General features: G+C 54.0%; 52 protein-coding genes and 1 riboswitch (2 of these 53 only partly in view). Of the genes, 25 read left to right on the top strand and 27 right to left on the bottom strand.

All coding sequences use genetic code 11. The features are described 5' to 3' along the window. The 3 genes from PBOR_RS02265 to PBOR_RS02255 form a co-directional block, all read right to left on the bottom strand. Positions 1-1,467 carry the 5' portion of a bifunctional ADP-dependent NAD(P)H-hydrate dehydratase/NAD(P)H-hydrate epimerase gene (locus PBOR_RS02265; protein WP_042210238.1) on the bottom strand. 408 nt of this gene lie to the left of the window's left edge, so 1,467 of the gene's 1,875 nt are visible here — the first part of the coding sequence; its start codon is at positions 1,465-1,467; its stop codon lies off the left edge, out of view. 178 nt (positions 1,468-1,645) lie between these two features. Then, entirely contained in the window at positions 1,646-2,278 is a 633-nt protein-coding gene (locus tag PBOR_RS02260) for an NAD(P)-dependent oxidoreductase (RefSeq protein ID WP_042210237.1), read from the bottom strand. Between the two features lie 51 nt (positions 2,279-2,329). Then, complete coding sequence (locus PBOR_RS02255) at positions 2,330-2,746, bottom strand: GNAT family N-acetyltransferase (protein ID WP_042210236.1); 417 nt, start codon at positions 2,744-2,746, stop codon at positions 2,330-2,332. A gap of 274 nt (positions 2,747-3,020) precedes the next feature. On the opposite strand from PBOR_RS02255, the gene PBOR_RS02250 reads away from it, so the two are divergent. Continuing rightward, entirely contained in the window at positions 3,021-3,329 is a 309-nt protein-coding gene (locus PBOR_RS02250) for a hypothetical protein (protein ID WP_042210235.1), read from the top strand. Between the two features lie 129 nt (positions 3,330-3,458). Here the strand turns inward: PBOR_RS02250 and PBOR_RS02245 are convergent, their stop codons facing one another. The 4 genes from PBOR_RS02245 to PBOR_RS02230 all read right to left on the bottom strand — a co-directional run bounded on the left by PBOR_RS02245 (position 3,459) and on the right by PBOR_RS02230 (position 6,961). Beyond that, positions 3,459-3,680, bottom strand: a complete 222-nt coding sequence (locus PBOR_RS02245; RefSeq protein ID WP_039299580.1) for a YezD family protein — start codon at positions 3,678-3,680, stop codon at positions 3,459-3,461. A gap of 102 nt (positions 3,681-3,782) precedes the next feature. Next, positions 3,783-4,646 (bottom strand): sulfate ABC transporter permease subunit CysW, encoded by an 864-nt coding sequence (cysW, locus tag PBOR_RS02240; RefSeq protein ID WP_042210234.1) that lies wholly within the window; start codon positions 4,644-4,646, stop codon positions 3,783-3,785. A gap of 226 nt (positions 4,647-4,872) precedes the next feature. Beyond that, on the bottom strand, positions 4,873-5,724 hold the full coding sequence (cysT, locus tag PBOR_RS02235; protein WP_042210233.1) for a sulfate ABC transporter permease subunit CysT: 852 nt from the start codon (positions 5,722-5,724) through the stop codon (positions 4,873-4,875). A gap of 115 nt (positions 5,725-5,839) precedes the next feature. Further along, on the bottom strand, positions 5,840-6,961 hold the full coding sequence (locus PBOR_RS02230) for a sulfate ABC transporter substrate-binding protein (protein ID WP_042210232.1): 1,122 nt from the start codon (positions 6,959-6,961) through the stop codon (positions 5,840-5,842). 461 nt (positions 6,962-7,422) lie between these two features. Here PBOR_RS02230 and PBOR_RS02225 point away from each other — a divergent pair, with 461 nt between their 5' ends. Beyond that, entirely contained in the window at positions 7,423-9,756 is a 2,334-nt protein-coding gene (locus tag PBOR_RS02225) for an alpha/beta hydrolase family protein (protein WP_052429294.1), read from the top strand. Between the two features lie 381 nt (positions 9,757-10,137). Here the strand turns inward: PBOR_RS02225 and PBOR_RS02220 are convergent, their stop codons facing one another. Continuing rightward, positions 10,138-11,187, bottom strand: a complete 1,050-nt coding sequence (locus tag PBOR_RS02220) for a lactonase family protein (protein ID WP_042210231.1) — start codon at positions 11,185-11,187, stop codon at positions 10,138-10,140. 252 nt (positions 11,188-11,439) lie between these two features. Between PBOR_RS02220 and PBOR_RS02215 the strand changes: the two genes are divergently transcribed. The 3 genes from PBOR_RS02215 (at position 11,440) to PBOR_RS02205 (ending at position 13,724) form a co-directional block, all read left to right on the top strand. Next, positions 11,440-11,700 carry a GlsB/YeaQ/YmgE family stress response membrane protein gene (locus PBOR_RS02215; RefSeq protein WP_036732764.1) on the top strand — a complete coding sequence of 87 codons (261 nt, stop codon included), beginning with the start codon at positions 11,440-11,442 and terminating at the stop codon, positions 11,698-11,700. Between the two features lie 197 nt (positions 11,701-11,897). Next, positions 11,898-12,404: a CcdC family protein gene (locus tag PBOR_RS02210; protein ID WP_042210230.1), complete on the top strand. Its 507-nt coding sequence runs from the start codon at positions 11,898-11,900 to the stop codon at positions 12,402-12,404. A gap of 357 nt (positions 12,405-12,761) precedes the next feature. After that, a complete protein-coding gene (locus tag PBOR_RS02205; protein ID WP_042210229.1) occupies positions 12,762-13,724 on the top strand; it encodes an L-lactate dehydrogenase in 963 nt (320 codons plus the stop codon). A gap of 107 nt (positions 13,725-13,831) precedes the next feature. Here the strand turns inward: PBOR_RS02205 and PBOR_RS02200 are convergent, their stop codons facing one another. Together PBOR_RS02200 and PBOR_RS02195 are read right to left on the bottom strand one after the other, a co-directional pair. Continuing rightward, positions 13,832-15,832: a methyl-accepting chemotaxis protein gene (locus tag PBOR_RS02200; protein ID WP_042210228.1), complete on the bottom strand. Its 2,001-nt coding sequence runs from the start codon at positions 15,830-15,832 to the stop codon at positions 13,832-13,834. Between the two features lie 251 nt (positions 15,833-16,083). Beyond that, complete coding sequence (locus PBOR_RS02195; protein WP_042210227.1) at positions 16,084-18,408, bottom strand: heavy metal translocating P-type ATPase; 2,325 nt, start codon at positions 18,406-18,408, stop codon at positions 16,084-16,086. 658 nt (positions 18,409-19,066) lie between these two features. Between PBOR_RS02195 and PBOR_RS02190 the strand changes: the two genes are divergently transcribed. From PBOR_RS02190 to PBOR_RS02180, 3 genes are all read left to right on the top strand, one after another. Next, positions 19,067-20,161, top strand: coding sequence for a cation diffusion facilitator family transporter (locus PBOR_RS02190; RefSeq protein WP_081971881.1), 1,095 nt, complete (start codon positions 19,067-19,069; stop codon positions 20,159-20,161). 237 nt (positions 20,162-20,398) lie between these two features. Then, a complete protein-coding gene (locus PBOR_RS02185) occupies positions 20,399-20,755 on the top strand; it encodes a transposase (RefSeq protein ID WP_042210226.1) in 357 nt (118 codons plus the stop codon). Positions 20,756-20,772: 17 nt separating this feature from the next. Beyond that, entirely contained in the window at positions 20,773-21,651 is an 879-nt protein-coding gene (locus PBOR_RS02180; RefSeq protein WP_081971880.1) for an IS3 family transposase, read from the top strand. 272 nt (positions 21,652-21,923) lie between these two features. Here the strand turns inward: PBOR_RS02180 and PBOR_RS02175 are convergent, their stop codons facing one another. The 8 genes from PBOR_RS02175 to PBOR_RS02140 all read right to left on the bottom strand — a co-directional run bounded on the left by PBOR_RS02175 (position 21,924) and on the right by PBOR_RS02140 (position 28,896). Beyond that, positions 21,924-22,289 carry an ArsR/SmtB family transcription factor gene (locus tag PBOR_RS02175; protein ID WP_042210224.1) on the bottom strand — a complete coding sequence of 122 codons (366 nt, stop codon included), beginning with the start codon at positions 22,287-22,289 and terminating at the stop codon, positions 21,924-21,926. Positions 22,290-22,590: 301 nt separating this feature from the next. Next, the gene (locus PBOR_RS02170; protein WP_042210223.1) at positions 22,591-23,328 is read right to left on the bottom strand and encodes an ABC transporter permease; all 738 of its coding nucleotides are present in this window, start codon (positions 23,326-23,328) and stop codon (positions 22,591-22,593) included. 2 nt (positions 23,329-23,330) lie between these two features. Continuing rightward, positions 23,331-24,047: an ABC transporter permease gene (locus tag PBOR_RS02165; RefSeq protein WP_042210222.1), complete on the bottom strand. Its 717-nt coding sequence runs from the start codon at positions 24,045-24,047 to the stop codon at positions 23,331-23,333. Then, on the bottom strand, positions 24,044-24,955 hold the full coding sequence (locus PBOR_RS02160; protein WP_042210221.1) for an ABC transporter ATP-binding protein: 912 nt from the start codon (positions 24,953-24,955) through the stop codon (positions 24,044-24,046). The genes PBOR_RS02165 and PBOR_RS02160 overlap by 4 nt, the downstream gene beginning before the upstream one ends. A gap of 78 nt (positions 24,956-25,033) precedes the next feature. Beyond that, positions 25,034-26,458 (bottom strand): sensor histidine kinase, encoded by a 1,425-nt coding sequence (locus PBOR_RS02155; RefSeq protein ID WP_042210220.1) that lies wholly within the window; start codon positions 26,456-26,458, stop codon positions 25,034-25,036. Beyond that, positions 26,455-27,129, bottom strand: a complete 675-nt coding sequence (locus PBOR_RS02150) for a response regulator transcription factor (protein WP_042210219.1) — start codon at positions 27,127-27,129, stop codon at positions 26,455-26,457. Before PBOR_RS02150 ends, PBOR_RS02155 begins: the two co-directional genes overlap by 4 nt. A 97-nt stretch (positions 27,130-27,226) precedes the next feature. Next, positions 27,227-28,264: an EAL domain-containing protein gene (locus PBOR_RS02145; protein ID WP_042210218.1), complete on the bottom strand. Its 1,038-nt coding sequence runs from the start codon at positions 28,262-28,264 to the stop codon at positions 27,227-27,229. A gap of 191 nt (positions 28,265-28,455) precedes the next feature. Further along, complete coding sequence (locus PBOR_RS02140) at positions 28,456-28,896, bottom strand: pyridoxamine 5'-phosphate oxidase family protein (protein WP_042210217.1); 441 nt, start codon at positions 28,894-28,896, stop codon at positions 28,456-28,458. Between the two features lie 161 nt (positions 28,897-29,057). Between PBOR_RS02140 and PBOR_RS02135 the strand changes: the two genes are divergently transcribed. The 8 genes from PBOR_RS02135 (at position 29,058) to PBOR_RS02100 (ending at position 37,330) form a co-directional block, all read left to right on the top strand. Continuing rightward, positions 29,058-30,266, top strand: coding sequence for an MFS transporter (locus PBOR_RS02135; RefSeq protein ID WP_042210216.1), 1,209 nt, complete (start codon positions 29,058-29,060; stop codon positions 30,264-30,266). Between the two features lie 47 nt (positions 30,267-30,313). Then, entirely contained in the window at positions 30,314-31,774 is a 1,461-nt protein-coding gene (locus PBOR_RS02130) for a hypothetical protein (protein ID WP_042210215.1), read from the top strand. A gap of 153 nt (positions 31,775-31,927) precedes the next feature. Beyond that, positions 31,928-32,521: a sigma-70 family RNA polymerase sigma factor gene (locus PBOR_RS02125; RefSeq protein WP_042210214.1), complete on the top strand. Its 594-nt coding sequence runs from the start codon at positions 31,928-31,930 to the stop codon at positions 32,519-32,521. After that, positions 32,515-33,915 (top strand): hypothetical protein, encoded by a 1,401-nt coding sequence (locus PBOR_RS02120; RefSeq protein ID WP_042210213.1) that lies wholly within the window; start codon positions 32,515-32,517, stop codon positions 33,913-33,915. The genes PBOR_RS02125 and PBOR_RS02120 overlap by 7 nt, the downstream gene beginning before the upstream one ends. Before the next feature lie 72 nt (positions 33,916-33,987). After that, a riboswitch (TPP riboswitch) is annotated at positions 33,988-34,098 on the top strand. 130 nt (positions 34,099-34,228) lie between these two features. Continuing rightward, a complete protein-coding gene (locus PBOR_RS02115) occupies positions 34,229-35,311 on the top strand; it encodes an ABC transporter substrate-binding protein (protein ID WP_042210212.1) in 1,083 nt (360 codons plus the stop codon). A gap of 52 nt (positions 35,312-35,363) precedes the next feature. Next, positions 35,364-35,657, top strand: coding sequence for a thiamine-binding protein (locus PBOR_RS02110; RefSeq protein ID WP_042210211.1), 294 nt, complete (start codon positions 35,364-35,366; stop codon positions 35,655-35,657). Further along, positions 35,654-36,415, top strand: coding sequence for an ABC transporter permease (locus PBOR_RS02105; protein WP_042210210.1), 762 nt, complete (start codon positions 35,654-35,656; stop codon positions 36,413-36,415). The genes PBOR_RS02110 and PBOR_RS02105 overlap by 4 nt, the downstream gene beginning before the upstream one ends. A gap of 69 nt (positions 36,416-36,484) precedes the next feature. Further along, positions 36,485-37,330, top strand: coding sequence for an ABC transporter ATP-binding protein (locus PBOR_RS02100; RefSeq protein ID WP_042210209.1), 846 nt, complete (start codon positions 36,485-36,487; stop codon positions 37,328-37,330). A gap of 701 nt (positions 37,331-38,031) precedes the next feature. Here the strand turns inward: PBOR_RS02100 and PBOR_RS02095 are convergent. From PBOR_RS02095 to PBOR_RS02080, 4 genes are read right to left on the bottom strand one after another with little or no spacing between them, the layout of a single operon-like run. Beyond that, positions 38,032-38,634, bottom strand: coding sequence for a response regulator transcription factor (locus tag PBOR_RS02095; RefSeq protein WP_042210208.1), 603 nt, complete (start codon positions 38,632-38,634; stop codon positions 38,032-38,034). Next, positions 38,631-39,821: a sensor histidine kinase gene (locus PBOR_RS02090; protein WP_042210207.1), complete on the bottom strand. Its 1,191-nt coding sequence runs from the start codon at positions 39,819-39,821 to the stop codon at positions 38,631-38,633. The genes PBOR_RS02095 and PBOR_RS02090 overlap by 4 nt, the downstream gene beginning before the upstream one ends. Positions 39,822-39,827: 6 nt before the next feature. Further along, on the bottom strand, positions 39,828-40,565 hold the full coding sequence (locus tag PBOR_RS02085) for an ABC transporter permease (protein WP_042218822.1): 738 nt from the start codon (positions 40,563-40,565) through the stop codon (positions 39,828-39,830). Positions 40,566-40,567: 2 nt separating this feature from the next. Then, entirely contained in the window at positions 40,568-41,476 is a 909-nt protein-coding gene (locus PBOR_RS02080) for an ABC transporter ATP-binding protein (protein ID WP_042210206.1), read from the bottom strand. A 222-nt stretch (positions 41,477-41,698) separates the two neighbouring features. Between PBOR_RS02080 and PBOR_RS02075 the strand changes: the two genes are divergently transcribed. Beyond that, positions 41,699-43,198 carry a glycoside hydrolase family 30 protein gene (locus tag PBOR_RS02075; protein WP_042210205.1) on the top strand — a complete coding sequence of 500 codons (1,500 nt, stop codon included), beginning with the start codon at positions 41,699-41,701 and terminating at the stop codon, positions 43,196-43,198. A 2-nt stretch (positions 43,199-43,200) separates the two neighbouring features. Here PBOR_RS02075 and nfsA read toward each other — a convergent pair whose 3' ends face one another. Then, positions 43,201-43,944: an oxygen-insensitive NADPH nitroreductase gene (nfsA, locus tag PBOR_RS02070; protein WP_042218820.1), complete on the bottom strand. Its 744-nt coding sequence runs from the start codon at positions 43,942-43,944 to the stop codon at positions 43,201-43,203. A 91-nt stretch (positions 43,945-44,035) separates the two neighbouring features. After that, on the bottom strand, positions 44,036-45,379 hold the full coding sequence (locus PBOR_RS02065) for an aminotransferase-like domain-containing protein (RefSeq protein ID WP_042218819.1): 1,344 nt from the start codon (positions 45,377-45,379) through the stop codon (positions 44,036-44,038). A 208-nt stretch (positions 45,380-45,587) separates the two neighbouring features. On the opposite strand from PBOR_RS02065, the gene PBOR_RS02060 reads away from it, so the two are divergent. The 3 genes from PBOR_RS02060 (at position 45,588) to PBOR_RS02045 (ending at position 48,610) form a co-directional block, all read left to right on the top strand. Then, positions 45,588-46,538 carry a DMT family transporter gene (locus PBOR_RS02060; protein ID WP_042210204.1) on the top strand — a complete coding sequence of 317 codons (951 nt, stop codon included), beginning with the start codon at positions 45,588-45,590 and terminating at the stop codon, positions 46,536-46,538. 906 nt (positions 46,539-47,444) lie between these two features. Then, on the top strand, positions 47,445-47,741 hold the full coding sequence (locus tag PBOR_RS02050) for a transposase (RefSeq protein ID WP_042210202.1): 297 nt from the start codon (positions 47,445-47,447) through the stop codon (positions 47,739-47,741). Beyond that, the gene (locus PBOR_RS02045; protein ID WP_157764190.1) at positions 47,738-48,610 is read left to right on the top strand and encodes an IS3 family transposase; all 873 of its coding nucleotides are present in this window, start codon (positions 47,738-47,740) and stop codon (positions 48,608-48,610) included. The genes PBOR_RS02050 and PBOR_RS02045 overlap by 4 nt, the downstream gene beginning before the upstream one ends. 288 nt (positions 48,611-48,898) lie before the next feature. On the opposite strand, the gene PBOR_RS02040 is transcribed toward PBOR_RS02045, so the two are convergent. The 3 genes from PBOR_RS02040 to PBOR_RS02030 all read right to left on the bottom strand — a co-directional run bounded on the left by PBOR_RS02040 (position 48,899) and on the right by PBOR_RS02030 (position 52,423). Next, on the bottom strand, positions 48,899-51,352 hold the full coding sequence (locus tag PBOR_RS02040) for a heavy metal translocating P-type ATPase (protein WP_042210200.1): 2,454 nt from the start codon (positions 51,350-51,352) through the stop codon (positions 48,899-48,901). 120 nt (positions 51,353-51,472) lie between these two features. After that, positions 51,473-51,673 carry a copper ion binding protein gene (locus PBOR_RS02035; protein WP_039299488.1) on the bottom strand — a complete coding sequence of 67 codons (201 nt, stop codon included), beginning with the start codon at positions 51,671-51,673 and terminating at the stop codon, positions 51,473-51,475. 360 nt (positions 51,674-52,033) lie between these two features. Further along, entirely contained in the window at positions 52,034-52,423 is a 390-nt protein-coding gene (locus PBOR_RS02030; protein ID WP_042210199.1) for a metal-sensitive transcriptional regulator, read from the bottom strand. Between the two features lie 166 nt (positions 52,424-52,589). Between PBOR_RS02030 and PBOR_RS02025 the strand changes: the two genes are divergently transcribed. The 5 genes from PBOR_RS02025 to PBOR_RS02005 form a co-directional block, all read left to right on the top strand. Continuing rightward, positions 52,590-54,407, top strand: a complete 1,818-nt coding sequence (locus PBOR_RS02025) for a bifunctional diguanylate cyclase/phosphohydrolase (RefSeq protein ID WP_042218818.1) — start codon at positions 52,590-52,592, stop codon at positions 54,405-54,407. 204 nt (positions 54,408-54,611) lie between these two features. Next, complete coding sequence (locus PBOR_RS02020) at positions 54,612-56,138, top strand: MDR family MFS transporter (protein WP_042210198.1); 1,527 nt, start codon at positions 54,612-54,614, stop codon at positions 56,136-56,138. Between the two features lie 5 nt (positions 56,139-56,143). After that, complete coding sequence (locus PBOR_RS02015) at positions 56,144-56,704, top strand: PadR family transcriptional regulator (protein ID WP_042210197.1); 561 nt, start codon at positions 56,144-56,146, stop codon at positions 56,702-56,704. 237 nt (positions 56,705-56,941) lie between these two features. Next, positions 56,942-57,163: a hypothetical protein gene (locus PBOR_RS02010; RefSeq protein ID WP_245648009.1), complete on the top strand. Its 222-nt coding sequence runs from the start codon at positions 56,942-56,944 to the stop codon at positions 57,161-57,163. 54 nt (positions 57,164-57,217) lie between these two features. After that, a protein-coding gene (locus PBOR_RS02005; RefSeq protein ID WP_042210196.1) for an aldo/keto reductase crosses the window boundary here: on the top strand, positions 57,218-57,671 show its beginning. 524 nt of this gene lie beyond the right edge of the window; 454 of the gene's 978 nt are visible here — the first part of the coding sequence; its start codon is at positions 57,218-57,220; the stop codon falls past the right edge of the window.

The following is a 57,671-nucleotide window of genomic DNA, read 5'->3' as shown; positions in this document are numbered from 1 at the left end:
ATCAGCATCCGCCAGTATATTCAGCGCATCCGCATCGATAACCAGGGGAGAATCCGTCTCTTCCCAAAGTCTGCGGAGCCATTCCGTATCTCCTTCGAACCGGCCAAGACCCGGGCCGATGGCCACGCAATCGCGGCTCCCGCTTAGCCGCAGTACTTCAGCGGCCGTACCGGCATGCCATTCCCCGTCGCTGCCAGCGACCGGGGCAAGCATCAGCTCAGGTGCGCAGCCGATCACATAGGGCAGCAGCTTATCCGGCAGCGCCCACGTCACCAGCCCGCAGCCTGCGCGCAGCGCGGCGCGGGCGGACAGCAGGCCGGCGCCGCTCATGCGCAGGCTTCCTGCTGCCAGCAGGACATGCCCGTAGGTGCCCTTGTGGCCTTCGGGCGAACGGCGGCGCGACACGTCGACCTGCAGACGTGTCCGCAGCACTTCCGGCGTCAGCAGGCTGACCCGGACGCCGCTCTCACGGGCCAGGGCAGCGGGGATGCCGATGGAGCGGACCACCACATGCCCGGCTGCTCCGGCGCCGGGATACTGCAGCAGCCCGCGTTTGAGGAACGCGAGGCAGACCGTCACCGCCGCATGAATGCAGGGCTCATGCGTCTCCCCCGTGTCCGCGTCCAGCCCGCTCGGGATGTCCGCGGACACAATAGGATTGCCGCTGGCATTCGCAGCGGCAATCAGCTCCGCATAGGCACCGCGCGGGGCGCCCGCGCTGCCTGTGCCGAGCAGCGCATCTATGATGCCGCTGCAGGCGGCAAGGTCCACCGCATCCCTGCCGTAGACTACGGCAGGGATGCCCATGGCTGCAGCGGCATCCCGCTGCAGGGCGGCTTCGCCGGCCAGCGACTCCGGCGCGGCCGCGTACACCAGCGTGACGGCGATGCCGGCCTCACGCAGGTGCCTGGCGGCGGCGAGCCCGTCGCCGCCGTTGTTGCCTTTACCGGCGAGGACGAGCCAGTGCTCGGCGCCGGCAGCGGCAAGCGTCAGCGCGGAGTCGGCGCTGACCGAGAAGCCCCGCGGCTGGATCGCCGGCCCGCCGCCCGCGGCCCATGCTCCCAAGCCTCGCCCCTCTGCGTCTGCGCTCTCTAAGCCGCCTGCCACGCCCGCTCCATAGCTACTCGTTCCCCCGTCTCCGCTTCCTCCGGCCACACCGCCAGCAGCGCCTGCTTTATAGCTTCGCAATCCTCCGCCTGCGCCTCCAGCCGCACCTACTCCATAACTCCTCGTTCCTCCGTCTGCGCTTCCAGCCGCACCTGCCCCATAGCTCCTCGTTCCTCCGTCTGCGCTTCCACCGCCCGCTCCATAGCCCGCGTCGCCCGCACCGCGCCGCCGGCACAGCGCAATGACCTCCTCGGCAATCGCCCGCCCGGCGTTCTCCATTAACGCAATTGCCGGAATCCCCAGCCGCTCAATTGTCTCGCGGTCGAGCGCCCGCATCTCCTCCGCAGTCACCACATCCATAGCCAAACCCTCCTTTAGTTGCTTAGATTGTACCCAGTACTATAGAATCAAGCAAAATGCAGACTTTGACGCATCCGCATCCGGTTAAGCGCCCGGAATGACAGCAAAAAGCCCTCCTGAGCGTTCAAGAGGACGGGCTTTTTGCCTACGAAGCCTGCATTCTAGGCCGCTTTAATTATTAATACCCCACAGTAAACCGGGCCTTGCTGAAATTGCCTTCCTCCAGCTCATCGATAACGGCTACCGCGAAATCCTGGATACTGATGCTGCTCCGCCCGTTCTCGTCTACAATTAGCCGGTCCAGACCAATCCGGAACTGTCCAGTCCGGCGTCCGGCGATAATAGCGGCAGGCGGGCTCAGATACGTGTAATCCAGCTCTGAACCTCTGTAAATTTCATAGGCATTAGCGTGAGCCGTTGCAAGTGGACGGTAGTCCTCAGGGAAGTCAGCTGTGTCCATCAGCCACTCTCCGGATTCTGTCTTCAGGCTGCCTGCGCCGCCAATAACGATTAGACGCTGGAGCCCGGCGGCCCGCATGCCTGTCAGCAGAGAATCCGCCACTTGCAGCAGATCATTCTCATGCCCTGGCGCAGGCCCGAATGCACTGATGACCTCTTCATGTCCGCGCACGGCGTCCGCAACCGAAGCCGGGTCCAGCAGATCAGCTGCAACAGCCTTAAGCCGGTCATGCTGAATACTGAAGGCCTCCGGCTTGCGGACGGCAGCGGTAACCTCATGTTTTCTTTTTAATGCTTCTTCTACAATTGCACTCCCGATCTTACCCGATGCACCAAATACTACGATATCCATTCTCTTGTTGCCTCACTTTCATATTTGCTTAAAGCTCTGATCATCTATTCATCATGAACGCCGCAGGAACATTCCCTGTGAATCCGGCATTACAGGTGCAAACCCATATTGCGCATACAGCCTGGAGGCTTCCCCGTCAGCGATGAGACTAATGTACGCCTTATCCGGCACAGTTTCCAGAAACCTGCGGATTTCCCGCATAATGATTTTTCCCAGACCCCGCCCCTGAAAGGCAGGCTTCACGGCAATATCCGTCACCTGAAAAAAACAACCGCCGTCCCCGATTACCCGTCCCATTCCAATCAGCAAGTCCCCTTCATACAAGGTTACAGCAAACACTGATCGGGGCAGCCCGATTCCGGCTCCCTCCACACTCATGGGACTAAGCCCGGATTCCAGCCGCAGGGCCAGGTATTGCTCCACTGAGGGCAGTTCATGCCGGATATCCGGCTGCAATGTCTTGTCCATACATTATCCCCCCTTGTCATGATTATCCCGCCTGCACGCGGACATTCCTGTTAACCTGTTACAAATATATATGAGTGTAAGGTTTCGAGGCAAGGCAGCGCCCTTCTTATCCGGGAAAATGAAACGTCCGGCCTCCCCCCGGCGTACAATTACTCAGAAACGCAAAAAGGTTCTGCATCTATTGTCCGGCACAGATTATTCTTAGCCCGTATCCTTGGGTAAACTGTGGAATAGGATCTTTATAATACTACTTTGGAAGGTTGGTGAAGTTATTATGTCTCCGATTGGGAAATTATTTAAATGGGGAACTTTTGCTTATGAGGCTTTTCTGGCGCTGCCTTTCATCGGCGGGGCATTTGTCGTAGCCAATGCCTGGGTACCGCTGGGGGTTGCTTTTCTGCTCCATGCTGTAGCTGTAATTATTCTGCTGAGAGAACGCGGACCTATCATCGGTAACGCAGTTGGTATCGTCACTTCGGTGGTCGGTTTAATACCTTTTGTCGGCTGGATTATGCATGCCATCACTGCCGTCATACTGCTGGTGGAGGGAATCACCGGATCACGGCGCAATACACGCTACTAAAGTTAGACTTACACGTAAATGTCCCGGCATTCAAAAGGGGTACCTCATTCAGCCGTTTCAAGGCTTGTGAGATACCCCTTTATGCTGTTCGCGGAAAGGTATGATCGTTTATCAGTGCACTACAGATTGCTATCCTCGTCCCGCAGAACGGGAATCGGTCCGCCGGCTTCCGGTTTCTCCACTATAACGTGCATTTGCTGTGCTGTTCTCGAAACGTTTGCGCTCTGTGCGCTCCATCTGTACGATTTGACCTTCATGCACCACAATATGCAATGAGCCGAACTCCATATCGTCGAGAAGTTCCGTTATCCGCGCAAGCCATACCTCATCCACTTTCAGTGGTTTAGCCATTCTCCAGCCTCCCTTTCCCCGGACAGGGGAGTATCTCCGCCTAAATCCCGTTATTACCACCTTGTATACTATGAATTAACTTAGCACGGACCTAAAGGACTGTCAATGAGCATTTTTACGTAAAAGCAGACTCTTGACGATCATGGTCACCAGGGCCAGCAGCAGCAACAGGGAGGCGACGGCGAAGGATGCCGAAAACTGATATTCGTTATACAGAATTTCGACATGCAGCGGCAAGGTATTCGTCTCTCCGCGGATATGCCCGGATACCACGGACACCGCACCGAATTCACCCATAGCGCGTGCATTACAGAGAATGATGCCGTACAGCAGGCCCCATTTGATATTGGGCAGCGTCACCCGCCAGAAGATCTGCCAGCCGTGCGCACCCAGCGTAATGGCCGCTTCCTCCTCCTGTGTGCCCTGCTCATCCATCAGTGGAATCAGCTCGCGCGCCACAAACGGGAACGTGATAAACAGCGTAGCCAGCACAATACCCGGCAAGGCGAAGACAATCTTAATATCATGGTTGCTTAGCCAAGGACCGAACCAGCCATGCGAGCCGAATACCAGAATAAAGATCAACCCGCCAATCACCGGTGATACGGCAAAAGGCAGATCGATCAGTGTAATCAGAAAGCCCTTGCCGCGAAAACGGAACTTGGTCACTGCCCACGCCGCCGTTACGCCGAAGATCGTATTCAGCGGGACGGTAATCGCAGCGACCAGCAAGGTCAGCTTCAGCGCCGAGGCCGCATCCGGATCGGTCAGCGCGGCCCAGTAGACATCCAGCCCCCGCTTCAGTGACTCCACCAGCACAATAATCAGCGGCAGAGCAATCAGCCAGAGCAATACAAGTCCGGCAAGGGAAATGAGCACCCATTTCACCGCTTTGGATTCTGTCGTCCGGGGGGACGACACGCTTTTTCGCGGCGCGGGGACATGTAAGGGGACCGTACCGGCCATTTTTATTCCTCCTAAAAGTTTTGTTAGCTTAGGCATCCTGAATCTGCTTCGTACAAAACTAACAACGGAAGCATTCGCTTAAGTTTTATGGAGCATTCGCTTAAGTTTTGTTAGCTTAGGCATCCTGAATCTGCTTCGTACAAAACTAACTCCGGAAGCATTCGCTTAAGTTTTATGGAGCAAGGCCATCTTGAATGGCCGCCGTTGTCCCGGATTTCCTGATTCCCTAACGCGAACTCTTCCGCGCCCAGTGCTGGAGGCTGTTGATTACCAGCAGCATCAGGAAGGAGATCAGCAGCAGCAGCAGTGCCACCGCCGTCGCCCCGGCGTAATCGAACTGCTCCAGCTTGGACATGATGAGCAGCGGAGCAATCTCCGTGCGCATCGGCATGTTGCCGGAGATAAATACAACGGAGCCGTATTCGCCAATGCCCCGGGCAAAAGCCAGTGCAAAGCCTGTCAGCAGCGGCGGGAACAGCTCCGGCATAACGATCCGCACGAAGGTCCGCCAGCGTCCCGCTCCCAGCGTGGCCGATGCCTCTTCCATGTCCCTGTCCAGATCCTCCAGCACAGGCTGAACCGTGCGGACCACAAAGGGAATGCCGATAAACATCAGCGCCAGCGTAATGCCAAGCGGCGTGAAGGCTACCCTGAGACCCAGCGGCTCCAGCAGGGAGCCGATCCAGCCGTTCTGGGAATAGAGTGCGGTCAGTGACACACCCGCCACAGCTGTAGGGAGCGCGAACGGCAGATCGATCAGGGCGTCGAATAGTCTTTTGCCCGGAAATTCATAGCGCACCAGCACCCAGGCCAGCAGCAGCCCCAGCACTGCATCGATCAGGGCGGCTGCAGCAGCTGTACTCAGACTGACCCGGTAGGAGGCCAGAACACGGGCATCTGTCGCTACGTCCCAGAATTTAGCCCAGCTCAGTCCCGTCGAATTGAAGAGCAGCGCTGACAGCGGCAGCAGAACGACCAGACTCAGATACAATACGCTGAACCCCATCGTAATCCCGAACCCCGGCAGAAGCCTGCGCCGTGACACAGCTGCCGCAGCAGCATTAGTGGTGACATTCATTTGCCCATTCATCCTTTCCTGCCTTCGGCTCATAGGCCGATCAGCACTTTGACGGGACACCGCCTGTAAAATTAGCCTTACCTGTTCTGCTTAGCCCCGTCATCCCGGCTTTCTGTCAGCTGCCCGGTACGTAGATTTTGTCGAAGATTCCGCCATCATTAAAGTGCTTCTCCTGGGTTTCCTTCCAGGTTCCGAATTTGTCCGCCAGTGTGAACAGCTTGATCTCAGGGAATTGATCCTTGAACTGTTCCTTCACACTCTCCAGAGTCGGGCGGTAATAGTTCTCGGCGGCGATTTTCTGGCCTTCTTCGGTGTACAGATATTTCAGATAAGCATCTGCCACCTCACGGGTGCCTCTCTTGTCGACAATCTTATCCACCACGGCTACCGGCGGCTCGGCCAGAATGCTCTCCGAAGGATTTACAATCTCGAATTTATCCGGACCCAGCTCCTTGATCGACAGGTAGGCTTCATTCTCCCAGGCGATCAGCACGTCACCGATTCCGCGTTCAACGAAGGTAGTTGTGGAGCCGCGCGCCCCGGTGTCCAGTACGGGTACATTCTTAAACAGCTTTTGTACGAACTCCTGAGCTTTGGCTTCATCGTTATTATTCTGGTCAAGCGCATATCCCCAGGCTGCCAGGTAGTTCCAGCGTGCACCGCCGGAAGTCTTAGGGTTCGGGGTAATCACTTCTACATCGTCCTTCAGCAGATCCGGCCAGTCCTTGATGCCTTTCGGGTTGCCTTTGCGTACAAGGAATACGATGGTAGAAGTATAAGGGGAGCTGTTATGCTCATATTTACTCTGCCAGTCCGCGCCGATAAGACCTGTTTCCTGCAGTGCATCAATGTCGTATCCGAGCGCCAGCGTAACTACGTCTGCTTCCAGACCGTCGAGTACAGCCCGGCTCTGCTTGCCTGATCCGCCATGCGATTGCTTGATCGTAACCTTCTGGCCTGTCTCCTGTTCCCAGTAAGCGGCGAATGCCTTGTTATAATTCTCGTATAATTCACGTGTAGGGTCGTAGGACACATTCAGCAGTTCGACCGGATCTTTGGCTGGAGCTTTCGTTGCCTCCGGTGTAGCCGCCGTATTCGCAGCCGCCTCTGTTGCCGCCGGGGCCTCTGTTGCCGCGCCCGCACTGTTACCTGCATTGTTGTTGCCGCAAGCAGTAAGCCCTGCCGTCAATAATAGTGTGAAACCGGCGATAAGCCCCTTCTTGATCCCTTTCTTCATCACAAACCACTCCCCCATAATGTTCTTGTAATTGCATTATCATTGTGAATTTCTTGTTGGCTTAATTCCCGTCAAAAAAAGACGCAGGAAAGCCCACTTGTGGCTGGTCAAACCGGTCCTGTGGACGCGTATCTGCGAGCCTGAAGCAGGCGTTCCTCCGTCTGTACGGTAAGAACTTATTTGATTATTCCTACCCATTTAGTAGGTTATACAGACATAATACTGAATGCTCTCCGTGCTGTCAAACCTTTTTTTCAATTTGGATGAAAGATGCCTCTACTCAGCCTGACGGCAGCAAGTGGCGGCCGTTCCTGTAAGACCCACTTGTTATTGATGTCTTAAAGTAATATTATTGCTACATCTTATAGGTCGAATTACTAGATATAAGCTGAATTACTAGAGATGAGGTCAGCCGGATTTCTGCTGCCTCAATTTGCCACAAATTGTCGGGGGAAACTATCATGGGAATGGATTTGGAGTATGCACCCGCGCCGCAGGGACCGCGCCTGCACAGGCGCATACTCAGAGAATTGGGAAGACGCATCCTAGAAACGTACCGGTATGATACAACATTATGGAGGATTGCGCTCTGCGGTCCTTGGATTCTATGTATTCTGGCCTTTACTATAGCCGTTATGGGCATCCCTACAGGGCTTGGGAGCGCAGCGGATATTATACTCGCAGCCGGCGCCGGAACCCTTGTAATGGCGCTGGCCGGCAATCTGCTGGCCGTGCTGCTCTCATTAACCGGCCTGCGCATTCCGCATCTGTTCACGGGCTCTTTGCTCAGTGCGCTGAGCGCCGTGCTGCTCATTCTGTATTATGCCGATCTGGAGCTTGAAGCCGCAGCAGTCATCGCTGGTATCGCTGCTTTGGCCAGCGGGCTCGGAGGGCTGGCCGCCGGTATGCTGCGGACCCGGAGAAGCCTCACCGGAGGGCTTCTGGCCGCGGTTCTTGTCCTGACTCCCTTGGCACTGGCCTATGGGACGGGAAGCAGCAGCCCTGCCCCTTATCCGTCGCTTCAGACATTGGCAGCGGACGGAGAGGTTCTTCCTGCGGCAGCTGCCGATCCCAGCCAGCCGGGTGACTACACCTTCCACAGCTTCACCTATGGCAGCGGCCAGGACCTGCAACGCAAGGAGTATGGCGCGGATGCCGCGCTCCTCTCCGCTTCCGTGGATGCTACGGAGTACATTACATCATGGCCAACACTGCGCACCTTATTCTGGGGATTTGATCCCGGCGCGCTTCCTCTGAACGCCCGGGTCTGGATGCCTGACGGAGACGGGCCTTACCCGCTCGTGCTTATGGTGCATGGCAACCATATGATGGAGGATTATTCCGAGGGCGGGTACGCCTACCTCGGGGAACTGCTGGCCAGCCGGGGATTTATCGCCGTCTCGCTGGATGAGAACTTCCTGAATTATTCCGCCTGGTCCGGCATTCCGGACAATGACTTCAAGGTGCGGACCTGGATGATTCTGAAGCATCTGCAGCAGATCGCAGGCTTTGCGGAACAATCCGGCACTCCTTTTTATCAGAAGGTCGATTATGACCGCACTGCACTGCTGGGCCACAGCCGCGGCGGTCAGGCCGTAGCCATGGCCGCGGATGCTTCGCGGTGGTTCACTGGTGATCCGGCACTCGCGGCCGTGAAGCAGTTCAACATCACTTCCGTTATCGCGCTGGCTCCTACCGATAAGGTTATTGACAGCAAACAGGCCAGTCTGGTGGATGTGAACTATCTTACGCTTCAGGGTGCCCGTGACGGCGATGTGCATGACTTCTACGGGGACCGTCAGTATATGCGTTCTTCCTATAGCGGCAGCACCTCCGCTTTCAAGAGCTCGCTCTATATTGCGGGTGCCAACCACAGCCAGTTCAATACAGACTGGGGGCTGTTTGACCAGACAATGCCGACCGGACTGTTCCTGAAACGTACAGATATTATGGATGGAGATGAACAGCGGCAGATTGCCAAGGTCTATGTATCCGCGTTTCTGGAGACTACGCTGCACGGAAAGCCGGAATATCAGCAATTATTCCGTGATTACCGCAGCGGCGCGCAGTGGCTGCCGGACACCGCCTATTATAACCGGTTCCAGAGCGGAACTTACATTACGGTAGCGAACTACGAGGAAGACCGCAAGAGAAACACGGTAAAGGGCGGCACGGCCACAGCTGAAGGCCTCACCTGGAGCGAAGAAGCAGCCAAGGACCGCGAGTCCAAGAACAAACCCTCTTACGGTATTCTGCTGGAGCGCAGCAGCACCCCTCAGAATCAGGATGAGGATGCCGCTGCCGATTCGGTTGAGGCATCCTACAGTATCAAGCTTAATGAAGCACTTACCCGTAAACTTGCCAATTCCGCTGCAGAGGGCTTAGCCTTCTCCTTGGCCAACCGTAATTCCGACGCTGATGATGATGAAGATGCCGCTGCACCGTCTGAGGCTGCCCTCTCCCCCGATGTGGAGGTGGAGCTGACCGACAGCAATGAGGTCACGGCACGGCTGCCCCTGGATGAGGTAATGGAGATTCTGCCATTACCCCAGACCGAATTCACGATCAGTCCATGGCTGGAGGAACGAATCAGTGACGGCAAGTTCGGCGACCTCTCAGAGGCCGTCTTCCAGACCTATGAGCTGCCCTTTGAGCTATTCCTTGAAGAGGAGCCAGCGCTTGATCCGGACAAGCTGACGGAGATCACCTTCTACCTGCAAGGGGAAGATGACAAGATAATGCTGGATGACATCGGCTTCTACGAGCGGGATGACCAGCTGCAGGGATTGCAGTAGAGCAGCATGCGCAGACGACAGGCTTGTCGCCCCCACTATGACACGGGGGTATAAATAACCCAAACGAAGAACGTCCCAAACTGCCAGCAGGCAGCAGAGGGACGTTCTTTCGGCGTGATCAGGGGAAAGGGAAATACTTATCCTTAAGTTCACTCTCTATAGACATATCTAATGGCTTAAATGTTGTATGAATTACAGCTTTCATCCACTGATGGCGGCGTAATCAGGCGGATTGTTGCAGGAAATACAAGAATTGTTTTCGTTAATCTGCTTAGCGGAAGGGAAATGCTGCATTTCATACAACAATCTCCGATTACAGCCGAAATAACGAGGCAAATGTTGTATTTCGTACAGGATTTCAAATCATAATGCCCCGCCCTATCAAACAGACACTATGCAAACCGGAGACGGAATCTCCAGTTCATTCCCGGTAGGGATCAGCCGGCCGCTCTCACTGTCGATTCTGAAGGATACGATGTTGCCGCTGTTCTGATTGGCCGCAAGCAGCATTCCGCTAATGATGGCGAAATTACGCGGGGTCCGGCCGCCCGAGATGACCCAATCCTCCGCCTCCAGCAGACCCGTAGCATTATCAATATGGAACAGGGCGATGCTGTCATGTCCGCGGTTCGATACATACAGGTATCTTCCGCAGGGGGACACGTGAATATCCGCTGCCGTATCATCACTTCCGGCCGTGTAATGCTCAGGAAGGGAGCTGACATTCTGCAGGATCTTCAGGTTGCCCTGCTGCTCGTCATCGGCAAATACGGTAACCGTATTATTCAGTTCATTAACCAGATAGATCCATTGCCGCGAAGGATGTATAGCCAGATGGCGGGGTCCGGAGCCCGGCGGCAAATCCACTTCGCGGTGGGTGACCAGCTTGCCCTCCTCCACCCGGTAGAACACGATCTGATCCAGTCCAAGATCGCAGACCAGCACATGCTCCCCGGTTTTATCCGGAATAACGGAATGCGGATGGGGCGCATCCTGACGGTCTGCACGGATTCCTGAACCTTCATGCTTAACCTGGGAAGACATGTCCTGCAGCGAGCCGTCAGGGTTCAGCGGGAATACATTCACATTCCCTCCGGTATAATTGGATACGAATATGTAATCTTCTTGCGGTGCCACGGATACATAACATGGCGCACCGCCTCCGGTAGGTCTGCTGCCCAGCAGACGCAGAGCTTTGCTGCCGGGTTCAATGGCGTAGGCATACACCCTGCCTTCATCCTGTTCACTCACCGCATATAATACGGTTCCCGCTGCATTTACAGCCAGGTAGGAGGGATTCTCAATTCCGCGGGTGCCGCCCATAACTCTCATTTCACCTGTTTCCTTATTCAGCGCCCCCAACAGGATGGCTTCTTCCTTCTCACTGCTATAAGTCCCGATATAGAACAACACTTCATTAGGCTGGTGCATGGCAACGGCTCCTTTATTGTATAGTGTAGAATTATATAACCTGCATAATGGTGTTTTCACTCAGCTGATCCGCAAAATTTACTATAACATGTTTATGTACCCAAGACATTACCAGGCTTAAACAGCATAAATATGGATACAATAGAATACTAAATATAAGTGTGCATGCAATATTTTACACTTGGTTTAAACGCTCTGCAGGAGGTTAATAGTAACCATCGAAGATAACAAACACAAAGGAGCTGAAGGATAATGAGTTTATTATGGATGTTGATTGTTGGTGGCGTGATTGGTTGGTTGGCAGGCCTGATTATGGGCAGAGATATTCCGGGTGGCATTATCGGCAACATTATCGCCGGTATCCTGGGTTCATGGCTCGGCGGCATGCTGCTGGGAAGCTGGGGACCAAAGATCAGTGACTACTATGTCTTCCCTTCATTGATTGGTGCCGTAGTTCTGATCTTCATCGTCAGCCTGATTCTGCGTTCGGTTGGCGGACGTAGCCGTTCTTAAGCTCTATGGCAGCATTCATATCTGAAGCTGCTGAAATATACTTATTAAGCAAACCCGCCAGGGTCGAACCTGGCGGGTTTGCTGTGTAAACAAATTGAGGCTGGCTTCACGACAGCGGATGATCCATTCTGAAATGGATCTGTTTTCTGTTATAATGAAGAAATAAGTGACCCAAATCACAGAGAGGAAAGTGAATCATGGGCAATATTAACCCCTCACTTCTGCATGTGGGCTCCACGCTGGGAGCCGTGTTCATGGCGCTGATGGTTATTTTCATCCGCTTGAAGGCTAGTGCCCGTCCGGTAACGATCCGCAAAATATGGATTCCGCCGCTTGGCATGTCCACCGGGTTCGCCATGTTTGTAGTACCGGAAGTCCGATTTCCCTGGTGGTGGGCTGTTGCAGCTTTCCTGGTCGGCTGGTTTATCTTTGCATATCCGCTAATGCGCAGCACCCGGTTCGAGGAACGGGAAGGACAGATTTATGCCCAGCGCTCCAAGAGCTTCGCCTTCATTCTGCTTGGACTGCTGCTGATCCGCACCCTTCTCCATGAGTTTATCAATCAATATGTATCCGTCCCGCAATCCGGCGGATTATTCTTCATTCTGGCCTTTGGCATGATTCTCCACTGGAGAGTGTTCATGTATAAGCATTACACCCAGATGCTGCCTGCAGAGGCCCAAATACCACAGCCCAGAGGGTAAGCAGGATACATACATCCTGGTCAGCGGGAAATATAAGGATGATTGATGGCGTAAACCCTATAAAACCTTATACACAAAGAGAGGGTGTCCCCAGCAGCCATGATCATGACTGCTGGGGACACCCTCTTTCATATTTTATTTGCGCCGGGCTTTCTGCATGGTTCTTAACTGCCCGGACCACATAATAGTTATAGCAATGAAGCAGCATAAGGCTGAGCCGGCATTTTTCTGACTTTCCATGTCAATTGTGACGAAAAACAGGCAGGATATACATGTCTTTTTCAACCCCATGTCAGGTAACTTGCGATCAGATCAGTTAGAATAAAAGCATACTTTTAGAGAGTGGGGACAAGGCAATTGAAAAGTAAATCGAGAAAAGTGGCAATCGTCGGCTCTGGTATGGTAGGTTCCAGCTGTGCCTATTCCATGGTCAATCAGGCCATATGCGATGAGATCATGATGATCGACCGCACCTACGACCGTGCCATGGCACAAGCGCTTGACCTCTCGCACTGCATGGATTTCACCGGAACACGCACCAAGGTGTACGCAGGCACCTCCAGCGATTGCGCCGGGATGGATGTTGTCATTCTGACGGCAGGCGCCAATCCCAAACCGGGGCAGACCCGGCTTGATGTGCTGGATGCCGCAGCAGTCATAACCAAGGAGATTGTTACTGAAATTATGGCCGGAGGTTTCGACGGTATTTTTGTCGTAGCCGCGAACCCCGTTGATATTGTCACCTATATGGTATGGAAGATTTCCGGCCTGCCGCGGCACCGGATCATCGGCACAGGCACCTCGATTGATTCTTCCCGCCTGAAAACGCTGCTGTCCGAGGTATTCACCATCGATCCGCGCAGCGTCAACGGTTACGCACTCGGCGAGCACGGGGAGTCCCAGTTCGTGGCCTGGTCCCATGTAACGATCGGCGGCAAGCCGATTCTGCAGATCATGGAGCAGCACCGTGAGCGTTTCAGCACCCTGGACCTTGAGGATATCGCCCGCAAGACGAAGGATGCCGGCTGGGAGATCTTCACCCGTAAAGGCTCCACGCATTTCGGAATCGGCAGTGCACTGGCCTACATCACACGCTCTATTCTGAATGATGAGCACAAAATCATCGCCGTTTCGGCGATTCTGGACGGCGAGTACGGCCAAAGCGGCGTGTGCGCAGGTGCACCTGCCATTATTAGCAGCAGCGGCATTCAGGAACTGCTGGAGCTGAACCTCAGCGATGCCGAGATGGCGAAGTTTGAAGCCTCCTGCAGCATTATCCGCGGCGGAATCGATAGTCTGCAGCTGGAGCAGAAGCTGTAAGCCTAGCCCCCCTTCTGCGGAGGCTTATCTTGAAACAGCAAACACCCCTTTGCTTCATACACGGTAATCCGTGCGGAAGAGGGGTGTTATTTTATTGCAGCCAGCCTTTAATGGAACTTCTCAATCTCACTGCGCAATTCGGACATCAGCCCATTCAGGGATTCGGCTGAGGTTACAACCCTCCCCATCAGGCTCCGCTGCTCGGTTGAAGCCTCCGCAACCATCTCGGCGCTTTCCGCAGACTCCCTGGCAATGATCAGCATATCGGAAATAGAAGCCGTAATTTCTTCGGTTCCTGCCGACATTTGCTCATTAATGGCAGATACATCCTGAATCTGCAACGAAACCTCACGGATGGAAGAACGGATATGGTTGAAGGATTCGCCCACATTTTTCATTTTTCCCATACCATCGCCTATTTCAACAATACTCTTCTCCATAGAGACCGCAGCATCCCTCGTCGAGTCTTGAATCTGGCGGATCAGTTCGACAATGTTCACAATGGCACCGTTTGTCCGTTCAGCCAGCTTCTTCACTTCATTCGCCACAACTCCGAAGCCGCGACCGTGCTCCCCTGCTCTGGCAGCTTCAATAGAAGCGTTAAGTGATAACAGACCTGTCTGATTGGAGATTTCCGAGATCACATCTATGATCTGTCCAATCTGCTCCGATTGTCCGGTCAGGTTGCTGATCAGCTCTGCAGTCTGCCCTGCAGTGGTGCTGATTACTGTCATCTGTTCCAGCGTAGCCTGAATCTCCAGATAACCGCTCTCTACCTCGCTGCTGACCGTTTCAGCCTGATCTGACACACTGACCGAGGATTCAGCAATTCTCTGCAGTCCGATAGCCATCTCTTCCGTGGCTCTTGCCGCCTGCTCCGAACCTCTGAACTGCTCCTCCATGCCCCTTGCTACTTCCTGGACAACCGTCTCAATCTCCGCTGAAGTATTGGAGGTCTGATTGGCATAATTCAGCACACCTTCTCCAGAGACAGCCACTTGGGCGACTGTGGCATCGATTTTGCCGACAATTCCGGCCAGGCCTCCGATCATATCATTGATGCTCTGGCTCATCTGGCCAATCTCATCCCCTGAACGCACGGCAACCCGTTCACTCAGATGGCCTTCTGCCACCCGTCTCATTACACCGGAGATCGCTACAATCGGCTTCACAATCAAGCGGGTAAGGTACAGGGAGATTGCGATAACAACCAGTATAACTACAATAATAAATAGCAGGGAGATGGTCTGGGCAGAGGTTACTTTGGCTGTAATCTCACTCTTTGGAACGCTGATCAGCAGCTTCCAGTCTGTGCTGGGTATCGTACGGAAATAGGTAATAACCTGCTTCCCGTCTTCGTCCTTGTAGGTCTCCGAACCTTGTTCATTTGCCAGTATATTCTTGATGGCTTCCTTCATTCCCGGTGTCCCGGCATAATCCGCTATGTTCTTCCCGATCCGGTCCATATCAGAAGAAGTGTAATAATTACCTTGAGCTGAAATCACATATCCATAACCGGTTTCGGCTACATGGATGTTCTTGCTCATCTCCGTCAGAATATCAGGGGTTACCGAGAAGGCGATGCCTCCGGCGAATTGATTGTCTTTATCCACTGCCGGAACGAAGACCGGAATGATATTTTTATTCAGCTGCTCCAAAAAGGACATATCGGCTACAGCCGGCGCGTGGCTCGTCTTGGCTTCCTGGAAATAGGCTTCTCCGCTGACATCTGCGGTAAGATTAAGGGAATTCGACAATATCCCCTCTTTATTAATAACACTGTAGCCTTCGGATTGTCTGTCGCTGTCTTCCAGCACCTTGATCACCGGGAATATAGTTCCAGGCTTTGAGGTGTCGAATTCAGGATGCATGGCCATCAGTTCCTGTACCGCAGACGTTTTCGCGTTTATCCATTCATCGATCCGTGTAGTATTCATCTCCAGGATACTCTCTGCCAGTTCTTCACTGTCCGCCCGGGTCACACCGCCAAAGTATTGCATGAAAAAGAGGGTCGCTCCCAGCAGAGGCACAATTGCTACTGCCAAAATGACAAGCGACCACTTTTTCTGCAGAGAACCAGATTTTCCATTGTTTGCATTCATTTTCATTTTTGACCACAAGCTTGCCTTCTTCACCGAATGTCCCCCCAGAAAACCGTTGTAATTTTCCATATGCTGTAAATATATAATGATATATCGGCATAAATAGACAAAAAACATTATACATCCAATAAAAAATAAGCCTCAGGACCCAATATTTAGGATCATGACGGCTTATTTTTTCATAATTATTTCATAATTTATAAATCAAAATCCGGCAAAAGTAATACGTTTATAAATTGGGCATCTGCTCTCTATCCTCATTTCGGAGGCTGCAAAGCGCGCATACTGTTGAGCACGGCAAGCACGGTCACCCCGACATCAGAGAATACGGCCTCCCACATGGTAGCAATCCCGAACGCTCCCAGCAGCAGGAAGACGGCCTTGACCCCCAGCGCAAAAATAATATTCTGCCACACGATGGTCCGCGTGCGCTTGGCAATGCCGATTGCGGCGGCAATCTTCGAGGGTTCATCGGTCATAATTACAATATCTGCCGCTTCTATGGCCGCATCCGAGCCAAGTCCGCCCATGGCGATTCCGACATCTGCTCTGGCCAGCACCGGAGTATCATTAATCCCGTCTCCGACAAAAATGATCTTCTCCTTCGGCCCCTTCTCCCGCTCCAGACGTTCAATCGCTTCCACCTTATCCCCGGGCAGCAGTTCAGCATGAATCTCCTGAATTCCCAGCTGTCTGCCGACAGACTCGGCAACAGAAGAAGCATCGCCCGTCAACATGACGGTCTTGCGGATTCCCAGCGCGTTCAGCTCCTGAATGGCCCGCTGTGCATCCTCTTTCACTTCATCGGCAATAACGATATAACCTGCATACTGCTTATCCACGGCAATATGAACAACTGTGCCGCTCTGCTGCGGGGTACGGCTTGCAATTCCTTCCCGTTCCATCAGCCGGGCATTCCCGGCCAGCACTGCCTTACCTTCGACTGTTACAGCAATACCGTGGCCGGATATTTCATTATAGCCCGTGATGGCTTCTCCAGGGATGGCCTCTCCGTAAGCGGAGCGGATCGATTCGGCAATCGGATGACTGGAATGGCTCTCGGCATAAGCGGCAATCCGCAGCAATTCCTGCTGGGTGAATCCTTCCGCCGGATAATTCCCGGTCACGCTGAATTGCCCTTTGGTCAAGGTTCCCGTCTTATCAAATACGACAACCTTCACATCATTTAAGGCTTCCAGGAAATTACTGCCCTTGACCAGAATCCCGTTCCGCGAAGCGGCCCCGATACCGCCGAAGAATCCTAGCGGGATCGATACCACAAGCGCACAGGGACAAGAAATAACAAGAAAGACGAGCGCGCGGTAGATCCAGTCCGAGAACGTGGCTCCGCTGAGTACCAGCGGCGGAACCACCGCCAGCAGCAGTGCTGTTATGACTACTACCGGCGTATAGGCACGGGCGAACTTCGTGATGAAATTCTCCGTCTTGGCTTTATTATTAGTGGCATTCTGCACCAGCTCCAGAATCTGCGAGACTGCCGATTCGCCGAAATCCTTCGTCACCTCGATGGTAACTACACCGTTGCGGTTAATGAATCCGCTCAACACCTGGCTGCCCGGCTGTGTGGAACGGGGTACGGATTCACCGGTCAGCGCCGAGGTATCCATCATCGCGCTGCCTTCCAGAATGATGCCGTCAAGCGGCACCTTCTCGCCCGGCTTAACCACGATGCTGTCTCCGACTGCTACCTCTTCCGGTGAGACCTTCCGCAGATTACTGCCTTCCTTCAAGTAAGCGAACTCCGGCCGGATATCCATCAGCGCTGTAATCGAACGGCGTGAACGATTCACTGCCATCCCCTGGAACAGCTCACCTACCTGATAGAAGAGCATAACCGCGACGCCTTCCGGATACTCTCCAATGGCAAAGGCCCCGATGGTCGCCAGCGCCATTAGAAAATTCTCATCGAATACCTGGCCGCGGATTATATTCCGCACAGCAGACAGGACTACTTCACCGCCGACGATAAGATACGCAGCCAGGAAGATTAGCAGCTCCGCGATTCCGCTGACCGGGAGGAACATCCCGGCAGCGGCCAGGATAGCTCCGCCGGCCAGGCGCAGCACGATTCTGCGCGTATTGCCTTCCCCATGCTCATGGCTGTGGCCGTGGCTGTGGTCATGGCCGTGCTCAGCGGCAGAGGTATGACTGTGGGTATGCTCCGCAGCCGCATGGGTATGGCCGTGTGCGTCATCCTGGTCATGTTCATGACTATGCGGCTCACCATCCGTATGGTTATGCTCCTGACCCTGAACAGCTACACGGCGGACCTGGCCGGGACTGCCCGCAGCCAGCGGCTTCTTGACCGCCCGCGAAGCTGTTACTTCCCGCAGCTGCACATGCGGTTCAAGCTTGGTGACAGTATGCTGCGCCTGTTCTGCTACTTCTTCCGCAGCAGAAGCAGCTGTCTCCAGCGTCATTGTCTTAGTCGCAAAGTTGACCGAGCAGGAAGACACCCCTTCGATCTTCTTGACCTTATTCTCGATCTTCATGGCGCAATTCGCGCAGTCCAGACCCTCGAGTACCCATTTACGTTTCACATTGCCTTGTACCGTATTCAAATGACTCATCTCCCTTGATAAAACCTATATATGAGTATTTGTTCATATGTTAACTTACACATATTATATTCCCCTGAAACTTAGAGTGTCAATGCACTCCGCGCATAGTTTTTGGCTTTTTCAAGAAAAATAACAGTTAAAATAACTGTATAACTTAAACTGGAGAAGTACCGGGAACTACCGGGAACTACTGAGAACTACCGAGAATTACAGAGAATTACAGAGAAGTGCCGAAAACTACTGGTGAACTTTGGAGAGCTGCCGGACCCGCACCGGACGTCTTGCACCTGAATTGTAATTGCAGGTAGCTGCTAGAGGGTAAATGCTCAAGTTCTACCTGTAGTTTGTATAGCTGAAATGTTCTATTTCCGCGCAGAAGAGTTTACTCTTCCAGATTATCTTATAGCTGCAGCAAGTAAAGTTATCCGCTATGCGTTCCACAATACCACGCGCGTATATCCCTACCCGGCAGACATTATCCGGGTGAAAATCCGTCCAACAGGCATTTGTACGTATATTGAAGCGACGGGGATTTTTGTGCCAACTTAATTCTGGACAGGGAAAAAAATTGCTGCAAACCCTTGTAAATTGTATTCAGCCGTCATAATATTAACATATGAGCAATCATTCATATGTTAACTGAAAAGAGGCACAATTTATGAATAATCCTAAATATCCGGGTAGTGTAACGCATGATGAATCGCAAGAGCATAACCATTCAGAGTATTCCAGCCACTCAGATCACTCAGATCATTCAGAGCAGCACAAGCATGACACTGATAGAACTGTCAGCTCGGCTGGCGGGCATGGGCACAGCGGGCATCAGCACAGCGGACACGGGGCTGCGGATCATTCACATTCGCATTCACATTCCCACTCCCATGCACCGGACAATAAGAAAGGTCTGCTGATCGCCTTAATCATCACCGGCGGCATTATGTTCCTCGAATTCTTCGGCGGTCTCGTCACCGGCAGCCTGGCTCTGCTGTCTGATTCCGGGCATATGCTCAGCGATACCGCCTCGCTGGCACTGAGCCTGGTCGCGATGATTATTGCCGTAAAGCCGCCGTCAGCGAAGAATTCCTACGGCTTCTACAGATTTGAGATTATGGCAGCCCTGTTCAACGGGGTAACGCTGTTTGTTATCGCCGGCTTTATTATGTGGGAGGCATATCAGCGCTTCTTCTCGCCTCCGGCAGTAGCCAGCGGAACCATGATGCTGATCGCCGCTGTCGGGCTGCTGGCCAATCTCATCAGTGCCTGGTCGCTGATGCGCAAAAGCGAAGCTAAAGACAACATCAATATCCGCAGTGCCTATCTGCATATTATGGGCGATGCCCTCGGCTCTGTCGGCGCCCTGCTCGCAGGCCTGATTATGAATCTGTTCTCCTGGTACGTAGCAGATCCCATCATCAGCGTGCTGGTTGCCCTTCTCATTCTGCGCAGCGCCTGGGGTGTCATTAAGCAGGCTTTCCATATTCTTATGGAAGGTACTCCGCTCACGGTGAATACCCGTCATGTGCAGGAGGCGCTGCTGGAAATCGAAGGCGTATTGGATGTGCATGACCTGCATATCTGGACAATTACCTCCGGACTGGATGCTCTCAGCGGCCATCTCCTGATCGGGGATCACACCGACCACCAGCTGGTGCTGCAACAGGCTATTAAGGTTGTGGAAGAGAAATTCGGCATTCATCACACTACACTGCAGATTGAGAATTCTTCCTTGAAGCACGGGAAGCTTCCTGTTTAATTGGCTTTTGCGAGGGCTTTTGCAAGGGCTTTTGCGGACAGGACATAATTGTTGTATGTAATGCAACTTGGATTCACAGATATCAGGGTGTGCGGGATTATTATTGTATGAAATGCAAGAATATTCCCGCTAAGCCGCCTGGAAGAGGGAGAATCCTGCAGTTTCTCCTAGGCCCCCTAATGGAACTGGAGAGTTCTCCCCCAATTTATTACACTGTTAAAGAGGGAGGCGAGCCCCATGAAGAAGAAACGAGCCTACGAGGAAATTAAGCTTCAGATTGTGAAAGAAGCACTCTCCGGTGTCAAAGTGGGGGTGTTAGCCCGGCGGTACGAAATGCATCCGGAAACCATACGTACCTGGATTCGCATGTACCGGGATGAGATCCCGGATAACGAGATCCCGGCGACCGATGACCATCTGGTTGAAATGAAACGCCTACAGGAAGTGGAAGACAAGTATCAAAGTGCGGTGAAGCTGTTAGGCGAGAAAGAACTAGAAATTGAGATCTTACGTGAATTGCTAAAAAAACAGAACCCTGCTTATCCGACAAGCTCGAAATCGCGGACCGATTCCTTAAGCAGGGGCAAGTCGTAGCCACGGTCCTGCGTATCTTGGGCATTGCCTCCTCGACGTACTATGACCGCAAACAACGGGGAACTCACACGGGAATTGCCACCACTCCGGCTTCGCCCGGTCGTCCTCATCCGGGGTACTCCCTGAACGTTTCCGGAGAGAAGATTAGTGACGAGCAGATTCAAGAGTGGCTCATGGAGCTCGTTGAAGGCGAGGAGAATGGCTATGGATACAAGCTTCTCACCCAGTGCCTACGGGACCGTAGAGGGCTTATTCTGGACAAAAAGAAGGTGTACCGGCTCTGTAAGGAGCTCGGGATCTTACACCAGCAGCGTCCGGCTCACAGTCGTTATCCGCGCCATCTGGCCCGGAATCGGATTGTAACCGGCCCGAACCAGCTTTGGCAGATGGACATTAAATATGGGTACGTAATGGGACGGGACCGATTTTTCTTTGTTCTGAGTCTCATTGATGTGTTTGACCGGGTCATTGTCGGGTACTACCAGGGTTCCTCGTGCGACGCGGCAGCGGTGGTTCAGACACTAGAAAGGGCACTGCGAAGCCGGCTCCAAGACGGGGAGGCCAAGCCGGTCATTCGTACCGATAATGGCCCCCAGTTTCTAAGCCACGCGTTTGGAGAGGTTTGCGAAAAAGAGAGGCTAGAACATGAGCGTATTCCGCCAAAGACACCGAATATGAACGCCTACATTGAGTCGTTCCACAGCTTGCTAGAACGTGATCTGTTCCAAAAGACCGAGTACGAGACCTTTGAGGAGGCCTATGCCTCTGTGGACCAATACATGGATTTTTACAACCACCGCCGTTTACACGGGAGTTTGAGACGAAAACCCCCACTAGTTTTTTCGGAGTGGGTCATGCAACTGGCAGACCGCACTCCATTTTACCGGACATTATGAAAAAAAACGTAATCCTACGAGAAGTCGAGATTTAATGAGGAGGACTCCGGAATTAGGGGGCCTAACCGGTTTGTACAACAATTTTCAATTAACGCCTTTTTAATGGGCGAAATGTTGTATTTGGTACAGGATTATGGATCGAAGCAGTTAATTCAGTCGCCTACTCTGGAACAAGCCATTTCTCTATTAGACGCTGTCCAAACAAAAAGGGAATGTTCCCAAGAAGCCTAATTGCGGCTGCCGGGACATTCCCTTGTTCATTTCAAGGCGATCTATTCATGCCGGATGTGCTCATGGGTCTGCAGGAAGATCTGCTCCACATGTGCATCATTCAGCGAGTAAAATACAGTCTTGCCTTCTTTGCGGCGCTTCACAATCCGCAAGTTGCGCAAATAGCGGAGCTGGTGGGAAACGGCGGACTGTCCCATATCCAGGATTGCCGATAAGTCATGCACACATAGCTCCTGTTGGGATAAAGCGTAAATGAGCCGCACTCTTGTCGGGTCACCGAGTGCCTTGAACATCTCCGCCATCTTGTCTGTAGTCCCGCGGTCAGGCAGGATCAATGCCATAGATTCCGGTTCCAGCTCGGAACCATTGCATGTGTTGTCGCATTCTTCAAGTGCCGCTGGCTCCATGCTCTCGCCCTCCTCCATATGCTTATCCGGCATCACCGGCCGTTAATAGTTACTTCTACGATTAATTATAGAAAAAACTGCGCTCAATGTCCATGGAGAGAAATGCGGAGCAGGAGAGACTGCATATAAAAGTTAAGAGCAGAAGCAAACTATAATTAGAAATATCAGCATAATCAGGAGCATGGGCCAGATTAGAAGACTGCCTTACTCACACTCACACTCACACTCACACTCACACTCACACTCACACTCACACTCACAAATTATATAAGCCAAAAGCTATTCCGCAATAGCCCGGCCCTTAAACCGCTTTACGCCTAAAGAAGAACAATCCGGCTGCCAGGAACAGTATCAGGCTCCCGGACACTACAATCATCAGGCTCTCCACGGGCAGGTTGAACGCGCCGAATTTGTCTTCCCCGAAAGGCGACATGGCCAGCAGCGGCTGGACCCATGGATAGTAAGGCCCGTATGCAGCTGAATTTGCGATCAGCATATTGGGAATGGTGAAGCACACATTCAGCGCAAGCGGTGCGCCGAAGCTGCTCCAGCCCTGAGATACAGCCAGCTGCAGCGCAGCCAGCGGCAGGCAGGCGAACCAGCCGCCGAACAGGCTGGTCAGCAGCAGTCTCCAAGGCACTCCTCCCTCTGCACCGCGGTACAATCCCATCCCTAGCAGAGCTGCAAGAAAGAGCAGCTGCACAGCGGCCAGGAGCGCCATAACCATTGTATATTTGGCCAGGTATACCGAAGTCCGCCTAACCGGTAAGGCAAGCAGCATCTTCCAGCCGCCGTCACTGTGTTCGCTGCGGCAGATCAGAGCTGCGAAGATACCCGAGAGCACCGGGAGGAATAACATGGCGTGAATGACTGACATAGCACTGAGCAATACCTGCCAGGTGAATACCCCGTCCGGCTGCCGGTCTGCGACTGCCCCGACAGCCAAGGCGATCAGCGGACTGATCAGAATCAGCAGCCAGACCCAGGACCCCGACATCTTCAGCCGCTCCGCAGACATAATGCGTAAGAAAGGTCTCATCTTCAATTCACATCCTTTCGCGCGAAATGCAGGGCTCCCGGCAGCAGCACCAGTGCTCCGAGGAGCAGGCCCGCCCCGCTGAATAACCAGGGACGCCCGGCATTCCAGGCCAGGGAAGGCCAGGAGAGCGGAATCCACTCGGAAAGGTATACCGAGAACAGGCTAAGCAGCGACAGTGTCATTCCCATTGATACGGGAAGCGTCTGATTACGGCTGGACAAGGACAGCCACAGCTGCAGAACAATAACAGGCAGAGCTGCTGCGTAAGAAGCGAATCCTATGCGCAGGATATCAGCATAAGGGATCGGCTGGGTGCCGAATCCGAGCAGCAGTCCGAGAATGACTGAGCCTGCCGACAACAGAAGGCAGGACACCACCAGAAGCATCAGGCAGATCAGCAGCTTGGACATGAACACAGCCGTGCGCGAAATGGGCAATGCCAGCAGCTGCTTCCACGAGCTCGTCTGATGCTCGATATTCGCAATCAGCGAGCAGACGAGCGTCCCTCCAAGATACAGGGCGACCGGGACGAAGTCAGACACATTGCGAAGCAGGCCTCCCCACAGATCCGCACGGTACTGCTCCCGCAGATAATCATAGCGGAGCCCGAAATTTACTCCCTGCATGGCAATCAGGCCGACCGGTCCCAGGAACACCAGGAACCATAAGCCTTTGCCGCGGATCTTGAGCCAGTCTGCCGACAGCGCACGCCACGTCATGATTGCCCTCCCCCAACCACCTGCAGGAAGAATTCCTCCAGGGATTGCCTATGTTCTTCCACCCTGTAGATGGCATGGCCGTTCTCCACCAGTTCCTTGATCAGGAGGGCCACTCTGGCATTGCTCATCCGGGGCAGGATCAGCCTGCCCTCCTGCAGCCCGCCGCCGCAGCCGCGCCGCACCGCCAGCTCCAGTGCAGCTTCCGGCTCCGATAGCGCCAGGCGGAGATCCCCTGCCGCCTGCTCCTGCAGATGGGCAATCGTATCCTGGTAGACCATCTGTCCCTCACGGATAATGCCGACGGTTCCGGCCATTTGCTCGATTTCGCTCAGCAGATGGCTGGATACCAGAACAGTGATCCCCTGTTCCTCCGGCAGCCGCTTAATCAGTGAGCGGATTTCCTGAATGCCCGACGGGTCCAGCCCGTTGGTCGGTTCATCCAGAATCAGCAGCTCCGGACTGCCGAGCAGCGCTGCGGCAATGCCCAGCCGCTGCTTCATGCCCAGCGAGAAGCCTTTGACCGGCCGTCTCTCTTCCCCGGTAAGCGATACAATATCCAGTACCTCGGCAATGCGCGGCTTCGGCACATCCAGTATACGGCGGATCGCTTCCAGGTTGTCCAGGGCACTCAGATGACCATAATAAGAGGGGGATTCCACCAGGGAACCCACCTTACGCAGAATCTGCAGCTTGTTCCGGCGCAGCTCCCGGCCAAAAATTTCGATACTGCCCGAGGTCGGCTTAATCAGACCGAGCAGCATACGGATCGTCGTTGTTTTGCCCGCGCCGTTCGGACCAAGGAATCCATAGATTTCCCCTTGTCTGATATTTAGATTCAGTTCCTTCACGGCTGCACGGCCGCGGTATTCCTTAAGCAGCTCTTTTGTTTGTATTACTGTATCCTTCATTCTTTTCACCTCGGTAATCAGCATAACGTCCCAAGGTTAAAAGCGCGGAAGCAGCAAGTTTAAATTTTGTTTAAATTATCAGTCCGGCGGCCGCCTCCAGATTACAATCTCAGTGCCCTGTCCGGTACTCTCCATGCTCCATTCCAGCTCCATCCGCTTCAGCAGCAGATCCACAATGGACAGGCCCAGGCCCGCCCCTTTGGAATCGGTGCTCCCGTCCAGGCCTCCGCCGTGGTCCGAGATTACAATGACACGCTTACCTGCGCGGATCTCTGTAACAATCCCCACATATAGACCGCTGTGCGCATGGCGCAGAATGTTCTGGAACAGATTATCAATCACCCTGCGGAACCAGCTGTCATCGATATTCCAGTACAGCGGCGCTGCCTCCAGATCAATCTCAATCTGGTAACCTTCCTTCTCCCAGAGCGGATACCAGGCCGCAGCGCTCTCCCGCAGCAGTCTCAGGACATCCTTCTGCTCCAGCTTCAGCGTCACCCGCCCGCTGCTCAGCAGATTATAGGCCAGCAGATTCTCAATCAGCCCCCCCAGACTCTCGATCCGCTGATCCATCAGCTCAAGAGATTCCTGCCCGCGCAGTGACAATTCCTCCTTGCCAAGCACATGCAGGTGGCTGCGGATCACCGTGAGCGGCGTCCGCAGATCATGTGACAGATCGGCAACCAGCCGCTTGCGCAGGCCCTCTTCTTCCGCTTCCCTGGCACGGCTGGCCCCCAGCTCTGTAACCATAGTATTGAAAGCTTCCTCAAGACGCCCGATTTCGTCAGGCTTGCCCGGAGCCACCAGCTGCGGAAGCCCTTCACGCCCGGTAAAGACCATGGCGGTCTGCAGCCGCAGCAGCCTTCTGCGGATCATAATGAAGAAGAACCATGAGCTGACGACGAAGACTGTGAAAAATAACATCATGACTACCATATACCACGAATTCAGGCCTTGGGCGTATTTCACACCCGTGATTTCTTCCGGGATCTGCATGACCATGAAGCCCTCTCCGGCCGCAGCCTGATCCCCCACAAAAGCAACAATAGCCAGCGGTTTAAGCGCCGCACTATCCTTCATGAACGATACCGCCTCTGCAGCGGTCCACTGGGAAGGGACATCACTTACAGCTTGTCCGTCCTGCAGCAGCGGGGGACCTGAGGGTACCGTAATCAGCTGTGTCCTGCCCCCGTTATCTACCCAGAATATTCTGGCCAGATGGTAGGTTCCGCTCAATGCCCGGAGCCGCTCAGTAATACCCTCCGGCGGCTGTCCAAGCAGCTTCCGTGCTTCCTCATGCCACATCACTTCCAGCTTATCTACACTGGAATACAATGCATATTCCTCCGGAGGATCTTCATGGGCAAGCCCGCCGAAGGTACTGTACAGGACAATAGTCAGCGGAACAACAACGGGAATAAACAGCAGCGCAGCGATAATAATGAGCAGATAACGGAAAAGCAGCGAACGGCGCAGAAATTGAAGACGGCCCCTCCTTTTCATGCCCGCACCCGGTAACCGATGCCCCTGACCGTCTCAATAATCTCCGGCGCAGCCGGATCAAGCTCCAGCTTCTCGCGCAGATAACGGATATGGACCATGAGCGTCTTGTCGCCTTCGATATAGCTTTCACCCCAGACAGCTTCATAAATCTGCTCTTTGGTCAGAATCTGGCCAAGATGGCGCAGCAGATAGGAGAAAATCTGGAACTGCTTGCCGGTCAGCATGATTTCCCGTCCGCTCGCGGCTTCCTTAACTACACTGCTGCCCGGAATAACCTCCAGATGCTTAAGAATCAAGGAAGCAGGTGCCACAGAGCCGCTTCTTCTTAACAGGACCTCAATCCTTGCCGCCAGTTCATCAGGATGAAACGGCTTGGTTAAATAATCATCCGCGAATTCCAGCCCCTGGAGCTTATCGTCAATGGAAGTGCGCGCCGAGAGCATCAGGATCGGCAGCCCCGGATACGCCCGCTTCAGCCGCTGGCCGACGGTGAACCCGTCGAGCCCCGGCAGCATCACATCCAGCACCGCCAGCTGGCAGCCCTCAGCCGCTTCCAGCGCGCCTTCTCCGCTCTCCAGCCAGCGGACTGCATATTCCCGTTCCCGCAGATCGGCAGATACAGCGTTGCCGATCTCACGGTCATCTTCTACATACAATACTGTAACACCCATACAAAGCTTCGCCCCTTTCTCCTTCAGACAACATAACAAATCCCCGGAAGCAGTCCGTCTTCAAGGCTGCGCTCCGGGGAGAATGGATCTTGCTGATTCAGGCACTGAATCCGAAATGTGCCGGCGGCTTCTCTTCCGGCTTCCCGAAGAGATAACCCTGCCCGAGATCCATGCCGAGATCACGGCAGAAGAGAAACTCCTCGCGGCGCTCGATTCCCTCGGCAAGCACCTTTGCGCCGAAATCCCCGGCCCGGGAAATAATATCCCGCAGAACGGCCTGCTTGTCCTTATTCTGATCGCAGAAGCTGATCAGATCACGGTCGATTTTGACATAATCGGGCTTCAGGCTGGACATCACTTCTATAGTCGAATAACCCGCGCCGACATCATCCAGCGCAACCAGCATGCCCTGCTGGCGGTATTCGGCAAAGATGGCGCGGAGATGCGACATATCGTTTATTTTTTCCGTCTCCACCACTTCAAATACATAATCCTCCGGATTCTGGCCCAGCCGTTCAATAGTTTCGAAGGTATGCGTCAGGCAATACTTAGGATTATAAATGGAGGAAGGCAGGAAGTTAATGAACCGCTTGATGCCCTTCGGCAGCATTCTTGTACTCGTCTCAATGGCTGAAATCCTTGCCGCACGGTCCAGGAAGGAATGGAAGCCTGTGCGCCGGGCAATCTCAAACAGCTCATAGGGCTGAAAATGATTTCCTTGCGGCAGCGGCCGGAGCAGCATTTCAAATCCAATAATCTCTTCGGAGAAATTGACAATCGGCTGCATGTGGCTGCAGAAGTCATGGCTCATAATAATCGAAACCAGACTCTCGCTGGAGAACCGCACCTTCAGCTGATCCAGGGTCAGCCAGCGCTCCAGGGAAATCCGGGCTCCTCTGCCTTTAATACACAAGGACAGGGGGAGCTGCAGCTGCTCCTCGAGCACTCCCAGCATTCCCAATAGCTCTAGCAAATCTTCTTTGCTGCGGTAGGGTATAATACAGGTCCTGCTTGTCCCGAACACCTCATATCCTGCACTCCTTACCGCAGCGGCGAGGGGAGCGGAATAGGGGCGCAGCTTCAGTTCACCTTCATCTTCAATCGGGTCTATGTCAGCGCAGTCAACACAATTCATGGCAATCGCCTCCGCTTCAGGATGTCAAAATACTGAGGCAAGTATAGCATGATTTCCCATGTCCCATCTATTATTTACAGACATGCGGCGCACAGCGGCAAGGCCTTCCCTGAACCCCAAGGTTCATGAAAGGCCTGATCATTAACTTTACTCTATTATAGGCATTGAAATGTTCCTTTCAGTGCCGCTGCTTACTTACCGGATACTGCTGCTGTCCCCTGCCATACTCCGTGTTCCTTATTTTTGCCCATATATTCAATTCGTGTCGGGGACAGCTCAAGGATTACATAGTCCGGATCCTCCGGTCCCTTGAACCATTGCTCCAAGGATTTATTCCATACTTTCGAACGTAAACCTTCATCTTTGGTGACGGCTACTGTAGCTTCAATCTCCAGCACATCCTTGCCGCCGCCCTGCTCATAACCGAGCAGCAGAAAAGCATTCGGATTATCCTTAAGCTCCTCTACCTTATGGGTCTTGCGGTTCGTGGCCAGATAAATGTTCAATCCGTCATGAAATACCGCCATATAACGCACCTTAGGCTTGTTGCCGGCTTCTATCGTGCCGAAGGACCCGAACTTGTTGTCATCCAGCGCCTGTATGATCGTCTTCTCCAGCTCTTTGTTATCCATTGACGTGATAGCTCCTTTCGGATTCATGTGAATATAAGTTTATATATTCACGTCCGCAGTTTGGATTTATTATAAAAACTGTGCTTATTATAGTGTACCCGTCCAGTTCATAATGAATCCCGGACTTTGTTCTTAATTTCACCCAGAAGGAGCTTCTTCCCTTGAAAAAATTAATCTGGATCGGCTGTCTCTCCTATTTCGTCATCGGCCTCGCCCATGTGGTGCTGGGCTCTATTCTGCCCGTTCTGCTCCAGCATTATGACCGCAGCTACAGTGCCGGAGGCGGGCTGATCTTCAGCCAGTTCGGCGGCTTCCTCGCCGGTGTGCTGGTCTCGCCGCTGCTGAACCGCCGCTTCGGCAAACGCGGCGGCATCCTGATCGCCACCGGGCTGCTGATCTGCGCCGAAACGGCCTACGCCTTCCTCCCGCCCTGGGGCTGGATGTACGTGATCGCGATAGCCGCAGGCTTCGGCTTCGGGATGATTGAAGCCGTCATCGGCACAATCATTATTGCTGCCGTCACCGAAGGAACGGCTATTGCAATGAGCCGCCTGGAAGTGCTGTTCGGCGTGGGCGCGCTGCTCATGCCGCTGGCCGCAAGTCCGCTGATTGCCGCCGGCAGCTGGAGGCTGGCATTCCTGATCGTGGCCGCCTTCTCCCTGGTTTCCCTGCTCTTCTGGGCGAAGAGCGGCTTCGGACCGCTCCAGAGTGTGCTGGATGAGCGGCCGTCACGTCCTGCCGCTGCCGCTGCCTCCGCAGATGCAGCAGCACCCGCAACAATACCAGCCGCCAGCAAATCCGGGCGTCTGCCGTATAAGGGCAAACAATGGGTGCTGCTTGGACTGTTCATCGTCTTCTTCTTTCTCTATGTAGGCACCGAGATGAGTCTGGTCAATTTCATGCCGGCGATCTTCATCGCCAAGCTGGGCATGAGCGAAGCTTCAGCAGCGCTGACGGTTACCTTCTTCTGGCTGGCCATGTCGGCAGGCAGACTATTCGCCGGTGTCGTCGCCGAGCGGATCTCCTACCGCATCTATGTGCTCGTCAGCTGCTTCGCCGCTTTGCTGCTGCTGGTTATTTTCCCGTTCGCAGAGCACCGGATTGCCGCATTCGCCGTCATTCTGCTGCTCGGCCTGTTCATGTCCGGCATTTTCTCGATCGCCCTCGTCTTCGCAAGCAAGCTGCTGCCCGGTGCGGAGGAATCCACGCCAAGCATCATGATTGCCGCGGGCGGAATCGGCGGCGCGGTGCTGCCGCTGCTGACCGGCTGGTCCATGGATCATATGCAGATTGCCCAGACATCGGGGCTTCTGGCCGCTTTTGCCGCCGTATTATTCCTGCTTAGTGTGGCCGCCTGGAAAATCGGGTAATATAGCAAGCAAGATCAATATCCTGTGAATAAGGACGGAACCCCTATATGGCTGAGCTGCACTCCGCGAGACCCGAACCCACACTGCATACTGCATTGCTGCAATTCATTTTCCCCTTCTCCATCAAATCCGGGCAGGACAAAGAGCTGATCGGGCGTCTGCAGCAGGACGGGTTCACGCGTTTTTTTCTTGACAACAAAGATCTTGAGCATGCTTATTACGGGGAGGGCTACTGCGTTTCCCATGAGAAAATGGAGCGCAGCTACCTGCCGTTTGCCGCTCATGTCCTCTTTCCGCGTGAGAAGGATGCTGATTCCTTCCGCCGCTTTTCCCGGGTGAACAATCTGCAGTGCCAGCTCGAAATGCCGTTTCAATCTGTTCATTTCCGCGTGCTGTCCACGGATGTGTTCCTCTGCCCGTTTGAGCTTGGTTTCCTGACCGTAAGAGTGGCTATTGAAGAAGAGTCTTTCTCCTTCAGTACTGCGCTGGAATTCGCCGACCGTTTCCGTACACTGGAGGACGTATCCTACCAGGATAAGCAGTCCTTTATCCATTGTCATAAGAAGTCTTTCGGTCAAGTGGAGGATTTCGTGTTCAAGAATCTGGTTCCCGGACTAGAGCCGTTTCTCGATCCTGCGGAGATTGATGGCGCGTATTTCGAGACTCTGCCTTTTTTCGTGGATGAACGGATGCTGGTGCAGGCTTTCTATGGCTTCAACCGCGGGGAAGAACCGGATGAGATCAGTGTCGAGCTGCGCTACCGCGCCTCCCAGCTGGATGGGCTGAATATGGAGGGGAAGCCTTATACCAGTGCCAGCGATCCCGATTATATTGAGCAGTATACCTCTGAACATTGCTATAGCCGCTGGGGGCCGGACACCTATTATATGACCAATGAGCAGACCTTCTGCTGCCTGAGCCGGGCCGAGCCTGAAATCGCCACCCAGTTGATCAACCAGATGTATGGTGAGTATTATTATGGCCTGCTGCTGAGTATTTTTCATAAAATCGTACTGCTGAAGCTGGCCAATCTGCATTCCCGGCTGCGTATCAACCACGATTACGACGAGATCGAGAATCTGATCTTCCTAATCAACAAGTTCTCGGCCAAATTCTACTTTCTGGAGCTGATTTCGCAGTCCCAGGGACGGGAGATTTTCTTCCAGCTGCGCAAAGTATACGGTAATGACGCCCTGTTCGATGAAGTGAAGATGACGCTGAATGATCTGTTCCAGTATCAGGATAAATTCCAGTCCAAACGCAGGGATACGCTACTGATGGTCCTGACTGTATTTACAGTAATAAGCGGGATTTACGGCATGAATCAGGTGATTGAGGATCTGAAGGGCAAGATCGACTGGAGCAAAATGCTGGAATACTCTCCGTTTGAGTATCTGGCGCTGTTCCTCACCTTCTCCGGGATCGCAGTCAGTCTGGGCTTGACGCTGAAGGAGCTGTGGAGCGGAATCCGCAGCCGCCGCAGAAAGCGGTTCTATGATAAGGATTAGGAAGCTGCCGGTGACGGCGGCTTTTTTGTTATTTTCATTACTGCGGAAATCTTCTGAGTGATCTGCCCGACAGCATGCGTAGTAATACATAATAAGATTTAACTGAGGTTAGCACCGATACCTTACTCATGAAAAGATATGCCGGAGGTTTATATGACGCTTAATGATCATGACAGCCTGGCCTGGGCCGGACGGTTCAAAAGTAAAGATAAACAAGCCCTTGCCGATGCCATCGACTTCTACGGACCGGATGTGCACCGGCTGATCAAGCGCATTCTGGCCGGCTGCGGGAGTGCAGAGGATGCCGAGGAATGTGTCAGCGATGTGTTCCTGGCGGCCTGGAACCATATCGGACGCTACGATCCGGCACGCGCTTCATTCCGCACCTGGATATTCCTCCTCGCGAAATATAAGGCGCTGGATCTGAGGCGTAAATTGCAGCCGGAACTCGGCAGGACAGTGGACGAAACAGCGCTTAACATGCAGAGCGGGAGCAACACCGAACAGGAAATATTGCAGCGTGAGGCTGCGGCGGAAATGCTCCGCCATATCGGGCAGCTCAGTGAACCGGACCGCAGCCTGTTTCTGCGCAGATATTATCTGTACGAGAGTCTGGATGAACTGGCGGCGGCCTTCGGGTTCAGTAAGAAAGCTGTGGAGAGCCGTCTGTACCGCTGCCGGACGATGCTGAAACAGGCTCTTCACCGGACTGGCGAAGATGGAAGGGGGGAACTCGGATCATGCTAAAGGATATGAACAGCGGTGAGAAAAGCCTATTCGATCAGCTCGATCTTTTGGAATTCAGCGAGGCTGAGCTTGCACTGGACGGATTGCTGGCGGAGCCTGAGTCCAGCCCCGTACCCCGGTCTGAAGAAGATACTGCTTCACTTGAGCGGATCAAAAACCGTACCCTTGCCCTTATTCACACTGGTCCGGCACCTGAACTGTCTGCCCCTGTCCGCAAGCCGCGGCGGCGGGCGGCAATTGGAGCTGCGGCGGCTGCGATTCTTATGACAGCAGGTTTACTGGCGTTCTCTCCCGTGGTACAGGCAGGCTTGAAGCAGGCTCTCAGCTTCCTGCCCGGCTTCGGCACTGTTCTGGAGAGCAGCCCGGACAGTCCGCTTTATGTTCTGGAGAAGCCTTATACCTCTGCAGTAGGCACAGGAGAGCTGATAGTCGAAGGCGTACTTTTACAAGAAAATGGCGGAAGCATCACGCTGCGGGGGCAACAGATCCCCCAGGTTATTGAGTTCCAGGCAGACATCGGCGGAATCCGCTATACCTTTACACCGATGATGCGTTCTTCCTCTTCTGGAGAATGGTACGGAAATTACAGTACGGCCGCTCCACTGAAGCTGGAGCCAGAAGCTGCTGAGTCGATTATCCTTCATCTCAATGGCACAACAATAGGACCACTGGCACTCCAGGCACCGGAGACGGCCGATGCCTTGCAGCATCTGGGTGCAAGCGATGTGCAGCAGGATGTGCGGATTACGGCTTTTCCGGTACGGCTGGGTGACGGGCTTGTCCGCGTCGAACTGCTCCCCACGCTCCCGGATTCCCTGTCAGTTGTCCAATCCTATCTGCTGCAGCCGCTGGTATCCGGGAATGGCCTGTATGTCGAGAATGCGGCTGGCGAGAAGTTATCCATCGAACCGTCTTCATCCATGCCCTCCCCGTCGGAGTTCCGGTTCCGTGAAACAGATACAACCGGAGCACAGCAATATAAAGTCGTCATTCCCTATATTGAGCTATCCAAACGGGAGACGCTCTCCCGGGAGGTTGTTCTGCCGCTGCCAGACATCGGTGAAAGTGCGCCGCTCAATATCACGGCTGAAATCGCCGGTTTCCCGGTAGTATTCACCCGCATTGAACGCAGCAACGGGACAGCCGTCAGCGTAGATGTGGATGTGAAATTTGATCCGGAGGCGGCAAAGTCACTGACGCATTTCTTCATCCGCTATCCGGGCTCCGCTACCAATGATTCATTCAGCTGGGAGAATACCGGACTTCCTCCGAGTATCGTGAAGACTCTTCATCTGGATGCAGAGCGCGGTGCGGATACGCTGCGATTTAGAATGTCGGAGCCCTTTTTCCTGCTGAAAGGCCCCTGGATTCTGCCGTTAAAGCTCGAAGATTAGAACAGGGAAGCTGGACAACCAGGAAGCTGGCGTCTATAATACACCGTAAGAACATAGCAATACCCGTGAACTTCATAGAACCAGGGGTGCTGGAATTGGCCGGCTGAGATTGTATCCCACAAGATACTGACCCTTATACCTGATCTGGATAATGCCAGCGTAGGAATCTTCATTCAACCCGAGTCCCTTCATGGGCCTGAAGTTGAACTCACCTTGCGCAAGTAACTGGCGTCCCGGTCTCCGGGGCGCTTTTTGGTATGGGTTATTCTGAATTTTGGAAGACTAGGGATTGCTGGAAGGAGAGAGAAGAGAAATGGGAGTCAAAAAAGTATTACCGCTGCTGCTCAGCACTATGCTTGTGATCGTGATGGCCGGTTGCGGCAACGGGAACGGCAACCCGGGCGGCAATGCCGGAGGCAGCACACCTGCCGCCGGGAACAGCACCGCTGCACCTGAAGCAACTGCAGCCGGCACCACCAACGCGCCTAAAGAGCTGACCCCGGTTAAGATTGCGCTGGACTGGACGCCTAACACGAATCACACCGGACTGTATACCGCCAAGGAGCTGGGGTATTACGCAGAGGAAGGTCTTGACGTGGAAATTGTGCAGCCGGGTGCTGCCGGGTCTGACACCATGGTTACTTCCGGTGAAGCACAGTTTGGCATCAGTGCACAGGAGGCACTCACACTGGCCCGCCTGCAGGATGTGCCGCTCGTCTCCATCGCTGCTATCATTCAGCATAATACCTCCGGCTTTGCCGCTCCGAAGGACCGCAACATTAAGACGCCAAAAGACTTCGAAGGCAAAACCTACGGAGGCTGGGGCTCTCCCGCGGAAGAAGCAGCCATGAAAGCCATCATGGACCCGGACGGCGGAGACGTCTCCAAAGTGAAGCTGGTGAATATCGGCGAAGCTGACTTCTTCACTGCGGTGAAACGCGATATCGACTTCGCCTGGATCTTCTACGCCTGGACCGGGATCGAAGCCGAGCTGCGCGGCGAGCCGCTGGATATGCTGTACCTGAAGGATTACGCGCCGCAGCTGGATTACTACACACCAGTGCTGACTACGAGCGAGAAGGAAATCGCCGAGCATCCTGAAGTGGTGAAGGCTTTCCTCAAAGCTACGTCGAAAGGATATCAATACGCGATCGACAACCCGGAAGAAGCGGCCACTGTCCTGTCCGACGCAGTGCCTGATCTGGATCCCGAGCTGGTACTGGCCAGCCAGAAATGGCTAAGCCCGAAATACAAGGACGATGCCGTCCGCTGGGGTGAGCAGAAAACGGAGGTCTGGCAGAATTATGCCGACTGGATGTACGGCCTGAAGCTGCTGGATAAGCCGCTGGATGCCGCAAGTACATTTACGAATGAATTTTTGCCGGAAGGCCAATAGATACAACGCAGAATAGTACTGACAATAACTCACATGAGAGGAATGAATAATAATGGCTAATACACTGCTTAGCATTCAGGTAATTCCCAAAACTCCAAACAATGAGGATTCGATCCCTTACGTGGACACTGCGATTGAGGTGATTCAGAAGTCGGGGGTTAAACATCAGGTGAATCCGCTTGATACTACCATGGAAGGTGAGCTCACCGAGCTGCTTGATATTGTACGCCAGATGCATGAGGCGCTGATTGCCTCCGGCAGCCCGAGCGTGATCTCCCAGATTAAGATCGCCCATAATCCGAACGGCATCAGCATGGACAAGCTGACGGAGAAATACCGGCCGTGAGAAGCACCTGGAGACAAATCTGGCCGCCCCTCGTGGCGGTCATCTTTTTTCTGGGCGCATGGCAGATCGCGGTATCGGTGTTCCATATCCCCGCCTGGCAGCTGCCGAGCCCGTCTGATATCGCGCGGGAATCACGCGGCAACGCCTCCGGGATCTGGGCGCATACGTCCGCAACGCTGCGGCTGACCCTGATCGGTTTCCCGGTCGGCACCGGCATCGGCCTCATTGTGGCCCTGCTGCTACATCTGCTGCCCTGGCTCAAAAGAGCGCTCTATCCGCTGCTGATCCTCAGCCAGAATGTGCCCTCCATTGCCCTGGGCCCGCTGCTGATTATCTGGTTCGGCTTCGGCCTGCTGCCTAAGATCGTCCTAATCACCCTCGTCTGCTTCTTCCCGGTTGCCGTAGCCGCCATGGGCGGGCTGGCTCAAAGCGACCGGGTAATGATGAACTATATGAAAATGGCCGGTGCGAGCAAATGGCAGATCTTCGCCAAGCTGGAGCTTCCCGGGTCCCTGCCCTCCCTGTTCTCAGGGCTCAAAATCTCCGCGACTTATGCCGTAATGGGCGCAGTGGTTGCCGAGTGGATCGGCGCAGACAAAGGCATCGGCTATTATATGCTGCTGCAGAAGGCCTCCTACCGTACGGACCGGATGTTCGTGGCCATCGTCATTATCGTGCTGCTGAGTCTGGTGCTGTTCGCGCTGATTGCCCTGCTGGAGAAATGGCTCGTGCGCTGGAAACCGCGCAAGGAAGCTTAACGCGCATAGGGTAACCCCAAAACCTAAAGCTTAAGTACAAAGATTCTAATATAGAAGGAGCTGACCGAAGTGTCTCAACTCACGAATACCGCACAGCCGAAGACGGGCAGCCCCGGCAGCAGCCCTGATGCAATCCGGAGCGCGCCGCCTGCGCTTGAAGTCAGCAGCGTCTCCAAATCGTTCACGCACCGCCGCCGGGAGACGCATGTCCTGGATAAGGTATCTCTGACGGTAGAGCCGCAGGAATTCGTCTCGATTGTCGGTCCTTCCGGCTGCGGCAAAAGCACCCTGTTCCATATTATCGGCGGCCTGACGCTGCCGGATGCAGGAACCGTCAGCATGGACGGCATCCCGGTTACCGGGCAGCGCGGCAAGATCAGCTACATGCCGCAGCAGCCCGCGCTATTCCCGTGGCGCAGCACACTGGACAATGTCCTGCTCGGCGCCGAGCTGCAGGGCACGCCGCAGCCGCAGGCCCGCGAAGCCGCGCGCCACTGGCTGGCCAAGGTCGGCCTGGGCGGATTCGAGCGAGCTTATCCGCATATGCTGTCCGGCGGCATGCAGCAGCGGGCCGCCTTCCTGCGGGCCATGCTCGCTCCGCAGGAGCTGATGCTGCTCGACGAGCCGTTCAGCGCGCTCGATGCGCTGACGCGCGAGCAGATGCAGCGCTGGCTGCTGGAGCTGTGGGAGGAGAACCGCCGCTCCGTGCTGTTCATCACCCACAACATCGAAGAAGCGCTGCTGCTCTCCAGCCGCATCTATGTCTTCTCCGGACGTCCCGGCTCCGTCCTGCACACCGTAGATGTGCCTTTCCCGCGCCCGCGCCGCGATGAAATCACCGACGCGCCGGAGTTCCTGCAGCTCAAGCGCCAGCTCTCGCTGTGGATGCGCGAGGAGCAGGCGAAGAGCCTTTGAGGTGAATGAGCCTTGGGCGTGCTTAGCCGCTATTTGGCCCATATCTGCTGAACCTAGCTATTCACATTTTCCGATGAACGTTTACGGTGGGGAGTCACATTTTCCGGAGTTCGGGAGAAATCCTGCACTAAATACAACATTCCCCTCCTTATCCGGCCCCTGATCCAAGAATGTTGTACAAAAGGCAACATTTCTCCTTCTCCAAGCGGCTTAGCGGGAGAATTGATGTATTTCGTACAACAATTCTCCCATAGACCCTATTATCGGGGAACCAGAGTTGCACTTCGTACAACATAATGCCTATTCCATGTGAGCTTAAGATGCAGCTCTGCAAGCACCGGTCTAAAATGCGGGTTATATAGGTTGCAACTTATAGCTGTATAGCATTTTATAAAGGCGGTTATGTCTCGGTAGTTATGTTTCGCTGTTTACATTTCGCTGGTTATATTTCAGCGGTTATGTCTCGGTGATTGCATTTGGTGAAACAGAATTTCCAATATTCAGAGATAAATCCCATTCTGCTATATTTCATACAATAGATTCAATTTTTCGGCAGATTTCGGGGTTAGCTGTTGCACAAAATACAATTGAACGGATAGTAAACCCGGCTCCACCGTTCATCCAGGACATCTACATTTAACCCACCCTACATCCAGTGCCCCATCCTACATCCAGTACCCGCGTACCTCCAGTAACCCGGCCTACATCCAGCCCTTCTCCTCAGCCAGCCGCACCGCCTCAATCCGGCTCTTCACTTCCAGCTTGCCGAGAATCTCCGAGATGTAGTTGCGGACGGTGCCGTAGGAGAGGTGCAGCGCCGAGGCGATCTCCCCGGCACTGCGGCCCGCGCCGGCCAGCTTCAGAATCTCCCGCTCCCGGTCTGACAGCGGGTTCTCTTCCCGCAGGCTGCCGAAGACCAGCTCGGGGGACACTTCCAAGTGTCCGCCCATCACCCGGCGGATCGCTTCCGCCAGCTTGTCCACCGGCTCATCCTTCAGCAGATAGCCCTGAATCCCGGCCTTCACGCCCCGCTCGAAATAGCCGGGGCGGGCGAAGGTGGTCAGGATGATGATTTTGGTGGCGCTGCCCCGCGATTTCAGGATCTCCGCAACCTCCAGACCGCTCATCAGCGGCATCTCAATATCCATCAGACATACATCCGGCTGAAGGCGTTCAATCAGGGCCACTGCCTCTGCCCCGTCTCCGGCTTCCCCTGCCACCTCGATATCATCCTCCAAATCGAGCAGTGAAGCCATCGCTCCGCGCAGCAGCCGCTGATCCTCGGCAATTACGATGCTGATCATGCCGTTTCCCCGTCCTTTCTATCCTTAACTACTCTTGGCGTCACCACAGTTAACAATGTTCCTGTCCCAGTTCCTGTTCCTGTCCCTATGCCACTGCCCGTTCCCGGGCCCAGGGTCAGAGAACCGTCAATCAGGGCCAGCCGCTCGGCCATCCCTTTCATTCCGTTGCCGTCCCGGCGGTGCGCCGCCCCCTCAGCTCCCCCGTCCTGCAGCCCGGGTCCAACTCCGTTGTCCTCCACGGTGATCCGTACCTCACCAGCCGTCATCCCGATGCCAATCCGGCACAAATCCGCACCGCTGTGCTTCACAATATTCGTGACGGCCTCCTTGATGCAGAGGCTGAGAATATTCTGCGTCAGATCAGATACGCCCGGAAGCGCGGCATCTCCGTCCACTTCAAGCCCAATCTCCGCGCTGCGCAGCATCTCCCCGGCCTCCGCCAGCTCCTCGGCGACAGTGACCGCACGCATCTCCGAGACAAGCTCCCGCACCTGACGCAGCGCAGCGCGGGAGGTGCGCTGGATCTCCCGCGCTTCCGCCTGCGCCCGCTCAGGATTCTTCACAACCAGCTTCTCCACCAGCTGGCTCTTCAGCGTAATCAGCGACAGGGTATGGCCCATTGTGTCATGCAGATCCCGGGCAATGCGCATCCGTTCTTCACGTTTGACCATCTCCCTGATAACCTCGTTGGCCTGGTCCAGCTCCTTCTCCAGCATCCGCCGGCGGTTCATGGAGCGGATGCCAAAAGGAGTAATCAGCATCATCATGACAAAGGGAAACAGGAATAGCCATTCTGTACCGTTCGTTTTGCTAAAAGACAGCAGTGACAGACCGACAACCATCATCGTGAACACAGCGAAGGCCCGTTTGAACCTGCGCAGATCGGTATACCAGCCGACAAAATTGCTTGTGAAGAAGCCCATATAGAAATTGAAAGGGCTGTACACTATACATAACACAGCAATCAGCAGCATTTGAAGACCCAGCCAGGCCGAGTAGGTCTTGCCCTCTGTCCAGTAGAGCTGACGGTAGGCGACCGTGAAAATCGCCACCAGCGCATATCCCCCCAGTAATTTGTATCCGCTGTACCCCTGAAGATTTAAGATCGGGAATGCCAGATAGATCAGCCAGATAAAAGGGTAGTAACCAAACCTGCGCGGAAATAACCGGAACTGCTCACGTGCCATTGTACATTACACCGCTTCCTGTTTTTTTCGGATATAGACCGATAATAGCATAAAAACTGCGAGGTATCCGAGTAATAGCAGTGCGGAATTCCACTGCGGAACCCCTCCGCCTACAATCTCCCAGGCACCGTCTCCGTAATTGTAGGAAGGCAGCCAGCGGCCGATCCGCTGCATTACATCCGGCATAATATCCAGAGGCATCCACATCCCGCCCGCCACCGCCAGCGCCATATAGAGCACGTTACTCACCCCGCTCGCCGTATCCACCCGCTTCATTGAGCCGATAATCGTACCCAGCGCCAGAAAAGGCAGCGAGCCGGCAAGCAGCCACAGACCGCTAAGCAGCCATTGTCCCGCCGTCAGCGACACCCCGTTGATCAGATATCCGGCAGCAAAAATACACAGTACGGAGAACAGATGCATCACCGTCTGGCCGAACATTTTTCCCAGAAAATAAACAGTGCCCGGAAGCGGAGTAATGCGGATGAACGTATTCCAGCCCTGGGTCCGCTCCTGCACCAGCCGGGTGCCGAGGGTCATGATCGCAGAGCCCATCACGCTGAAGGCAGCCATCGACATCAGGTAATGCGCCTGCCACTCCTGGGTATCGTCTGTCCCCGTATTGACCACCCTTGTGAAGATGAAATAGAACATAATCGGCATCAGCAGCGACCAGAACACGTAATAGGGATTGCGGATTATCCGCAGCAGCTCCGCTTTGCACTGGGCCATCATTTGTTTCATCATCATACCGCCGCCTCCTGGCTCATAGTCAACTGCTCGAACGCTTCATCCAGCTTCCCCTGATCAATCACAACATCCTTCACCGCAAGTCCGCCTGTAAAAATAGCCCGCAGCGCCTCATCCGTATTCTCCGTCGTTACATGCAGCCGCCCGTTCTTCTCGTAGCAGGCTTCGACCTCAGGCAGCTCCAGCAACTGTCCGCGCAGCACCGCCGGATCGCCGAGCGGCAGGAAGGACACTGACTTACTCACGATTCTGGCCTTAATCTCCTCCGGGCTGCCGTCTGCCACAAGGGAGCCGTGGCTGAAGAGCAGAATCCGGTCAGCGATGTCCTCCGCCTCCTGCAGATAGTGGGTGGTGAACAGAATCGTCTTGCCCTGGTCTGCCAGTCCCCGGACCTTCTCCCAGAAACGGCGCCGGGCGGTGGTATCGAGCCCAACCGTCGGTTCGTCAAAAAATAGCAGATCGGGATTACCCGCCAGCGCCAGCGCGAAGCTGAGACTGCGCTTCTGGCCGCCGGAGAGCTTCTCCGCGTAGCGGTTGAGATCGGCCGGGGCAAGCCCCGTGGCCTGAAGCAGCACCTCCATCTCCATCGGCTGGGGATAATAGCTGCGGATCAGGGACAGAATCTCGCGGACCTTCAGCCGGTCCATCACACTCACCTCCTGCAGCATCGCTCCCGTCCGCTCCCGTACCCTGGCGTCTTTGGGCGGAAGACCGAACACCTGCACACTTCCTTCTGTGGGCTCAAGCAGCCCCAGGAGCATGGACAAGGTAGTTGTTTTACCTGCTCCGTTAGGGCCGAGCAGTGCTGTAATGGAACCTCTGTTAATGGTGAAGCTGACGCGATCCACCGCTTTGTTATCCTGGAAGCTTCTGCTGACATTGTTTAATTCGATGACATGATCCATCCTGTATCCCTCCGTATCCATATGCCCTCCGGCTATATTTCTATAGTACAGGAGGCCGAAAGTGAACATCAGTATGGACTGTCATTCGTTCAAGGTGACAATTGTCACTTCGATAAATAACTTTTACAGGAAATTATTGATTTTTATGGACGATTGAATTAAGATAATCCTGCAATAAAAGTAAGCGATTACATTTCTGCATAATCGAGAGGAGTTTAAGGTATGATCAAAAGAATTGGACTGGCAGCACTGCTCGCCGCGCTGCTTGCGGGCAGCGGAGGCATTGCGCCGCAACCGGTTTCGGCTGCAGGGGAAACGGCAGAGGTATGGATAACCACCTCAGACCCGAATACGGAGCCGGCTGTCGGACTTAGCACCGGCGCCCGCTTGACACGTATCGGGGATAAGAGCTTCAGTTCCGGCACCGGAAGCAGTGATTATACGATTACAGTCAACGAGAACACCACCTATCAGCAAATGGACGGATTCGGCGTTTCCCTTACCGACTCCTCAGCCTGGCTGCTCAATTACAAGCTGAATGCCGCCAAGCGGGCCGAGGTGATGGAGAAGCTGTTTGGCAGCACAGGGATTGGCTTAAGCGTGCTGCGGCAGCCGATGGGCAGCTCGGACTTCACCTGGTCGGCCTACACGTATGATGACACGGCTGGAGACACCTCACTCGGCCAGTTCACGATCAGCCGCGATCTGCCTTATATCGTTCCGATGGTCAAGGCCGCAATTGCCAAGAACCCCGGCATCAAGGTGTTTACTTCACCATGGAGCGCCCCGGCCTGGATGAAGTATTCCGGCACCCTGAACGGCGGCAAGCTCAAAGCTGAGTACTATCAGACCTACGCCGACTATTTCAAAAAATACATTCAGGCCTATCAGGCCCAGGGGATTCCCATTTATGCCGTCACCGTACAGAACGAGCCCATGTATGAAACCGGAGCTTACCCCTCGATGGGAATGAACGAGCAGGATGAGACCGGCTTCATCGGAGACTATCTGGGCCCAACCCTGCAGAATGCCGGGATCAATACCAAGATCATTGCTTTTGACCATAACTACCTGAACTGGAGCTTCCCGAATACGGTCGTTCAGAATCTGAAAAACTCCGGCAAAGCAAGCTATATCGCCGGCAGCGCCTTCCATCACTACGACAGCGGCGACGGCTCGCAGATGACCTCCATGCATAATGCCCATCCCGATAAAGACATCTGGTTCACAGAGGGCGGGTTCGGCACCTGGAATGATCCGCAGAACGGCACAAGCCAGGGCTTCGACAACATGATCACTGAATTCATCAATATTACCCGCAACTGGTCCAAATCGGTTATTCTCTGGAACGCCGCACTTGATCAGAAGGACGGTCCTGCCCTGCTGTCTGCCTACAATACCAACCGGGGCATGGTCACCATTCAGAACTCCGACAATTCAAACAGCAATCCGGAGAACAATGTCACTTATACCAAGCAATATTATCTGCTGGGCCACTTCAGTAAATTTGTTGTTCCGGGCGCTTACCGCATCCAGAGCAATACCAGCAATGATCTGAAGAATGTGGCCTTCAAGAATCCCGATGGCTCCAAGGTAGTAATCGCTTATAATCCGCAGACCTCGGCCAAGAACGTCAAGATACAATGGGGCAGCCAGTCGTTTATCGTAAATGTGCCTGCCAAGTCAGTAATGACTTATAAATGGTACGGCAATCCGTCTTAAATCTATCTCTGCATGAACCCTTTGCCCAGCAGGAACTCCTTCATATGCATTCTTGACGGCTGGGCCTGGCGCTTCGCCATGATCTCCGACCACGAGGCCTCACTCTGGCCGCCGGTCCGCTCACGCATGTAGTCCCGGGAGATTCCGTCGTACACCCCGGCCTGCTGTATGGCCGCTTCGGCATTATAGCCGTTATGATGCAGCACGGCCTGCAGCGGCAGACGCGGCCGCACTCCATTCACGGCGGCGGGATAACCAAGGCACATGCCGAATACCGGATAGACCAGCTCCGGCAGGCCCAACAGCTCTGACAGAGCAGCAATATTATTGCGGACGCCGCCGATATACACGATGCCAAGACCGAGCGATTCGGCGGCAACCGCAGCATTCTGCGCCGCGAGCGCCACATCTACGGTGGCAACGATCAGATTCTCTGTACTGTCCTCATAGGATGGCGCCCCCTGTAGATGGGGAGCCGCCGCCTCACGCAGCCGGTACAGATCGGCGCACCAGACCAGGAAGACCGGGCACTGCTCGATATATGCCTGATTGCCGGATAAGGCAGACAGCTGCGCTTTAAGTCCGGGCTCAGTTACGGCAATTACGCTATAGGCCTGTACATTGCTGGAGGTGGAGGCCATCTGGCCCGCCCCGATAATGGCGGCAAGCTGCTCGTCACTCACGGGCTTGTCCTGAAACTGGCGGACGGAGGTATGACGGTTCAACAGCTCAAGGGTTTCATTCACAGGTTTCACAGTAGGTTCGCCTCTCTTTTCACAATTATATAGGAACATTATGAACATAATTTAGTATCCAGACAACAGGAAGGCCTTCGCGCTACCATCCGCTCCCCCGCTTCACCTCCTGAACAATAGCCTTGATCCCCTCATCAATCTGGTCCAGCCCGGCGCGGGAAATACTGATGCGCAGGAACTTTTCCCGGTTCCGGTATCCCGATATATAGAATCCGTTGCCGGACACAACACTGATCTTCCGCTCTCCCAGCCGCTTGACCAGCCGTTCCAGATTCACGGTTACCGGCAATTTGAATTGCATATAGACGCCAGAGCTGTCCGCAGAGGCCTCAATCAGACCCTCCGTATTGTGCCGCCGGAGCGCCTCATACACCGCCTGCATTCTTTTGGCGTACATCGCTTTAATTTTGTGCCTGTGGTGCTCATACATACCATTCTTGATGTATACCTCAAGCGCTGCCTGGGATAACAGGGAAGTGTCTGTATATCCTTTATACGTACGGAAGGTTTCCAGCAGCGGTGCAGGCATCACAACTGCCCCTAGCCTGAGGCCCGGGAAGATGATTTTGGAGAAGCTTTTCAAATACACGGCATGTGAAGTCTGGTCATACGCATATACAGGATCAAAGCGCCGCCCGATGCCCAGATCGGCCATATAATCATCCTCAACGATGTACACATCATATTTACTGGCTAATCCGGCAATGGCTTGCCGCTCTTCTGTGCTGTAAGACGTTCCAAGCGGATTATGATACCGGGGCATGGTATAGAACAATTTAAACCTGCCGCTTGCAAACCGCTCCTCCAGTTCCCGCAGGTTAATGCCGGCTGCAGAGCGGCCAATCCCGCTTACTGGCAGCCCCTCCGCCTCCAAATACCGCAGATAAATATCATAGCCCGGCTGTTCCACGAGGATCTCCGTCCGGCCGCTAGGGAACGGCATTCTGGCCAGGATCTCTAATGCCTGCTGAATTCCTGAAGTAATGATGATCTCCTCCGCCTTGGCAAAGACCTGATCATCCGCCAGATGCGACACCAGCGTACGGCGCAGCGTATCCAGTCCCAGCGCATCCCCATAAGTGAACAGGTTGTATTTGTACTGGTCAATCGCCTTGTTGAGGCAATGCTGGAAATCCAGATAAGGAAAAACATTCAGGTCAGGCGACGCCGAAGCGAAGTCGATTGTCCCGCTGTCCCCGGGTGGTCCGGGTTCTTCGGTCTTCTCCACCATGTAATAGCCGCTCTGCGGAATCGAATAAATCAGATGTGTCCGCTCCAGCTCCCCGTAAGCCCGCAGAATGGTGCTGACACTGCAGCCGTAGAATGCTGCGGCACTGCGCACGGAAGGCAGCTTTTCCCCAGGACGGTACTGTCCTTCCTTCATCCGCTTCTCCATCTCAATTACAACCGAATTGTACCTTTTCATGCCCGCCCCGCCTCCCATTGCCTTCATTCCACGGCCTGCTGTTCATGATACCTCTATTATTCATCACTTATTATACAGGAAACAATAAACTGTACCGGTACAGTAGCGGAAAGCTGGTATTGTTGAACTGCGGAATTCCCTTTAATTTTGAAGTAACAGATAAGATGCTTAGAGCATCCGGTCTTACTCACACAAAGGAGATGTACCTATGCAGCAGCAAGGACTCAAGCTGGCTTATAGCTTTGCCGTACTCAATGCGGTCATTATCGGATTCTCATTCCTGTTCACCAAAGTGGCTCTCGGCCATGCCGGACCACTCGATACACTAACCTACCGTTTCGCTGCTTCGTTTGTTGTGATGTCGGTCCCGGTCGCCTTCGGCTGGGTCAAAATCTCCTACCGCGGCAAGCCGGTTGGCCGGGCACTGCTGCTGGCCGCGATGTATCCGCTCGGATTTTTCACCCTTCAGGTATTCGGGCTTCAGCGTGCCACCTCTGCCGAGGGCGGAATTCTCTATTCGTTCACTCCGGTAGTGACGATGGTCATCGCTTCTGTTTTCTTGAAAGAGACGACGACTCTGCTGCAAAAGCTGTGTATTTTCCTGTCGGTGTTTGGCGTTGTATTTATCTTTGTCATGAAAGGAAGCAGCATTCAGCTGTCCAATATGGCCGGGATTGTGTTGTTATTCTTGACTTGTCTGGCTTTTGCCGGGTACAGCGTGCTGGCCCGGTCACTCTCCAGGCACTTCAGCCCCGCTGAACTCAGCTACCTCATGATGGGGACCGGCTTCGCAACCTTTCTGATTATTTCGCTCACCGGACATGCAGCTAGCGGAACCTTCAGCGAATTCCTAAGCCCGCTGGGGAGCGGCACCTTTATCCTGTCTGCTGTATATCTGGGGGTCATAGCCTCGCTGGTCACTACCCTGACCTCAACCTATATCTTGTCCAAAATCGAAGCTTCCCTGATGAGTGTGTTCACCAACCTCTCGACCATCGTCTCCATTGCAGCCGGCGCGTTCTTCCTGGGGGAAGACATTACGGTATATCACTGGATCGGATCTCTCCTGATCATAGCAGGGGTAATCGGCACCAACCGGCTGGGCCGGAACAAGGAGGGCGTGGAGGTTGCCGGGCGGAGCGATTCTGTAAGCAGGTAGCGGGATGTTCCACATTGCTCTATTCAGACTGCTTCTGGGGAAGCACATTGTATTCGATTTTTCGTATACATTGGGCCCGGTTACCTTCGCGGAGGCACATTGTGTTCGATTTTTCGTATACATTTGGTCCTGTTAGCTTCGCGGAAGCACAGTGTATTCGATTTTTCGCATACATTTGGTCCGGTTACCTTCGCGGAGGCACATTGTGTTCGATTTTTCGCATACATTTGGTCCGGTTACCCTTTGGCCTACTTTCGGCGGAATCAAGGGCACTAGTGCTCCTCATCTCCTCCTTTAGCCCGCTTTCGGCGGAATCAAGGGCACTAGTGCTCCTCATTTCCTCCTTTGACCCAATTTCGGCGGAATCAAGGGCACTAGTGCTCCTCATTTCCTCCTTTGACCCAATTTCGGCGGAATCAAGGGCACTAGTGCTCCTCATTTCCTCCTTTGACCCAATTTCGGCGGAATCAAGGGCACTAGTGCTCCTCATTTCCTCCTTTGACCCAATTTCGGCGGAATCAAGGGCACTAGTGCTCCTCATTTCCTCCTTTGACCCAATTTCGGCGGATTTAGAGGGATTTATCCCTTTGAGTTCCCCATCTCGCCCGCTTTCGGCGGAATCAGAGGGACTTATCCCTTTGAGTTCCCCATCCCGCCCACTTTCGGTGGATTTAGAAGGATTTATCCCTTTGAGTTTCCCGTACCGCCCAATTTCGGCGGAATCAGAGGGATTTATCCCTTTGAGTTCCCCATCTCGCCCGCTTTCGGCGGAATTAGAGGGATTTATCCCTTTGAGTTCCCCATCCCGCCCGCTTTCGGTGGATTTAGAGGGATTTTGCTGTTAGTATTAATCGTGGACACCCGTTAAGAGAATAGGGATAATGAGATTAACGAGGAGGTGCCCACATGAGTGGAACACGGAGAAGCTACAATGAAGAATATAAAAAACAGACCGTAAAGTATATCCAGGAGCAAACCAAGACGGTGGCAGAACTCGCCCTGGAACTGGACATCCCCGCCAAAACCCTGCACCAATGGCTGGGGAAGTACCGGTCGTTTCAGAGTGAGCCCATAGCCACCCCAGACAAAGTCAGAGAGTTGGAACGTCAACTGAAGGAACGCGACCAACAGGTGGCAGACCTGACGGAGGAAATGGCCATCCTAAAAAAAGCAGTGCACATCTTCAGCAACCCAAAGAACTGAGATTCCAGTTTATAGAAGATCATCGCTCCGAGTTCCCAGTGGAGAAGATGTGCAACGTCTTTCAGGTATCACGGAGCGGTTATTACAAATGGAGAACAGCGAAGCCCAGCCCCCAAGCCACCCGCAAAGCGTTACTGCTTAAGCGGATTACCTATCATTTTCACGACTCGCATGGTCGTTACGGTAGCCCCAAAATTACGGTTCTCTTGAAGCGTGAGGGGTACAAGGTAAGCGAACGCACAGTAGGAAAGTACATGAGAGAACTGGGCCTGCGCTCCTGTGTCGCGAAGAGGTTTCGCGTACACACGACCGACTCTAACCATCCTTTGCCCATTGCCCCTAACTTGCTGAACCAGCAATTCCAAACCGAAAAGCCAAACCAGGCGTGGGTCGCAGATATTACTTACATTCCCTGTCGGGAAGGGCGGATGTACTTGGCGAGCGTGCTGGACCTATGCACCCGGGAGATCGTAGGCTGGCGGCTGGGCGACCGGATGACCACAGACCTCGTACAGGGCGCTCTAGACGATGCCTACCAAGCGAAACGCCCCGGGAAGGGCTTGATTCACCATTCGGATCGAGGCTCGCAGTATGCCTCTGCAGACTACCGGGGACGCCTGGAGAAGTACCAGATGACTGCAAGTATGAGCCGCAAAGGGAACTGTTATGATAACGCCTGTATCGAATCTTTTCACAGCCTCTTGAAAAAAGAGTTTGTGTACTGGACTCGATTTAAAACAAAGAAGCAGGCCTATGATTCCATCTACCAATACATTGAATTTTTCTACAACTGTAAACGAATCCATGGGGCACTGGGTTACGTATCTCCGGTTCAGTTTGCAGCAACATTTAAGCGGAAAACCGCTTAGGTTCACGTCTACTTTCTTGACAGAGGTCCATTTATCCCTTTGAGTTTCCCGTACTGCCCAATTTCGGCGGATTCTGTGGGGTTTTCTGTTCCAAGACCAAATTTGCCTTCGGACGACTTTCCTCCAAATGCCAAAGAAACTTATCCGCAGCATATGGATATCATAATTTCCTATCCAACACAAAGAACCGCCGGCATTAATGCTCCGGCGGTTCTTTGATTACCGGCGCTCAACCGGTTATCGGCACTCAGCTCCGGATCGTTCCGTCTGCACCAGAGGCAGTAAACATTACAGCTTGACCCGCTGCAGCCGCAGCGCGTTCAGGACAACGGATACAGAGCTGAAGGCCATCGCCGCACCGGCCAGCCACGGGGCCAGGAAGCCCAGCGCGGCAACCGGTATGCCGATCGTATTGTAGGCAAGCGCCCAGAATAGATTCTGCTTGATATTGCGCATCGTCTTGCGGCTCATCAGAATGGCATCGGGAATGCTCAGCAGATCGCCGCGCATCAGCGTAATATCCGCCGCCTCCATCGCCACATCCGTACCAGTGCCGATAGCCATACCGGTGTCTGCCGTAGCCAGTGCAGGCGCATCGTTGATGCCGTCGCCGACCATGGCAACCTTGACTCCGCCGCTCTGCAGCCTGCGGATCTCGGCTGCCTTGCCTTCCGGCAGCACCTCTGCCAGCACCGTGCGGATACCCGCCTGCTCGGCAATGGCCTGAGCCGTAATCTTATTGTCCCCGGTGATCATAACGACCTCGATGCCCATCTCGTGCAGTCTGGACACAGCCGCGCGCGAGGTTTCCTTAATCGTATCCGCCACCGCTACAACACCGGCAATCGCGCCGTCAACAGCTACCAGCATCGCTGTTTTGCCTTCATGCTCAAGCCGGGTCATAATCGCTGTCCATGGTTCGATAGCAAGCCCGCTCTCCTCCATCATCCGCCGCGTGCCTACGCTCACCTTCTGTCCGGCCACCACGGCGGATACGCCGCGGCCCGGCACAGCTTCGAACTGCCCGGCAGGCGGGAGCTCAATGCTCCGGCTCTGCGCGCCTGCCACAATGGCATCAGCCAGCGGATGCTCCGAGAGCTTCTCCGCCGCCGCTGTAATCGACAGCAACCGGTTCTCAGCAAGCACCTTGCCCTGTGCAACAATGCCGGTACTGGTTACAATGTCGGTCAGCACCGGCTTGCCGTTGGTCACGGTTCCGGTCTTATCCACTACAACAACCTTAATACCCTGTGCAGCCTCCAGATGCTCGCCGCCCTTGAACAGAATGCCGAACTCGGCTGCCCGGCCGGACCCCGCCATTATGGAAGTCGGCGTCGCCAGTCCTAATGCACACGGGCAAGCGATAACAAGCACCGCGATGGCTTTCTCCAGCGCATCGGCGAACTGCCCGGGCGCGCCCCAGATGTACCAAATCACAAAGGTTACAGCTGCAATCCCCACAACAATCGGCACAAAAATACCAGAGATCACATCGGCGATCCGCTGAATCGGCGCCTTCGAGCCCTGCGCCTCTTCCACCACCCGGATAATCTGCGCCAGCGCGGTATCACGGCCGACCTTGCGGGCTTTGATCCGAAGCATGCCGTTCTTGTTCAGCGTGGCTCCTATGACCGCATCGCCCGGCTTCTTCTCCACCGGAATACTTTCCCCGGTCAGCATAGATTCATCGACGGAGGACAGTCCCTCGACCACATCACCGTCCACAGGCACTTTAGTTCCCGGCTTCACCAGTACGATATCCCCGATAACGACATCCTCTACGGGAATGCTCAGCTCGACACCGTCACGCAGCACCAGAGCGGTCTTGGCCTGCAGTCCCATCAGGCTGCGAATCGCATCTGAGGACCGCCCTTTGGCCAGCGCTTCGAACCACTTGCCTACAAGAATCAGCGTAATCAGAATGGCGCTGGTCTCGTAATACATATCCACGGTATGGTTCATCCCGCTCATCTTCAGGGAATCGATCGTCAGGTACAAGCTGTAAAAATAAGCTGCCGATGTGCCCAGCACCACCAGCACATCCATATTGGCACTGCCGTTCTTCAGTGCTTTGTAGGCACTGACATAGAACTGCCAGCCGATCAGGAACTGCACTGGAGTCGCCAGCACCAGCTGGAACCAGGGGTTCATCAGCAGCTCCGGCGTCCAGATCCAGGACGTAAAAGAGAAGTGGCCCGCCATGGCCCAGAGCAGCGGCAGCGACAATATAGCAGAGATAATCCACTTGTTCCGTTTGTGTGTGATTTCCTCCCCGCGCTGGCTGGCGATATCCTTGCGGTCCTGCTTCAGAGCTGCCTTGTAGCCGATGCTGCTCACCTTATCCATAATCTCGGCTGTCGTGATATTGCCCGGCGAATATTCTACATGCGCTGTCTCCAGCGCCAGATTCACATTGACTGCCGCAATGCCAGGCATCCGTCCCAGCACCTTCTCGATTCTTGCCGAGCATGCGGCACAGGTCATCCCGGTAATATCGAAATCCGCCGATTCCTTCAGCGTATCATAGCCGAGAGAACGGATCTTCTCCTCGATCTGCGGCACGCCTGCGACCTTAGGATCAAATCCCACCGTTGCCTGCTCCAGCGCGAGATTGACATTCGCCCGGGATACCCCCTCCATGCGGGATAATCCCTTCTCGATCCGCGCCGCACAAGCGGAGCAGGTCATCCCGGTAATCTGCAGCGTAGCCTGCTGCTGGACCGGATCTGCACTCTTTTCCATGATTCGCGCACCTCCTCATACCCCCAAGGGGTATATTTATCTTTAAAAGAAAAGGCATTGGCACCCGGCCCTATTTCAATAGGGTTCCCGGCTCCAAGCCCTTACATTACAATCATTTACTTAAACTACGTCGTAGCCCTGATCCTCGATAGCTGCCTTGATGGCATCCAGGCTTACAGTATTCTCATCGAATTCAACCGCTACCGTCTTCGCCGGCAGATCTACCTTCGCTGCCGCACCTACGCCGCTTACCGCTTTCTCTACAGCACTTACACAGTGACCGCAGGACATTCCTTCTACATTCAATGTTACGTTCGACATTTTGAATAACCTCCTAATAGTTTATGGAGCATAGCTCCTTGATTCTTCACCGAACAAACCGGCTTTGCAAGCTTGTGCTAGTTTTCAATAGCAAGCACTTAGCTTTTCATTGCTTCCTTCTCCACCACAGCCTGGATAACTTGAACTATTAAATCCAAACAAGGGATGAAAGTAACGGAGGGGAATTTTGAAACTGTAGGAGCGCCAGCGACCGCCTTTGTCCACGGATTTCTACCGCAAATAGCGGTTGAAATCAAAGAAATCCGGGGACAACAGCGGCCGGAAGTTCAAACATTCACCGCAGTTACGCCCGCCATCCTTGCATGAATTTAAGAGTTCTGCTTATCCAGGCCCCAACCTCTATTTCATCAGCTTATTCACCGTAATCAGCAGCTCATCGATAACCTCATGCTCGCCGGCTTCGATACGTTCGATAATGCAGCTCTTCATATGGCCTTCAAGCAGCAGCTTGCCGACACTGTTCAGCGCCGCCTGCACCGCCGCCAGCTGATTAAGCACATCATCGCAGTAGGTATCCCGTTCAATCATGCCTTTGACGCCGCGGATCTGCCCTTCAATCCGGTTAAGCCGGTTGGTCAGTCCACTCTTGAATTCCGGGGAATGATGGCTCTTGCGGACACCGGAAGCGGAAGAATGGCAATCCTCGCCGCAGTCATGCCCGGCATGCTCCTTCTCATTTGTTGACACAGGAATCAGCCTCCTCAAGTAATAATATAATATACCCCCCATGGGTATGTCAAGGCTTCACTGCAGCTTTCCTCCTTTACCCTATAACACATGCGGATTTGTCATGATTTAGCAGGAGAATTCCCGTTTGAACGCGAATCTCCTAGAATAAAACATCTACAATCACGCGAATGGAGGAGGAGCAGTGCTCAAATCAATCATCAGCCAGATGCATCGCCGCAGGAGCTATTTGTACTCCTTTATCATATGCCTTGCAGGGCTGGGCTTGTTTATTTTTCAAACGGAACCGCAAATTCTTCATCTCTCCTCATCCGGTTGGGGCTGGGTTACCGCCATGTCAGGCGCGGCTGTCCTGCTCACCGTCTTCACCTTCCAGCTGCCTCCGCAGGGAAACGGGCTGTCACTGGATTCTTCCATATATCTGGCCTGCATCTTTATCTTCGGCGCCCCGTCCGCTCTTCTGGTTCTTCTGCTCAGCTCCATCGTACTGCTGTTCATCGAATGGGGAACCACCCCGCTCTGGAAGCATCTGAGCAATTTCGCCGTGTACAGTATTATGATCACTTCTGCGGCTTTTATTTTCTCGTGGTTCGGGGGCCGGCAGGGACCGCTTCTCAGCAGCCACCTGGCGGCATACCTCTGCGCAATGGCCATTTATTTCATCCTTAACCTGCTGCTCGTCGGATTCTTCTATTACATAGTTTTCCGTGAGAATCTCTACACAACGCTCAAAGAAATGCTGACAGACGCCGTACTGGCTTATCTGTGCACGCTGGTGCTCTCTCTGGTACTGACTGTTCTGCTCTTCTATAACGGAATTACCGGACTGGCCTTGTTCCTCGGTCTCAGCGTTCTGATCTCCTATTCCTTCAAACGGCTGTTTAGCATGTACCGTGACATTGAAGAGCGGGCCAACCGCGATCAGCGGACAGGATTGTTCAACCATAGCTATTTCGAAGCGGCGCTCGAAGAGGAAATGCGCAAATCGCAGGCAAGCGGCAGTGTGCTCTCCCTGGCCATGATTGATATCGATGATTTCAAGAAATACAATGATCACTTCGGCCATCTTAAGGGTGACGGGTTGATTGTTTTTCTGGCGGAACTGCTGAAGAGGGAAACCGGGGCCACTAATATTATTGTCTCCAGATATGGCGGAGAGGAATTCACCCTGCTGATGCCGGGCTACGATGCCGTGACGGCCAGGCAGTTCATCGAAAATCTGCGCAAAACGCTCAACAATTCGATCTTTGAAGGCAGCGAGATCTTCCCGCAAGGCTGTCTGGCCTTCTCGGCAGGCGTAGCCGGATACCAGCCCGATGTCCACTTCAAGTCAGAGCTGGTCGACCATGCCGATCAGGCGCTGTACTATGCCAAAAAACAGGGCAAAAACATGGTCCACGTCTACGGCAACCAGTCGCTGCTGGAGCGTGACATTGATTTCAGCCAGGATGTGCGCGATATTGAGCAGCAGCTTAATCTTTTCATGTACAAGGATCTGGAGACCTTCAAGCATTCCAAACGCGTATTCCGCTATGCCATGGATATCAGCGAGCTGCTGGCGCTGGACAATCTCTCCAAACGGCAGTTCACACTCGGCGCGCTGATCCACGACATTGGCAAGCTGGAGATTCCCTGGGGTATTCTTAATAAGAAGGATAAACTCTCTCCGGAGGAATGGGAGATGGTGAAATGGCATGTCACCTGGGGCAAAGAGATGGCACTTACCAACGATAAATACAAGGATCTCGCCCCCTATATTGAGCTGCATCACGAACGGTATGACGGCAAAGGGTATCCGTACGGCTTCAAGGGAGAAGAGATTCCCCGGCTATGCCGGATGCTGACCATTATCGACTCGTTCGATGCCATGACCACAGAGCGGCCTTACCAGCCGACCAAATCATTCGCGGAAGCTATTGTGGAGCTGCGGGCCTGCGCGGGAAGCCAGTTTGACCCGGAGCTGACTGAGCTGTTCATCGGATATATCGAGGCCCGGGAGCTGCGTTCAAGCGATGCTGCCATGTAGGGTGAAGCGTGCACCCGTACTGCGAATAGAATTCAGCCTGTAAGGGAATACCATACATAGAAGTCCTGCCGTTCTTGTTGTACAAGGGCGGCTTATTTGCGTCCGCACACTCTTAAAATTTGTTATAAAAAAAGATTGCCACCCTATTCAAATTTGAATATAATAAGATTTCATCTTGAATAATGAACGTAAAGGAGTTTGTAAATGCATACTAAAGAAAGCAATCTTAAGCTCGTCGTTGCCGGACTGCTGCTCGGTATTCTCATGTCTGCCATGGATAATACGATTGTAGCCTCAGCCATGGGCACCATTGTCTCCGATCTCGGGGGACTTGATAAAATCGTCTGGGTGACCTCTGCTTATATGGTCATGGTTATGGCCGGAACCCCCATCTTCGGCAAATTGTCCGATATGTACGGGCGCAAGCGCTTCTTCATCTTCGGACTCATCGTATTTCTGATCGGCTCCGCCCTGTGCGGAACGGCTGCCAGCATCACACAGCTCAGTATTTACCGGGCGATTCAAGGGGTTGGCGGCGGTGCGCTGATGCCGATTGCCTTCACGATTGTATTTGATATTTTCCCGCCGCAAAAAAGAGGCAAGCTCACCGGATTATTCGGTGCTGTCTTCGGGATCTCCAGCGTAATCGGCCCTCTGCTTGGCGCTTATATCACCGATTACGTCGGCTGGAACTGGATTTTCTACATCAACTTGCCGATTGGTATCGTCTCGTTCTTCCTGATTATGACGTCCTACAAGGAATCCGTATCCCATGCCAAACAGCGGATTGACTGGGGCGGCGCCTTCACGCTGGTGGCAGGAATTATCTGCCTGATGTTCGCGCTTGAGCTTGGCGGCAATCAGTATGCATGGGATTCGGCAACGATTCTCGGACTGTTCGCCGGCTTCGCCGTATTCCTGATTGCCTTCATCTTCATTGAGCAGCAAGCGGCAGAGCCGGTTATCTCTTTCGCCATGTTCCGGGGGCGCCTGTTCGCAACCAGCAGTCTGCTCGGTTTGTTCTACGGTTCAGCGTTTATCGTAGCTACAGTATACATTCCGATCTATGTCCAGGGGGTATACGGCGGCTCCGCCACCAACTCCGGTCTGATCCTGATGCCGATGATGATCGGTACGGTCATCGGCAGCCAATCCGGCGGTCTGCTCACCACCAAGACGAGCTTCCGCAATATTATGCTGCTGTCTGCAGTTTGTTTCGTTGCCGGAATCTTCTCACTCAGCACACTGACACCGGATACTTCCCGTCTGCTGCTGAATGCGTTCATGGCGCTGACCGGTTTCGGGGTCGGGTTCTCCTTCTCCGTACTCAGCATGTCATCCATTCACCATTTCGATATGCGCCAGCGCGGTTCAGCTACCTCCACCAGCACCTTCCTGCGCTCGCTCGGGATGACGCTGGGGATTACAATCTTCGGTATTATCCAGCGCAACAGCTTCACTTCGGAGCTTAGCACTGCCTTCGGAGACGGCGGCCAGGCCTCTTCATTCGGTGATCCGCGTTCTGCGCTGACCCCTGAGGCCCGTGCACAGATTCCGGCACCTGTGCTGGAGAAGATTACGAATTCGCTGTCCACTTCAATCGCACATACCTTCATGTGGGCTATCGTTCCTGCGGTGCTTGCCGTTGTCTTTGTTCTGCTGATGCCCAAAGACCGTCTGGCTATTCAGCCTAAGGAATCCCAGCCTGCTCCAGCTTCCGGGCAGAGGTAAGCATCATGTCCATGAAGCTGCTGATTCTGGGGCTGCTGCTGGAACGGGATATGCATCCTTATGAGATTACACTGGTCATGAAGGAACGCACGATGGACCAGTTCATTAAGCTGCAGATGGGCTCCTTGTATTATGCAGTCGACAAGCTGGCCGAGGGCGGCCATATTGAAGCTGTAGAGGTCATCCGCAGTACGGACCGGCCGGATAAAACGATCTACCGGATTACGGACAAGGGCAAGGAATTGATGGAACAGCTCATTCTGCAGCAGATTAAGAAAAGTGATCAGCTGCATCATCCGCTGTACATGGCCCTGGCCCTCTCCCGCTACATTGATCAGGAGAAGGTGGAGAAGCTGCTGGAGGAACGCATCCGCGAAGCGGAGCATCAGGTGAACTTCGCTTACCAGGTGTACGAGGAGCATATCTCCATTGTGCCCCGCTCGGCACTGCATCTGATGTACGGCCGGTACGAGCACAGTCTGACCGAGCTGAAATGGCTGAAGCGGCTTCATGAGGATGTTGTGGCCCGCAGGATGAGTGACAAAGGCAGCCCGATTATTCCTTAATAAGCATAGACCCACCAGGAGGATTGTTCCGCCGCCGTTATAGGCAGCCGGGACAGTCCTCCGTTTATTTTCATAGTTCTTTTCACACCGGAACCTGCGATATTTCACAAGTCCGATGTTTAACCAGCCCGCATTGTGTTTATTAGGGAGCAAACTGCCGGCGAGGCTCACGAGATATCCAAGTGCACATTGCACATCCTTGCCTGCAGATATTCCGCAAAGGGAAGTGAACTTAAGATGAGCGAGATGAGTGATAAGAAAAAGCCGATACGAGACGACCGTGACCACCCCGAGCAGTACCCGACGGAAGAGCCCAGTCTGTTCGATCTCGATGAAAGCGGGCAGCATGTGGATCCGATCCCGGTAGAGGATCTGACACTTGAGAAGCAGGAAGAGAAGGATAAGGAAGGCACGAAACACCGCTCCTCCAGCGACAAGAAATACCATACCGGCTTCTAAAGGTGTACACTATTCTCAGATCATCCAAAAGTTATAGCGTATGGAGGGATACAATTGCTGAAAGCGTTACCACTTAACAAACGCGGCATCCCCGCCAGCCGCATTGCTCTGGGCTGTATGGGGCTTGGCGGCGGCTGGGACCATGAACCGGTTACAGCGGAGAACATTAAGCAGGGGCATGAGGCGCTGGATGCCGCGTTGTCAATCGGCATCAATTTTTTTGACCATGCGGATATCTATACCCGGGGCAAGGCGGAGAAGGTGTTCGGGCAGATCTTCAAGGAGCGTCCCGGTCTGCGTGAAGAGATCATCCTGCAGTCGAAATGCGGCATCAGGCTGATGGAGCCGGGAGACATCACCAACATGTTCGACTTCTCCAAGGAGCATATACTGGCCAGCGTAGATGGAACGCTCTCCCGGCTGGGCACAGAGTATATTGATATTCTGCTGCTGCACCGCCCCGACCCGCTGATGGACCCCGAGGAAGTTGCCGAAGCTCTGCGCCAGC

Source organism: Paenibacillus borealis (assembly GCF_000758665.1).
GTDB lineage: Bacteria > Bacillota > Bacilli > Paenibacillales > Paenibacillaceae > Paenibacillus_AQ > Paenibacillus_AQ borealis.
The sequence above is the reverse complement of the archived record's forward strand: the minus strand, read 5'-3'. Positions and strand labels throughout refer to the sequence as shown.

Excerpts from the sequence above, each read along its gene's own strand:
- PBOR_RS02075 (WP_042210205.1), top strand. The coding sequence starts at position 41,699 with ATGATCAAAAGAATTGGACTGGCAGCACTGCTCGCCGCGCTGCTTGCG.
- PBOR_RS02025 (WP_042218818.1), top strand. The coding sequence starts at position 52,590 with ATGCATCGCCGCAGGAGCTATTTGTACTCCTTTATCATATGCCTTGCA.
- PBOR_RS02155 (WP_042210220.1), bottom strand. The coding sequence starts at position 26,458 with ATGAAAAGGAGGGGCCGTCTTCAATTTCTGCGCCGTTCGCTGCTTTTC.
- PBOR_RS02175 (WP_042210224.1), bottom strand. The coding sequence starts at position 22,289 with ATGGAGCCAGCGGCACTTGAAGAATGCGACAACACATGCAATGGTTCC.
- PBOR_RS02210 (WP_042210230.1), top strand. The coding sequence starts at position 11,898 with ATGGGCAATATTAACCCCTCACTTCTGCATGTGGGCTCCACGCTGGGA.
- cysW (WP_042210234.1), bottom strand. The coding sequence starts at position 4,646 with ATGGCCGGTACGGTCCCCTTACATGTCCCCGCGCCGCGAAAAAGCGTG.
- PBOR_RS02140 (WP_042210217.1), bottom strand. The coding sequence starts at position 28,896 with ATGGATAACAAAGAGCTGGAGAAGACGATCATACAGGCGCTGGATGAC.
- PBOR_RS02010 (WP_245648009.1), top strand. The coding sequence starts at position 56,942 with ATGAGCGAGATGAGTGATAAGAAAAAGCCGATACGAGACGACCGTGAC.
- PBOR_RS02085 (WP_042218822.1), bottom strand. The coding sequence starts at position 40,565 with ATGAAACAAATGATGGCCCAGTGCAAAGCGGAGCTGCTGCGGATAATC.
- PBOR_RS02145 (WP_042210218.1), bottom strand. The coding sequence starts at position 28,264 with ATGAATTGTGTTGACTGCGCTGACATAGACCCGATTGAAGATGAAGGT.
- PBOR_RS02250 (WP_042210235.1), top strand. The coding sequence starts at position 3,021 with ATGTCTCCGATTGGGAAATTATTTAAATGGGGAACTTTTGCTTATGAG.
- PBOR_RS02200 (WP_042210228.1), bottom strand. The coding sequence starts at position 15,832 with ATGAAAATGAATGCAAACAATGGAAAATCTGGTTCTCTGCAGAAAAAG.
- PBOR_RS02225 (WP_052429294.1), top strand. The coding sequence starts at position 7,423 with ATGGGAATGGATTTGGAGTATGCACCCGCGCCGCAGGGACCGCGCCTG.
- PBOR_RS02125 (WP_042210214.1), top strand. The coding sequence starts at position 31,928 with ATGACGCTTAATGATCATGACAGCCTGGCCTGGGCCGGACGGTTCAAA.
- PBOR_RS02020 (WP_042210198.1), top strand. The coding sequence starts at position 54,612 with ATGCATACTAAAGAAAGCAATCTTAAGCTCGTCGTTGCCGGACTGCTG.
- PBOR_RS02150 (WP_042210219.1), bottom strand. The coding sequence starts at position 27,129 with ATGGGTGTTACAGTATTGTATGTAGAAGATGACCGTGAGATCGGCAAC.
- PBOR_RS02120 (WP_042210213.1), top strand. The coding sequence starts at position 32,515 with ATGCTAAAGGATATGAACAGCGGTGAGAAAAGCCTATTCGATCAGCTC.
- PBOR_RS02050 (WP_042210202.1), top strand. The coding sequence starts at position 47,445 with ATGAGTGGAACACGGAGAAGCTACAATGAAGAATATAAAAAACAGACC.
- PBOR_RS02110 (WP_042210211.1), top strand. The coding sequence starts at position 35,364 with ATGGCTAATACACTGCTTAGCATTCAGGTAATTCCCAAAACTCCAAAC.
- PBOR_RS02090 (WP_042210207.1), bottom strand. The coding sequence starts at position 39,821 with ATGGCACGTGAGCAGTTCCGGTTATTTCCGCGCAGGTTTGGTTACTAC.
- PBOR_RS02260 (WP_042210237.1), bottom strand. The coding sequence starts at position 2,278 with ATGGATATCGTAGTATTTGGTGCATCGGGTAAGATCGGGAGTGCAATT.
- PBOR_RS02115 (WP_042210212.1), top strand. The coding sequence starts at position 34,229 with ATGGGAGTCAAAAAAGTATTACCGCTGCTGCTCAGCACTATGCTTGTG.
- PBOR_RS02245 (WP_039299580.1), bottom strand. The coding sequence starts at position 3,680 with ATGGCTAAACCACTGAAAGTGGATGAGGTATGGCTTGCGCGGATAACG.
- PBOR_RS02015 (WP_042210197.1), top strand. The coding sequence starts at position 56,144 with ATGTCCATGAAGCTGCTGATTCTGGGGCTGCTGCTGGAACGGGATATG.
- PBOR_RS02080 (WP_042210206.1), bottom strand. The coding sequence starts at position 41,476 with ATGGATCATGTCATCGAATTAAACAATGTCAGCAGAAGCTTCCAGGAT.
- PBOR_RS02030 (WP_042210199.1), bottom strand. The coding sequence starts at position 52,423 with ATGGGGGGTATATTATATTATTACTTGAGGAGGCTGATTCCTGTGTCA.
- PBOR_RS02060 (WP_042210204.1), top strand. The coding sequence starts at position 45,588 with ATGCAGCAGCAAGGACTCAAGCTGGCTTATAGCTTTGCCGTACTCAAT.
- PBOR_RS02095 (WP_042210208.1), bottom strand. The coding sequence starts at position 38,634 with ATGATCAGCATCGTAATTGCCGAGGATCAGCGGCTGCTGCGCGGAGCG.
- PBOR_RS02170 (WP_042210223.1), bottom strand. The coding sequence starts at position 23,328 with ATGAGACCTTTCTTACGCATTATGTCTGCGGAGCGGCTGAAGATGTCG.
- PBOR_RS02230 (WP_042210232.1), bottom strand. The coding sequence starts at position 6,961 with ATGAAGAAAGGGATCAAGAAGGGGCTTATCGCCGGTTTCACACTATTA.
- PBOR_RS02065 (WP_042218819.1), bottom strand. The coding sequence starts at position 45,379 with ATGAAAAGGTACAATTCGGTTGTAATTGAGATGGAGAAGCGGATGAAG.
- PBOR_RS02220 (WP_042210231.1), bottom strand. The coding sequence starts at position 11,187 with ATGCACCAGCCTAATGAAGTGTTGTTCTATATCGGGACTTATAGCAGT.
- PBOR_RS02185 (WP_042210226.1), top strand. The coding sequence starts at position 20,399 with ATGAAGAAGAAACGAGCCTACGAGGAAATTAAGCTTCAGATTGTGAAA.
- cysT (WP_042210233.1), bottom strand. The coding sequence starts at position 5,724 with ATGAATGTCACCACTAATGCTGCTGCGGCAGCTGTGTCACGGCGCAGG.
- PBOR_RS02040 (WP_042210200.1), bottom strand. The coding sequence starts at position 51,352 with ATGGAAAAGAGTGCAGATCCGGTCCAGCAGCAGGCTACGCTGCAGATT.
- PBOR_RS02190 (WP_081971881.1), top strand. The coding sequence starts at position 19,067 with ATGAATAATCCTAAATATCCGGGTAGTGTAACGCATGATGAATCGCAA.
- PBOR_RS02165 (WP_042210222.1), bottom strand. The coding sequence starts at position 24,047 with ATGACGTGGCGTGCGCTGTCGGCAGACTGGCTCAAGATCCGCGGCAAA.
- PBOR_RS02215 (WP_036732764.1), top strand. The coding sequence starts at position 11,440 with ATGAGTTTATTATGGATGTTGATTGTTGGTGGCGTGATTGGTTGGTTG.
- PBOR_RS02035 (WP_039299488.1), bottom strand. The coding sequence starts at position 51,673 with ATGTCGAACGTAACATTGAATGTAGAAGGAATGTCCTGCGGTCACTGT.
- PBOR_RS02255 (WP_042210236.1), bottom strand. The coding sequence starts at position 2,746 with ATGGACAAGACATTGCAGCCGGATATCCGGCATGAACTGCCCTCAGTG.
- PBOR_RS02130 (WP_042210215.1), top strand. The coding sequence starts at position 30,314 with ATGGCTGAGCTGCACTCCGCGAGACCCGAACCCACACTGCATACTGCA.
- PBOR_RS02160 (WP_042210221.1), bottom strand. The coding sequence starts at position 24,955 with ATGAAGGATACAGTAATACAAACAAAAGAGCTGCTTAAGGAATACCGC.